Origin of the sequence: Pseudomonas lurida, from assembly GCF_013522705.1 — a bacterium.
Lineage (GTDB): Bacteria > Pseudomonadota > Gammaproteobacteria > Pseudomonadales > Pseudomonadaceae > Aquipseudomonas > Aquipseudomonas quebecensis.
On record NZ_JAAMRE010000005.1, the window covers coordinates 111108 to 168778 of the forward strand.

At 54.6% G+C, this 57671-nt stretch carries 52 protein-coding genes (2 of these 52 cut by a window edge); 32 read left to right on the forward strand and 20 right to left on the reverse strand.

Translation table 11 applies throughout. The features are described 5' to 3' along the window. Window positions 1-115 carry the 3' portion of a beta family protein gene (locus G7025_RS06455; protein WP_181077529.1) on the forward strand. The gene continues 914 nt to the left of window position 1, outside the view, so the window shows 115 of its 1029 coding nt (coding positions 915-1029); its start codon lies off the left edge, out of view; it ends in the stop codon at window positions 113-115. On the opposite strand, the gene G7025_RS06460 is transcribed toward G7025_RS06455, so the two are convergent. Next, window positions 99-689, reverse strand: coding sequence for a sce7726 family protein (locus tag G7025_RS06460; RefSeq protein ID WP_181077530.1), 591 nt, complete (start codon window positions 687-689; stop codon window positions 99-101). The genes G7025_RS06455 and G7025_RS06460 overlap by 17 nt on opposite strands. 117 nt (window positions 690-806) lie before the next feature. Here G7025_RS06460 and G7025_RS06465 point away from each other — a divergent pair, with 117 nt between their 5' ends. The 3 genes from G7025_RS06465 (at window position 807) to G7025_RS06475 (ending at window position 2862) form a co-directional block, all read left to right on the forward strand. After that, window positions 807-1136, forward strand: a complete 330-nt coding sequence (locus G7025_RS06465; RefSeq protein WP_181077532.1) for a helix-turn-helix domain-containing protein — start codon at window positions 807-809, stop codon at window positions 1134-1136. 37 nt (window positions 1137-1173) lie between these two features. Then, complete coding sequence (locus G7025_RS06470) at window positions 1174-2211, forward strand: ImmA/IrrE family metallo-endopeptidase (RefSeq protein ID WP_181077533.1); 1038 nt, start codon at window positions 1174-1176, stop codon at window positions 2209-2211. A gap of 105 nt (window positions 2212-2316) precedes the next feature. Next, window positions 2317-2862 (forward strand): hypothetical protein, encoded by a 546-nt coding sequence (locus tag G7025_RS06475; protein WP_181077535.1) that lies wholly within the window; start codon window positions 2317-2319, stop codon window positions 2860-2862. A 69-nt stretch (window positions 2863-2931) separates the two neighbouring features. On the opposite strand, the gene G7025_RS06480 is transcribed toward G7025_RS06475, so the two are convergent. The 8 genes from G7025_RS06480 to dnaA form a co-directional block, all read right to left on the reverse strand. Continuing rightward, window positions 2932-4743, reverse strand: a complete 1812-nt coding sequence (locus G7025_RS06480; protein WP_181077536.1) for a TniQ family protein — start codon at window positions 4741-4743, stop codon at window positions 2932-2934. 42 nt (window positions 4744-4785) lie between these two features. Then, a complete protein-coding gene (locus G7025_RS06485) occupies window positions 4786-5712 on the reverse strand; it encodes a TniB family NTP-binding protein (RefSeq protein ID WP_181077538.1) in 927 nt (308 codons plus the stop codon). Further along, on the reverse strand, window positions 5709-7673 hold the full coding sequence (locus tag G7025_RS06490; RefSeq protein WP_181077540.1) for a Mu transposase C-terminal domain-containing protein: 1965 nt from the start codon (window positions 7671-7673) through the stop codon (window positions 5709-5711). Before G7025_RS06490 ends, G7025_RS06485 begins: the two co-directional genes overlap by 4 nt. After that, window positions 7654-8292: a TnsA endonuclease N-terminal domain-containing protein gene (locus G7025_RS06495; RefSeq protein WP_181077541.1), complete on the reverse strand. Its 639-nt coding sequence runs from the start codon at window positions 8290-8292 to the stop codon at window positions 7654-7656. Before G7025_RS06495 ends, G7025_RS06490 begins: the two co-directional genes overlap by 20 nt. 778 nt (window positions 8293-9070) lie before the next feature. After that, entirely contained in the window at window positions 9071-11488 is a 2418-nt protein-coding gene (gene gyrB / locus G7025_RS06500; protein ID WP_181077543.1) for a DNA topoisomerase (ATP-hydrolyzing) subunit B, read from the reverse strand. A 4-nt stretch (window positions 11489-11492) separates the two neighbouring features. After that, window positions 11493-12596 carry a DNA replication/repair protein RecF gene (gene recF / locus G7025_RS06505; RefSeq protein ID WP_181077544.1) on the reverse strand — a complete coding sequence of 368 codons (1104 nt, stop codon included), beginning with the start codon at window positions 12594-12596 and terminating at the stop codon, window positions 11493-11495. Between the two features lie 20 nt (window positions 12597-12616). Then, window positions 12617-13720: a DNA polymerase III subunit beta gene (gene dnaN, locus G7025_RS06510; protein WP_181077546.1), complete on the reverse strand. Its 1104-nt coding sequence runs from the start codon at window positions 13718-13720 to the stop codon at window positions 12617-12619. Window positions 13721-13758: 38 nt separating this feature from the next. Further along, window positions 13759-15276, reverse strand: a complete 1518-nt coding sequence (gene dnaA, locus G7025_RS06515; RefSeq protein ID WP_181077548.1) for a chromosomal replication initiator protein DnaA — start codon at window positions 15274-15276, stop codon at window positions 13759-13761. 586 nt (window positions 15277-15862) lie between these two features. Here dnaA and rpmH point away from each other — a divergent pair. The 5 genes from rpmH (at window position 15863) to mnmE (ending at window position 19811) form a co-directional block, all read left to right on the forward strand. Continuing rightward, window positions 15863-15997 (forward strand): 50S ribosomal protein L34, encoded by a 135-nt coding sequence (gene rpmH, locus G7025_RS06520; RefSeq protein WP_003213577.1) that lies wholly within the window; start codon window positions 15863-15865, stop codon window positions 15995-15997. 16 nt (window positions 15998-16013) lie between these two features. Continuing rightward, window positions 16014-16418 carry a ribonuclease P protein component gene (rnpA, locus tag G7025_RS06525; protein WP_253511954.1) on the forward strand — a complete coding sequence of 135 codons (405 nt, stop codon included), beginning with the start codon at window positions 16014-16016 and terminating at the stop codon, window positions 16416-16418. Beyond that, window positions 16411-16656, forward strand: a complete 246-nt coding sequence (gene yidD, locus G7025_RS06530; RefSeq protein ID WP_080758814.1) for a membrane protein insertion efficiency factor YidD — start codon at window positions 16411-16413, stop codon at window positions 16654-16656. Before rnpA ends, yidD begins: the two co-directional genes overlap by 8 nt. Window positions 16657-16658: 2 nt before the next feature. Continuing rightward, window positions 16659-18362 (forward strand): membrane protein insertase YidC, encoded by a 1704-nt coding sequence (yidC, locus tag G7025_RS06535; protein ID WP_181077551.1) that lies wholly within the window; start codon window positions 16659-16661, stop codon window positions 18360-18362. A 78-nt stretch (window positions 18363-18440) separates the two neighbouring features. Then, on the forward strand, window positions 18441-19811 hold the full coding sequence (mnmE, locus tag G7025_RS06540) for a tRNA uridine-5-carboxymethylaminomethyl(34) synthesis GTPase MnmE (protein ID WP_181077553.1): 1371 nt from the start codon (window positions 18441-18443) through the stop codon (window positions 19809-19811). Window positions 19812-19830: 19 nt separating this feature from the next. Here the strand turns inward: mnmE and G7025_RS06545 are convergent, their stop codons facing one another. The 3 genes from G7025_RS06545 to G7025_RS06555 all read right to left on the reverse strand — a co-directional run bounded on the left by G7025_RS06545 (window position 19831) and on the right by G7025_RS06555 (window position 23807). After that, window positions 19831-22269, reverse strand: coding sequence for a TonB-dependent siderophore receptor (locus tag G7025_RS06545; protein ID WP_181077554.1), 2439 nt, complete (start codon window positions 22267-22269; stop codon window positions 19831-19833). 87 nt (window positions 22270-22356) lie between these two features. Beyond that, window positions 22357-23301, reverse strand: coding sequence for a FecR domain-containing protein (locus G7025_RS06550; protein ID WP_181077639.1), 945 nt, complete (start codon window positions 23299-23301; stop codon window positions 22357-22359). Beyond that, window positions 23301-23807: a sigma-70 family RNA polymerase sigma factor gene (locus tag G7025_RS06555; RefSeq protein ID WP_181077556.1), complete on the reverse strand. Its 507-nt coding sequence runs from the start codon at window positions 23805-23807 to the stop codon at window positions 23301-23303. Before G7025_RS06555 ends, G7025_RS06550 begins: the two co-directional genes overlap by 1 nt. Window positions 23808-24371: 564 nt before the next feature. Here G7025_RS06555 and mnmG point away from each other — a divergent pair. The 22 genes from mnmG (at window position 24372) to G7025_RS06665 (ending at window position 49159) form a co-directional block, all read left to right on the forward strand. After that, window positions 24372-26264, forward strand: a complete 1893-nt coding sequence (gene mnmG, locus G7025_RS06560) for a tRNA uridine-5-carboxymethylaminomethyl(34) synthesis enzyme MnmG (RefSeq protein WP_181077558.1) — start codon at window positions 24372-24374, stop codon at window positions 26262-26264. Beyond that, window positions 26261-26905, forward strand: coding sequence for a 16S rRNA (guanine(527)-N(7))-methyltransferase RsmG (gene rsmG / locus G7025_RS06565; protein WP_181077559.1), 645 nt, complete (start codon window positions 26261-26263; stop codon window positions 26903-26905). Before mnmG ends, rsmG begins: the two co-directional genes overlap by 4 nt. An 18-nt stretch (window positions 26906-26923) precedes the next feature. Next, complete coding sequence (locus G7025_RS06570; protein WP_181077561.1) at window positions 26924-27721, forward strand: ParA family protein; 798 nt, start codon at window positions 26924-26926, stop codon at window positions 27719-27721. 9 nt (window positions 27722-27730) lie between these two features. Next, window positions 27731-28603 (forward strand): ParB/RepB/Spo0J family partition protein, encoded by an 873-nt coding sequence (locus G7025_RS06575; RefSeq protein ID WP_016970690.1) that lies wholly within the window; start codon window positions 27731-27733, stop codon window positions 28601-28603. Window positions 28604-28751: 148 nt separating this feature from the next. After that, the gene (locus G7025_RS06580) at window positions 28752-29159 is read left to right on the forward strand and encodes a F0F1 ATP synthase subunit I (protein WP_181077562.1); all 408 of its coding nucleotides are present in this window, start codon (window positions 28752-28754) and stop codon (window positions 29157-29159) included. Window positions 29160-29175: 16 nt separating this feature from the next. Further along, window positions 29176-30045, forward strand: coding sequence for a F0F1 ATP synthase subunit A (gene atpB / locus G7025_RS06585; protein ID WP_034101609.1), 870 nt, complete (start codon window positions 29176-29178; stop codon window positions 30043-30045). Between the two features lie 134 nt (window positions 30046-30179). Further along, window positions 30180-30437 (forward strand): F0F1 ATP synthase subunit C, encoded by a 258-nt coding sequence (gene atpE / locus G7025_RS06590; RefSeq protein WP_002555987.1) that lies wholly within the window; start codon window positions 30180-30182, stop codon window positions 30435-30437. A 54-nt stretch (window positions 30438-30491) separates the two neighbouring features. Beyond that, the gene (locus G7025_RS06595) at window positions 30492-30962 is read left to right on the forward strand and encodes a F0F1 ATP synthase subunit B (RefSeq protein WP_003177066.1); all 471 of its coding nucleotides are present in this window, start codon (window positions 30492-30494) and stop codon (window positions 30960-30962) included. A 12-nt stretch (window positions 30963-30974) separates the two neighbouring features. After that, the gene (locus G7025_RS06600; protein WP_181077563.1) at window positions 30975-31511 is read left to right on the forward strand and encodes a F0F1 ATP synthase subunit delta; all 537 of its coding nucleotides are present in this window, start codon (window positions 30975-30977) and stop codon (window positions 31509-31511) included. Window positions 31512-31532: 21 nt separating this feature from the next. Then, window positions 31533-33077: a F0F1 ATP synthase subunit alpha gene (gene atpA, locus G7025_RS06605; protein WP_034101605.1), complete on the forward strand. Its 1545-nt coding sequence runs from the start codon at window positions 31533-31535 to the stop codon at window positions 33075-33077. 50 nt (window positions 33078-33127) lie between these two features. Then, window positions 33128-33988 (forward strand): F0F1 ATP synthase subunit gamma, encoded by an 861-nt coding sequence (atpG, locus tag G7025_RS06610; RefSeq protein WP_181077564.1) that lies wholly within the window; start codon window positions 33128-33130, stop codon window positions 33986-33988. Window positions 33989-34015: 27 nt separating this feature from the next. Next, entirely contained in the window at window positions 34016-35392 is a 1377-nt protein-coding gene (gene atpD, locus G7025_RS06615; RefSeq protein WP_065953331.1) for a F0F1 ATP synthase subunit beta, read from the forward strand. 44 nt (window positions 35393-35436) lie between these two features. Then, window positions 35437-35853: a F0F1 ATP synthase subunit epsilon gene (locus G7025_RS06620; protein WP_003177061.1), complete on the forward strand. Its 417-nt coding sequence runs from the start codon at window positions 35437-35439 to the stop codon at window positions 35851-35853. A 122-nt stretch (window positions 35854-35975) separates the two neighbouring features. After that, entirely contained in the window at window positions 35976-37343 is a 1368-nt protein-coding gene (gene glmU, locus G7025_RS06625) for a bifunctional UDP-N-acetylglucosamine diphosphorylase/glucosamine-1-phosphate N-acetyltransferase GlmU (protein ID WP_181077566.1), read from the forward strand. 228 nt (window positions 37344-37571) lie between these two features. Beyond that, window positions 37572-38339 (forward strand): DeoR/GlpR family DNA-binding transcription regulator, encoded by a 768-nt coding sequence (locus G7025_RS06630; protein WP_181077567.1) that lies wholly within the window; start codon window positions 37572-37574, stop codon window positions 38337-38339. 10 nt (window positions 38340-38349) lie between these two features. Further along, on the forward strand, window positions 38350-40182 hold the full coding sequence (gene glmS / locus G7025_RS06635; protein WP_181077569.1) for a glutamine--fructose-6-phosphate transaminase (isomerizing): 1833 nt from the start codon (window positions 38350-38352) through the stop codon (window positions 40180-40182). Window positions 40183-40464: 282 nt separating this feature from the next. Further along, window positions 40465-41319, forward strand: a complete 855-nt coding sequence (locus tag G7025_RS06640; protein WP_024014928.1) for a TnsA endonuclease N-terminal domain-containing protein — start codon at window positions 40465-40467, stop codon at window positions 41317-41319. Then, a complete protein-coding gene (locus G7025_RS06645; RefSeq protein ID WP_108184499.1) occupies window positions 41316-43484 on the forward strand; it encodes a Mu transposase C-terminal domain-containing protein in 2169 nt (722 codons plus the stop codon). The genes G7025_RS06640 and G7025_RS06645 overlap by 4 nt, the downstream gene beginning before the upstream one ends. After that, entirely contained in the window at window positions 43481-44941 is a 1461-nt protein-coding gene (locus G7025_RS06650) for an ATP-binding protein (protein ID WP_095160024.1), read from the forward strand. Before G7025_RS06645 ends, G7025_RS06650 begins: the two co-directional genes overlap by 4 nt. A gap of 16 nt (window positions 44942-44957) precedes the next feature. After that, on the forward strand, window positions 44958-46625 hold the full coding sequence (locus G7025_RS06655) for a TnsD family Tn7-like transposition protein (protein ID WP_181077571.1): 1668 nt from the start codon (window positions 44958-44960) through the stop codon (window positions 46623-46625). Between the two features lie 382 nt (window positions 46626-47007). Then, a complete protein-coding gene (locus tag G7025_RS06660; RefSeq protein ID WP_236167833.1) occupies window positions 47008-48639 on the forward strand; it encodes a TniQ family protein in 1632 nt (543 codons plus the stop codon). A gap of 187 nt (window positions 48640-48826) precedes the next feature. Further along, window positions 48827-49159 carry a DUF2790 domain-containing protein gene (locus G7025_RS06665; protein WP_039593249.1) on the forward strand — a complete coding sequence of 111 codons (333 nt, stop codon included), beginning with the start codon at window positions 48827-48829 and terminating at the stop codon, window positions 49157-49159. 305 nt (window positions 49160-49464) lie between these two features. Here the strand turns inward: G7025_RS06665 and G7025_RS06670 are convergent, their stop codons facing one another. The 6 genes from G7025_RS06670 to G7025_RS06695 all read right to left on the reverse strand — a co-directional run bounded on the left by G7025_RS06670 (window position 49465) and on the right by G7025_RS06695 (window position 54287). Continuing rightward, entirely contained in the window at window positions 49465-49932 is a 468-nt protein-coding gene (locus G7025_RS06670; protein WP_070411948.1) for a DUF411 domain-containing protein, read from the reverse strand. Continuing rightward, window positions 49922-50725 carry a c-type cytochrome gene (locus tag G7025_RS06675; protein ID WP_108184496.1) on the reverse strand — a complete coding sequence of 268 codons (804 nt, stop codon included), beginning with the start codon at window positions 50723-50725 and terminating at the stop codon, window positions 49922-49924. Before G7025_RS06675 ends, G7025_RS06670 begins: the two co-directional genes overlap by 11 nt. A 9-nt stretch (window positions 50726-50734) precedes the next feature. After that, complete coding sequence (locus G7025_RS06680) at window positions 50735-51709, reverse strand: copper resistance protein B (protein WP_181077572.1); 975 nt, start codon at window positions 51707-51709, stop codon at window positions 50735-50737. Continuing rightward, entirely contained in the window at window positions 51681-51929 is a 249-nt protein-coding gene (locus tag G7025_RS06685; protein WP_146225319.1) for a hypothetical protein, read from the reverse strand. Before G7025_RS06685 ends, G7025_RS06680 begins: the two co-directional genes overlap by 29 nt. A gap of 12 nt (window positions 51930-51941) precedes the next feature. Next, complete coding sequence (locus G7025_RS06690; RefSeq protein ID WP_108184655.1) at window positions 51942-53903, reverse strand: copper resistance system multicopper oxidase; 1962 nt, start codon at window positions 53901-53903, stop codon at window positions 51942-51944. 177 nt (window positions 53904-54080) lie between these two features. Next, window positions 54081-54287 carry a co-regulatory protein PtrA N-terminal domain-containing protein gene (locus G7025_RS06695; RefSeq protein ID WP_070411944.1) on the reverse strand — a complete coding sequence of 69 codons (207 nt, stop codon included), beginning with the start codon at window positions 54285-54287 and terminating at the stop codon, window positions 54081-54083. A 381-nt stretch (window positions 54288-54668) separates the two neighbouring features. Between G7025_RS06695 and flgB the strand changes: the two genes are divergently transcribed. Continuing rightward, on the forward strand, window positions 54669-55082 hold the full coding sequence (gene flgB / locus G7025_RS06700) for a flagellar basal body rod protein FlgB (protein WP_108184654.1): 414 nt from the start codon (window positions 54669-54671) through the stop codon (window positions 55080-55082). Window positions 55083-55192: 110 nt separating this feature from the next. Here flgB and G7025_RS06705 read toward each other — a convergent pair whose 3' ends face one another. Then, on the reverse strand, window positions 55193-55393 hold the full coding sequence (locus tag G7025_RS06705; protein ID WP_083293928.1) for a heavy-metal-associated domain-containing protein: 201 nt from the start codon (window positions 55391-55393) through the stop codon (window positions 55193-55195). A gap of 111 nt (window positions 55394-55504) precedes the next feature. After that, on the reverse strand, window positions 55505-57671 hold the 3' portion of the coding sequence (locus G7025_RS06710) for a heavy metal translocating P-type ATPase (RefSeq protein WP_083293927.1). It continues 191 nt past the right edge of the window; 2167 of the gene's 2358 nt are visible here — the last part of the coding sequence; its start codon lies beyond the right edge, outside the window; it ends in the stop codon at window positions 55505-55507.

A 57671-nucleotide genomic window follows, 5' to 3' on the forward strand; every position in this document is an offset into this window, starting at 1 on the left:
GGCCACCCGGGCGGATTCAAAGGTACCCGATCGAGAGAAGAAAGGTGGAGCGTCCTCTCACCTAACCGAAGCATGGATCCATCACATTGCTTACGTCGTCAAAGACCAATACTAAAGAGATCTTGAGGCACTTCTTCTGACGAAGCCTCACCTCTTTTGAGCAGGTAACTACGCACCGTCTGGCGCAACTCGTCGAGTGTAAGCACTTGCGCAACCCGATCTTGCAGCATGTACAGACTTCTACCCCGCCAGCCTCTCACAGCGCCACGGCTCTCCAGAACGCTAAGGCATTCCTCTCGTTTGAGAAGAGTCGCGAGGACTTCAGGTTCCTGACCTTTGTTAGGTTTGGCACGTCGTACTTGCTTGAACCCAGCATGCTCATGCTCGGGAACCAATAGGATTCCCCACCATTGCGGCAGCATGGGCATCGCTTTCTTGAGGTGTCGCTCGGTAGTTACCAGGGTGACGTGATCAAATACTCTCGCGTATCGGGACCCTTGTCCCAGCAAACGCTTGAGCGAATCCCCCTCGCTCTTGATCTCGTAGCAATGCATGTCGTAAGCATCCACGACGTCGGCTCGGATCTCTCCGCCACTGAGCTGCAACTCCTCAAGGAGCATGCCCGACATACTGCCGCGTACACAGTCCAGGTGGTGCGCCAATGCTCGTTTGATTTCTGCCTCACGCATTATCGTTGCCTTGAAATGAAAAAATACTGCGGACAGCCGCAAAGTCTAACCCATCAGGGCGCAAACGCCTCGTGACACGTAGGGTTTGGATCTATGCAAATATGCTAACATTCTATCATGAATTGCATAAAACCACCCCAGCTGCTTCAGCATGAACTTCGCCAGTTCTTCGAGCGAGGTAAAATCACGTCCAGCAGCGCAATAGCAAGGATGACCGGCATCTCCCAGTCTCAGATCTATCGCAATCTTTACGGTCGACCAAAGCGAGTAACCAGCACCCTCAAAGCTTTATGCGATTATGCAAATATCTCCATCTTTGCTGAAAAGGCAGATCCGCGTAATTCTCCCATTTTAATGGACGCTCTTGGCCTGGTATGGGATGGCACAGACCAGCACGCAAAGCGGCTGGCTGAATTGCTATTTGCTCATCGCAAGGCGTGCCTGTAAAAATGATTGACGACGCAGCAGTACACAGGAGGGGTCCATGGATGAGGCTTCGACACCCGTAACAGTCAAATCGGCATTCAGTAGCCTCAAGGCCGCGGGATATCCACGCTCATACATTGAGAAGCTTCTCCCTGACTGGTGGGACAATAGTCTGTTCAAAACCAGCGCCGGCGTACTTCAATTCGCCCTGATTCTCAAACAACGACTGGGCCTCGAAACAACCTTTGGCCAAGAAGGCCAACTACTCATCCAGACCCATCCGCGTAGCGCCAGGTACAAGCGACGTGCGGACACCAAGGAGTCGGAGCTGAGTATTGCGGCAGGACTTGGCCTGGCAATTACCAAGTTGGCCCTGTTCTGTGCCAATACGCCGTATACGCCGCCGCCTTCCGATCCCAAGCTATTGCGAGAGAAGATTCTGGTGATGAGTGGCAACACTCATGTCGACTTCGAAGGGTTGTTGAAGCTTTGTTGGACTCACGGAATACCCGTGCTCTATTTGAAGGATCTGCCAAGGGCCAGCAAGCGCATGACCGGCATGGCCATTAGCATCGACGGCCGACCAGCCATTATCTTGGGCTTCAACAACACCCAGCATGCACGGCAGTTGTTCGTTCTTGCGCATGAGCTGGGCCATGTTCTGTGCAACCACCTCGGCGAAGGCGGCGTTTTGATCGACGAGGATCTCGCCGAGGTCACAGACACACTTGTCGAGACCAACAACCAGCGCAAGGATGCCGAGGAACGGGAGGCCGATACATTTGCATTGGCGCTCATCCGAAACGGTTACACAGCCCCATTGGCCTCAATGGGTCGTCTCAGCTCCGCCACGGCCATTGCGGCTAAAGCGGCTGTGCTTGGACGAGAGTTGGGGATCGATCCCGGCCATCTGATTCTCTCATATGCCAAGCAACACAATGATTGGGCCCGTGCAAACCAAGCACTCGAATACAGCCCACCCCAGCCGAGCGCAATTGAAGTGGTCGGTCGGTACTTTCGCAAGGGCGTATCGCTCGGGACGCTAAGCTCCGAGAATCAGGAATACCTTTTGTCGATCCAAGGATTTGGTGAGTAAAAAGCTTTGTATCTTCTAGATAGCGATGCCGCTCGCAAACTTTGCCAGTATCAACTCATTCATGAGCTAACACTTGCTCTGAATTGCGCCCTCACGGACTTTGCAGTGCTGCCCCAGCTGGCCTTTCAGCTGCGCCTGCATGATCACCAGGCTGCATTGAAAAAACTCGGTTCTATTGAATCGGTGGCCTTAGCAGCAGAACTGATCACCAATGCCAGCATCGTTGAAGTCCGGGTAGAACACTCGAATTACGTTCTGAACTTCGAGCGCCCAGACATCGAATCCGGCGAGGCAGTCTTGTTCGCCGCTCTGCTCCAAAATGCCCAGGACAGAATGATAAGTGGCGACAAGAGAGCCTTCGTTGCGCTTTCCAAGCTAGATGATCAAGAAGTCACCCATGGAATGTGGATTCGCTTACTCTGCCTCGAAGAAGCCGTCCTGCTGATTCTGCGAAGCGATAGCTTCGAACAGGTATGTGCAAAAGTTCGAGCCCGTTGCGATGTCGACAAAGCACTGAGTATTGCATTTGGCATTTCACAACCGGCCGCTCAAAACTCCGTGTTTGAGGCACTCTCGAGCTACCTTCGAGACCTACACCGAGATACCGGCGGTAATTGGCGGGATCTCGGCGAAAAAAAGGCCAGTCCCTAGAGGCGAGCTCAACATGATCTGAGTGGCAGTATCAGCCACCACTTTACGGCTAATAGCCTCATACAAGTATTAGACAGCCTCAAAGCGATTTCTAAATTCCGTCTTCAAGAACTCGTACAACTCTTCATCGCGCCTCCAGAGATAGTGCCGGCACACACTATTTTCTTCATGCGGCCCGGCAACAGGCTGAAATCCATTCTCGATTAGCCGTGAAGAAATTCGTTGTGGTGATTTAAGAAATTGGTGAGCAATTTCCCTATTGAACACATACTGTTGTTGAAAATCCTTCAGCGTGGACGGCGCGATTTTACGTTGATTGTTCTCAACCACATGTGGGAGCAAGCCATTATTTATTAACCCGTACACCACCTGGTCTTTGACGTTCAACACACTAGCAGCGTCCTGAGCACTAAGATTAGTTGTCGTTTGATGCGCCGTTAACCAGCGCTGTTTCCAACAGTAAAAATCATCACTCAGTAATTTATAGTCTGCAAATGACAGTCCGGTGTCGCATCGATACAATTCAACTTCACATTTTGTCAAAGCACCCACGAAATCCAAAAACTGATTCTCGTCTTTCAGATAATAAGTAAACAATTTTCGAAGCGACAGATATTCATCAGTACCATGCACCGCATCTGACGTAGAAAATTTCTGGATAAAACTTTCAGAATCTACAATCCAAGGGGTAGGATTACTGTTTTTTGAGTTATAGCCAACTAGGTACCCCCCAATAATAAGCGATCGGGCTCTCCGCTCACTTATCCCTAACCGTCGCGCCGCCTCCTTCAAACTTGCTGAGTTGTTTAATTTTTCAACAAAAGCCTTTGCTTCCTGGAGATCCACAACAGTGGAAATTTTGCCACAGTCATGCTGAATCGAATTAGATGAAACGAGCCCCTTTTCCACGAAAAGTTTCAGCTTCGAAGGAGGCAAACCGACGGAGTAGGCAACTGTTTTAATAGGCTTCCACCGATGAGACTGAATAGTTTCACGTGAAAACAGAGTTGATGTAGCGGTGAGCGGTCCTCGCCAGTTTGAAAGTAAATAGTTTTCGAAGTCGTCACGCAGAAAATCATAAACATTGTCTTTCAATTTACGAAAGGTAATATGGTAAATCTTTTCATAACACACTTTAGGATGCCACTTATCCGCATCTCCAATATTGTTACACCTATCCAAATATTCATAAAAAGCGCAAGGCCACCCGAAAGCGATCTGGCCTGCACTATGGCTAATTTTTGAAAGTTCCGATGCCAAAAATATGAAGCGGCAGTGCTTCCCATAAAGATTTAACGACACGAACCCGATATTTAGAAATAACTCATGTAAATTCCGAATAGGGAGATTGCACAGAATTGAATCATTCAGCGGCAGTTTAGAAAACGCGCGATTTTCCAGTAACTTTGAAAACCAAACATCTGAAGTTGAAGCTGGTGTAGTGGAATTATTTTTACGAATATCCTGATGACACAAACTACAGCGGAACGTCGTGAAAGCGCCAAAACATAGTCTCATCCCGCAGTGGTGACAGGTATCGATCAGCAGCACTGAATGTTCAACGCAAAAACAGTAAAGCTTAAGCCCCCATGCATATTTCCAATATCCATGCTCGCCTAAACATTTTGGACAATGTTTTGGGCAGTATATTGACATTGGATCAAAGCTCGCTCGGGAACTGCTTAATGATTTAACAGCGGTCACCCAAACCAACGGTGCGTTATTTTGCTTGTAAAAAGACCTCACCGCTTCATCGGTTAACTTTCTGCATTGTTTTATTAAGAACGTATGAGAATAGCCATTTGCAGTGGCCAGACGTCCTAGAAACCCGACAAGGCTCTCATCGTGAAAAGGGGTTACTTTAACTGGCAGACTTAACATATTTTCCTCGTCGGGCTCAGATGGAGAAAACTCCCCTTTGAATCACACAATTACTTCGTAAGGCTCGCCCACGCCGATTAGAGGCCGAAAATCGAACTCGGCATTGAACGGACTGCGGTTTCGAGGAGCTGATTGCCAGACTTCGTCCCTGAATGCTGCGTCCAAGGCCGCGAGGTTTACCCCTTCAAATTGGCCGCTTTTCACCAAGCGAACAGCTCTCTCGAGCACTTTGACCAGATAGTCCAATATTCCAAAAGAAGCGAAGTAGAGGCGCTGTATCATTTCCTCGGTCACCAGATTTACCGATTCGACGGACAGCATTTTTTGCATGGCTTTTATAACGCCAGCAAATTCTGGCCAAAATTCTTCGTCGGGCCTGAAGGGCACAAGTGTGTATGACGCAGAAAACCTCCTACGAAATTGGTCATTTGCACTTTTCAAGCCTTCCAGGCGAGTCATACCGATCAACACGACTGAAACCTTTGAGGTATTCAGCAGGCTTTTTATCCAATCACCCGCTTCATATGCGTCGCTGCGCTTGTAGTCGACCAAGTGCTGTGCCTCGTCCAAAATAACGAGCTCAACTCTTAAATTTTCCAGCAAAGTTACCACCCGCGAGAATTTTGCCTCAGCGGACTCGCTGTTCATGTTCGCATACGGATCTTTCAATGCTCTGAGCAATGCAGCACCGAGATTTTTCTTCGTGGGTGCAGATGGCATGTCCAGATACAGAATGGGTAAGCGCTCCATTTCAATTGCACGTTCAGTGTTAACTGCATTGACGTACTTTTTCACTAGAGCACTTTTCCCAACACCGCTGGGACCCATAATGAGAAAACCCTGATTGGTCCCAGTTCTACGATTCTCCGTGTGAATATCCACTAACCTTGAAAGCGCTGCTTTTGCAATTGAGGTATTGATGAAGATCTTTCGCAGCGAAGTATCATCAACCGCACCCGAAGCGTTCATCTTCCCCCCCTATCGAACCAAGACTGAGCATTAGACGTGTCCACGGATAGGTCAGGGATCTCAAAAGACTTTGCAGCCATTGTCATGGCGACATTTTCCAGCAACGTGGCAGGTTCGATGAGGGCCACAGGCGCACCGCCTCGATCACGCGTCAGCGCAGCTTTGCGACGCCGATCATTTACCCGTTTGGTCTCTTTCGCTCGCTGGATGTCCTGCTGTATTTCACGCGAAGCGCGGAGGATGGCATCAACATCCGGATTCAAGGCTCCTGATATGCGCAGTTGCTTTTTAGCTTCGTTGTATAAGTCTCGGCTTACACCTACCAGGCGCTTGTCCTTGCAAGGCACCTGGAAAAAATATCTGCGCTGGTCGTCATACACCCAGACGTGACCTAGATCGTCCCGGTAACGTGCGTCTACCGTAAAATCGTTAGGACGCTGTAACTTCAAATCGGCTAGCAAATCAGAATGGTAATACTGGCCGTCTACCTCGATGCCGTAGTGGTGAATCTTAGGCTTTTTGCGGCAGGCAAGGATGGCTTCCAGCGCATCTAGATCGACGGGCATCTGAATTACAGATTTACCTTCTGCCATGCGCCATACCTGATCAGGTGTCCTACCACGCAGACCCCGGTGCGGAGTCTGATGGTAGATATCCACAATCCATTTTGTGAGTAGCGCATTTAGGTCGTCGAATGTAAGGCACGCGTTTTCCAGGGAGTCGTATTCGCCCTTTTCGGCAATATTCGAAAATGTGGTGCCGGGAAGTTGATGAACGAAACCACGGGCAGTAGTACCAAAAAATCGTTCTACGGCACCCTTCATTTGCGGACCACGCGACCTCGGGTACAGAACCTCGATGCCCAGATCACAGAAAGCAAGCAACAACATTCCAGCGTGAAACTCCGCCGCATTGTCAGGAACCAACTGACGAGGTAAACCTCGTGCCGGCCAGCTGTTGACCACATGCGGGTAGCTCTCAAGCAACGAAGCCTTGGGGCATATCGCTTTCTCAATCACTCGCAGCACGCTTTCAGTATTGGGAGCGGCAAAGTGCAGGAGATGCGCCATCACCATGCGCGAGTATCGATCCAGAACTATGGTCAAATAAGGTCGGCCGATCACTAAACCGGTGTCCGGATCAATGAGCATGACATCAAGAAGTGTGTGATCGATTTCCCAGCGATGACAGATGCCATCGACTTGAAGCTGGCCAATGGCACGGCGGTGTTTCTGATTGGCGGTATGTTTTCCCAATCTTGCGGTGTCAACTAGGTATGGGTCTAATCCCTCTATAAATCGATAAACTGTCATCCGCGACGGGCAGGCTAAATGTTCAGCCTTTAACCTGCGCTGATTATATTCCTTGAGGCGACCTTGGAATTCAGAAAATACTTTTGTCACCGGGTTTCTTTGATCGGTTAAGTAATGCTCATTAATTACATTGAGCAGTATTTCCTCGAGATCGCCATGTATCAACTTGTGGCGGCCCTTTTGTTCATGCTGGGGAACTAGAGCCGTTACGGACCTCCACTTGTATCTACCCAGCCAGCGCTTGACTGTCGCGATCGACGGAGCCTTCGCACTCGTTTTAACATCCTCCCAAACAGAATTAATAACCTCCTTAAGTTCTTCTTTTCTAGGAAGTTTTCCCGGATAACCTAGCAAAGCCTCTACGTATGGTCGCCTTCTCAATGCTTCTTCCGCATGTTCGGGAAGAAAGGTGGATAGATCTCGGGGTGCATTTTTTTGTTGAGGGGTGTAACCAAGCTTGGGTTGATCAGGGATCACGCATATGGAACGTTGCGCATACCCCGTATAAAATTCTTTCTCCCTCATCAGAACGGGCTCGCCCAGCTCATCAGTGAAATGCAGTCGTCGATCAACGAGGTGCGAGCGGAATACGAGGTACCGTTCATTCATCGTTACAGCCAAGCCGGGATTAAGCGAAAAAATCTGCATGACGATGCCCTCCCTCAAGGTAGATGGGCGATTGGGAGCTGAGACTTTTTTCGAGATCCACGCCAATCAGTCCAAGCCCTAACAGTCTCCATGCTTGGGCATCACCCACCACTAAACACAGATCTGCGATGGTTTGGGGCTTCTCGGCCTTTATTCGGGACAGAAGATCTTGCCAAGGAGGTGTGCCCACAAATGTTCCGCGACGGTGGTAAAGAATCTCCAATACCGACTTGCTACGCGGCTCAGCCCAGATCACTTCATCGGTAACCACTTCGAAGCGGCGGCCACCGGCGGCGAAATGCGCTTTGGCTGCACTCAAGCGAGCGGCAGTGGCGTGATTTTTCCAGTGTTGAGCAGGTTTGATTTCGACCAGGATTCTTGAGCCGTCGAACAGCTCCACCTCAACATCAGGCACGTATTGCGCTGGCTGAATTCCTATTACGAAGGACTCACGGACGGGCTGGACTCTATAGCGGCGTACTGCCGGAGACAGCTCCAGCAGCCTAAAAAATCCACTTTCCAGGATGGATTCAAAGGGTACGGATTGCCCATTCTTAAGGGATGGAAAATACCCTCTGAAATGCCAGGATCTTCGGGTCACAACCTTTCGAACTGCCATGTCACTTTCCTCGAAGCGAACGGTTTTCGGAGCGTCACGTACTGGTGAGCTCTACGGGAACGTGTGAGGATTTCTAAAGGGAACACTTCCCCCTCGAGAGATCTCGCTACGGTCGAAATGCTGGGAGGGGATTGACAGAGCAACAAAAAAAGAAGAAATTGCGCGTGTTGTGTCTAAGCAATCACGAGCTGGTACTGTTTTTTCTTTTGTTGCTCTGTCTTCCCTCAGCAGAGGTATTTACATTTGGTTTACTCCTTTTGTAGTTGAAAAGCGAAAAAGTACTGGTGTAAGCAGGCTAAGATTTTGCTCGAACAAAATCGTTTAACTGCTTGAATAAAGCGAGCTTCCGGAAACGGGGCTCGCTTTATTTTTAACCGCCCGATTTTAATCCAGTCGTTTAAGCGGCGCAAACTTTCCGCGCCAAATTTACATTTAAAACCTTCCTCACTAGAACACACTAACTTACGCGATTTGATTAACAACTAAGATCAATAGTATTAGTTGTACGTGTAAGGATTTAAATAACAAGGTTATCAGTGTAGTTTCGCACCGATCTATTAGAAACCGTTCCTCACCAGAGAACTCCGGCTTCTCGCATGCCACAATCCAGTACTGGATTCAAAACTGATAAGCGTGACCGAATTGAGGAGACATCCGCGACAAGGATTGCTCCAGCGCACCAAAAAAAAGGCCAACCCGCGAGGGTTGGCCTTTTCCTAGAGCAGCGAAAGCAGCATATTGGGAAATACAGCAGCTTTTCTGGGATCCTACACCGGAATTAGAAGTCCAGGTTCGATACCGCCAAAGCGTTGCTTTCGATGAAGTCACGACGAGGTTCAACCGCATCACCCATCAGGGTGTTGAAGATCTGATCCGCGCCAATGGCGTCCTCGATGGTCACGCGCAGCATGCGACGCTGGCTTGGGTCCATGGTGGTTTCCCACAACTGGTCAGGGTTCATTTCGCCCAGACCTTTGTATCGTTGGATGGTGTGGCGCTTGGTGCTTTCTGCCATCAGCCAATCAAGGGCTTCCTTGAATTCCTTGACCTGCTTCTTGCGTTCGCCACGCTGAATGTAGGCGCCGTCGTCGAGCAGGGTGCTGAGTTGCGCACCCAACGTCACCACAGTCTTGTAATCATTGCTGCCGAAGAAGTCGCGGTTGAAGGTGACGTAGTTCGACAAGCCGTGGGAAATCAGCTCGACCTCTGGCAGCCACACGTTACGTTCACGGTCCTCACGCAGGCTGGCTTTGTAGACCAGCCCGGATTTCTCTACCGTGCGCAGACGCACTTCGTACTGGGCCAGCCAATCCTGCATCGCTGCGTGATCGCTCAGTTGCTCCAGGCTGACGGCCGGCAGATAGATGAAGTGCTCGGTCAGCTCCTGAGGGTACAGGCGCGACAGTCGCTTGAGGGTCTTCATCACCATGCGGAAATCGTTAACCAGACGCTCCAGCGCCTCGCCGGAGATCCCCGGGGCCTCGTCGTTCAAGTGCAGGCTTGCATCTTCCAGGGCCGACTGCGTCATGTACTCTTCCATGGCGTCGTCGTCTTTGATGTATTGCTCTTGCTTGCCCTTTTTGACTTTGTACAGCGGTGGCTGGGCGATATAGATGTAGCCGCGCTCGATCAGCTCCGGCAACTGACGGAAGAAGAAGGTCAGCAGCAGCGTACGAATATGCGAACCGTCGACGTCAGCATCGGTCATGATGATGATGTTGTGGTAGCGCAGTTTTTCGATGTTGTACTCGTCGCGACCGATACCGCAGCCCAGGGCCGTGATCAAGGTGCCGACTTCCTGAGAGGAAATCATCTTGTCGAAACGCGCCTTCTCAACGTTGAGGATCTTACCCTTCAACGGCAGGATGGCCTGGGTGCGACGGTTACGACCCTGCTTGGCGGAACCGCCAGCAGAGTCACCTTCCACCAGGTACAGTTCGGAGAGGGCAGGGTCCTTCTCCTGGCAGTCAGCCAACTTGCCCGGCAGGCCGGCGATATCCAGCGCGCCCTTGCGTCGGGTCATTTCACGGGCTTTACGCGCCGCTTCACGGGCACGCGCGGCGTCGATCATCTTGCCGACAACCAGCTTGGCCTCGTTCGGGTTCTCCAGCAGGAAGTCGGAGAAGTATTTGCCCATCTCCTGTTCAACTGCGGTCTTCACTTCGGAGGACACCAGTTTGTCTTTGGTCTGCGAGCTGAACTTAGGATCCGGCACCTTCACCGAAATGATCGCTGTCAGGCCTTCGCGCGCATCGTCACCGGTGGTGGCGACCTTATGCTTCTTCGCCAGACCTTCAGCTTCAATGTAGGTGTTGAGGTTACGCGTCAGTGCGGAACGGAAACCCACGAGGTGAGTACCGCCGTCGCGTTGTGGAATGTTGTTGGTGAAACACAGCAGGTTCTCGTTGAAGCTGTCGTTCCACTGCAGGGCAATTTCCACGCCGATGCCATCTTCACGCTGGATGTTGAAGTGGAACACCTGGTTGACCGCAGTCTTGTTGGTGTTCAGATATTCAACGAATGCACGCAAGCCGCCTTCATACTTGAACAGTTCTTCCTTGCCGCTGCGTTCGTCCTTGAGGACGATACCCACACCGGAGTTGAGGAATGACAGTTCACGAATTCGCTTGGCCAGAATGTCCCAGCTGAAGTGAATATTCTTGAAGGTTTCAGCCGAGGGCTTGAAATGGATCTGGGTGCCGGTGGTTTCACTGTCGCCAACAATCTTCATTGGCTCTTGTGGTACACCATGGACGTAAGTCTGCTCCCAGATTTTGCCGCTGCGGCGAACGGTCAGGATAAGCTCTTCAGACAGAGCGTTCACCACCGACACACCCACTCCGTGCAAACCACCGGAAACTTTATAGGAGTTGTCGTCAAACTTACCGCCGGCGTGAAGCACAGTCATGATGACCTCTGCCGCCGAAACGCCTTCTTCTTTATGCACATCTACCGGGATGCCGCGACCGTTGTCGCGCACGGTGATGGATTCGTCCGGGTGAATGATGATACTGATGTCGTCGCAGTGACCGGCCAAAGCTTCGTCGATGGAGTTGTCGACCACCTCGAACACCATGTGGTGCAGACCGCTACCGTCATCAGTGTCGCCAATGTACATACCGGGACGTTTGCGTACGGCATCCAAACCTTTCAGCACTTTAATGCTGGTCGAGTCGTACGTGTTTTCTTCGCTCATGCCTTCACTCCCGATGGTCGTGGGTCTGGGTGATACGGCCTTGTTCCACGTGGAACAAAGCGACTGGCGTTTCCGTCTGCCAGCCTTCCCTCAATAATTCGTGGTCTACACAGGTGATAAACACCTGGCAGCGTAAGTCTTCCAACAAGCGGCACAACGAGCGACGATGTTGCTCGTCCAGTTCGGATGGCAAATCATCCACAAGATAAATACATTGGCCTCGCCGAGCCTGGCTAACCAAATGGCCCTGTGCGATACGCAATGCGCACACCACCAATTTCTGCTGACCGCGAGACAAGATATCCGCAGCGTTGTGAGCGCCTAATCTAAGGCGCAAATCAGCACGTTGGGGTCCAGCCTGCGTATGGCCCATTTGCTGATCCCGCAGCAAGGAGGTCGCGAGCACTGCGCTCAGCTCACGCTCTTTGTCCCAACCACGGTAATAACTCAGCGTCAGCCCTTCGAGATCCAGCAACTCACTCAAAGTCTGCTCAAAAACTGGTTTTAATGCCTTGATGTAGGCGCGGCGGTATTCATCTATTTCGTCGCTGGCCAGGCACAGTTCACGGTCCCAGGCCGCTTGCGAAGCGGCGTCAAGTGTACCATGCCGCAGCCATGAGTTCCGCTGCCGCAGGGCCTTCTGCAGGCGCTGCCAGGTCGCCATAAACCGTGGTTCCACGTGGAACACTCCCCAATCGAGGAACTGCCTGCGGATCTTTGGCGCGCCTTCCAACAGCCGAAAACTGTCGGGGTTAATCAATTGCAGCGGCAGGATCTCAGCCAACTGCGCGGCACTCCGAGCATTTTGCCCGTCTATGCGAATTTGAAACTCCCCACCACGATCACGAGATATGCCCAGGCTGCTATGACCGCCTTCTGCGAGCTCAACCTGCCCAAACACTGTGCACGCCAGCTGTTCGTATTGGATAACCGGCAACAAGCGAGCGCTGCGAAACGAACGCGCAAGGCCCAACAAGTGAATGGCTTCCAGCACACTGGTTTTGCCACTGCCGTTGGCGCCGTGGAGAATATTGATGCGGGGGGAAGGGGAGAAGGTCACCGGGTGCAAATTGCGCACCGCGGTGACCGAGACGCGACTGAGGGACATCTAGCTTCTGCTGGGCATGGTTACAGGCGCATCGGCATGACAACGTAAGCCGAGTCGTCGTTGTCGGATTCCTGTACCAGCGCGCTGCTGTTGGAGTCCGAAAGGATCAAGCGAACTTGTTCGGTGGTCATTACGCCCAGGACATCGAGCAGGTAGCTGACGTTAAAACCGATTTCCAGCGAGCCACCGTTGTAGTCAACGCCCACTTCTTCTTCCGCTTCTTCCTGCTCCGGGTTATTGGCCTGGATTTTCAGCTGACCATTGGCCAGTTGCAGGCGGATACCACGGTACTTTTCGTTGGAGAGAATAGCCGTACGACTGAATGCTTCACGCAGTGCCTGACGATCGCCCACCACCAACTTGTCACCACCTTTGGGCAGCACGCGCTCGTAGTCCGGGAACTTGCCGTCAACCAGCTTGGAGGTAAAGGTGAATTCGCCGGTGGTGGCACGAATGTGGTGCTGGCCCAGCACGATGCTGACGTTGCCGTCCGGCTCGGTGAGCAAACGCGCCAGCTCGAGAATACCTTTGCGGGGCACGATAACCTGGTGACGATCAGGCTGGCCGATGTCGGCGCGCATCGAGCACATCGCCAGGCGATGACCGTCGGTTGCGACGGCGCGGATAACGCCTTCGGAGACTTCAAGCAGCATGCCGTTGAGGTAGTAACGCACGTCCTGCTGAGCCATGGCGAAGCTGGTACGCTCGATCAAACGGCGCAGCTTGCTTTGCTCCAGGCTGCAGGTCAGCGAGCCCGGGCCTTCTTCAACAGTCGGGAAATCATTGGCTGGCAGCGTGGACAGGGTAAAGCGGCTACGACCGGCCTTGACCACCAGCTTCTGCTCATCGACCTTGATGTCGATCAGCGCGTCGTTCGGCAGGCTTTTGCAGATGTCCATCAGCTTGCGCGCCGGAACGGTGATTTCACCGGGTTCAGCAGGTTCTTCTAGCTGCACACGGCCCACCAGCTCGACTTCAAGGTCAGTACCGGTCAGGGACAATTGCTGGCCTTCGACCACCAGCAATACGTTAGAGAGCACCGGCAAGGTCTGGCGGCGCTCGACGACGCCTGTGACCAGTTGCAGGGGTTTCAACAGGGCTTCGCGTTGAATGGTGAAATGCATGGTCTAGTCCCTTGCCTTAATAAGCTGCGCTGGTGTCATCACGTAGTCAGTGTACGCAGCAGGTTCTTGTAGTCCTCGCGAATATCCGCGTCGGATTCCTTAAGTTCATTGATCTTGCGGCATGCGTGCAAAACCGTGGTGTGGTCGCGACCGCCAAATACATCCCCGATTTCCGGCAGACTGTGGTTGGTCAATTCCTTGGAAAGGGCCATTGCCACCTGGCGCGGACGCGCCACAGAGCGCGAGCGGCGCTTGGACAACAGATCGGATATCTTGATCTTGTAGTACTCGGCCACCGTGCGCTGGATGTTATCCACACTCACCAGTTTGTCCTGCAGGGCCAACAGGTCCTTCAAGGATTCGCGAATCAACTCGATGGTAATGTCGCGCCCCATGAAGTGCGAGTGGGCGATCACCCGCTTGAGCGCGCCTTCGAGTTCACGCACGTTGGAGCGAATGCGTTGAGCGATAAAGAACGCAGCGTCGTGAGGAAGATCCACCTTGGCCTGGTCGGCCTTTTTCATCAGGATCGCCACGCGGGTTTCCAGCTCCGGCGGCTCCACCGCAACGGTGAGCCCCCAGCCGAAGCGCGACTTCAAGCGTTCTTCCAGACCTTCGATTTCCTTCGGGTAACGGTCACTGGTCAGAATGACCTGCTGGCCACCTTCGAGCAGGGCGTTGAAGGTATGGAAAAACTCCTCCTGCGAACGTTCTTTGCGTGCGAAAAATTGGATGTCATCGATCAGCAAGGCGTCAACGGAGCGATAGAAACGCTTGAACTCGTTGATCGCGTTGAGCTGCAAGGCCTTGACCATGTCGGCCACGAAGCGCTCCGAGTGCAGGTATACAACCTTGGCATTCGGGTTCTTCTTTAATAGATGATTGCCCACTGCATGCATCAAGTGGGTCTTACCCAAGCCAACGCCACCATAAAGGAAGAGTGGGTTGTAGCCATGCTTGGGGTTATCGGCGACCTGCCAGGCAGCGGCTCGCGCCAACTGGTTGGATTTACCCTCAACGAAATTTTCGAAGGTGAACGTTCGGTTCAGGTAGCTGGTGTGCTTGAGTGCGCCTTCGACCTGCACGGTACGCTGTTCGGCGCGAACCGGAGCCTGCTGGGAACTGGCGCCCGCCATCGGGTCGAAGCTATCACGCGAAGGCTCTTCTTGCTCTGGCGCATTTTTCTGCGCCGACGATCTGGAGGTTGCCGGCGCTGCTGCAGGAGCCGAGGTCACCGGGGCGGAGGCCGCCTGAGCCTGGGACGCGGCAGCGGCCAAAGGTGCATTGGGTGCCGCGCGAGGCGCAGAGCTGCGTTTGCTGCCTATTAATAAGGAGAGCGCGGGAGCGAGCCCGTTGCCGTGCTCGTCGAGCAATTCAAGAACGCGGCTCAAGTACTTCTCGTTGACCCAGTCCAGAACAAACCGGTTGGGCGCATAGACGCGCAACTCGTCGCCTTCGGCTTCGACCTGTAGCGGACGGATCCAGGTGTTGAATTGCTGGGCAGGCAGCTCATCGCGCAAAAGCTCTACGCACTGCTGCCAAAGTTCCACTGACACGGATATCCCCTAAGTTGAAAGCCGGTGAGGCAAAAACAGCCGCCATTGTAGCGGCCAGCCGCCCACTTATCCACATGTAGGTTGCCCACACACCGGCCAAAATCAATGCCTTAACCTTGAAAAAGCCGACCGGCGGTCTGTGCATAAGCTCTGTGGATAAGCGGCCCTGAGCTCGTTGCACAAGTGGGGTCGAAAGTCTGTGGGTAACCGCGCTGTGGATAACACCCGCTTTCACACACAGCTTATCCGACAGCGCAGCACAGGCAGAGCACCGTTTCTCCCCCGTGTTGTCATTCTCTGTACAGCACGTGAAATATGGGCTGCATCCAGTTATCCACAGATGATCGCCTACCTAGCTTTTATAAGCTTTACAGAAAAGCTTTAAATAACTTTCCTTCTTTATTTTTATATCTAGGTCGGTACTGATGGAGGCGCGGGCCAAGCAAAGCACGCTCGCGCTCCTGAAGATCTAATTGAAGGAAAAGCTGGTTGGAAATTGACCTAGAGGCTTGCTTTCTCTAGAATCGCCGGTCTCTTAAAACGGGGGCCATTCCGGCCCGTTGTGGACGAACCAGGTAACAACGCCATGAAACGTACTTTCCAACCCAGCACCATCAAACGCGCCCGTACCCACGGCTTCCGTGCCCGCATGGCCACCAAGAACGGTCGTGCCGTCCTGTCGCGTCGTCGCGCCAAAGGTCGTGCGCGTCTGGCAGTTTGATAATCCGGCACTGGTGGTGAGTCAGGACTTCAGTCGGGAAAAGCGTCTGCTAACCCCCCGGCACTTCAAGGCAGTCTTTGACTCCCCCACCGGCAAGGTTCCGGGGAAAAATCTCCTGCTCCTTGCGCGTAACAACGATCTGGATCACCCCCGTCTCGGGTTGGTGATCGGCAAAAAGAGCGTAAAGCTCTCCGTTGAGCGCAATCGCCTCAAGCGTCTGATGCGCGAATCGTTTCGCCTCCACCAGGACACTCTGGTTGGTTGGGATATTGTTATCGTCGCGCGCAAAGGCTTGGGGGATGTAGAAAACCCCGAATTGATTCAGCATTTCGGCAAGCTCTGGAAACGTCTGGCGCGTACCCACAAGCCAGCACCTCCAGGTAGCCCCGAAACTGTAGGGGTAGACAGCAACGATGCGTAAACTGGCACTCGTTCCGATCCAGTTTTATCGCTATGCCATTAGTCCTCTGATGGCAAACCACTGTCGTTTCTACCCCAGTTGTTCCTGCTACGCGTTAGAAGCCATAGAAAATCATGGTCTTCTGCGCGGTGGCTGGCTGACCTTTCGTCGTTTAGGTCGCTGTCATCCGTGGAATCCCGGTGGTTATGACCCGGTTCCACCTGTCCCTACCTCCCGTTCTTCTTCGATGGCCGAGTAATCATGGATATTAAACGCACGATCCTGATCGTCGCCCTGGCAATCGTGTCCTACGTCATGGTTCTTAAGTGGAACCAGGACTATGGCCAGGCTGCCCTGCCGACTCAGAATGTTGCCGTCAACACTGCACCTGCGGGTCTTCCCGACGCTGCAAGTGGCACAAATGCTGCCGCCAGTGATGACATTCCACGCGCAGCAGGCGAAGCCAAAGCGCCCGCCGAAGTTCCAGTTGCAGCAAGCACCGACCTCATCCAGATCAAAACGGATGTGCTGGACCTGGCGGTCGATCCGCAAGGTGGTGACGTTGCCAAGTTGACGCTGCCGCTTTACCCACGCCGTCAAGACCATCCGGAAATTCCATTCCAGCTGTTCGATAACGGTGGCGAGCGTGTTTATCAGGCCCAAAGCGGTCTGATCGGCGCAAATGGACCTGATGCCAGCCAGTCCGGCCGCCCAGTGTTCTCCTCGGAGAAGAAAAGTTATCAACTGGCTGATGGTCAGGACCAATTGGTCGTAGACCTCAAGTTCAGCAAGGACGGCGTCAATTACATCAAGCGGTTCACGCTCAAGCGTGGCCTGTACGATATCGTCGTTACCTACCTGATCGACAACCAAAGCGCCCAGCCTTGGAATGGCGCGATGTTTGCGCAACTCAAGCGCGACGCCAGCTCCGATCCTTCGTCAAGCACCGCGACGGGTACTGCGACTTACCTGGGCGCCGCCCTGTGGACAAGTTCGGAACCGTACAAAAAAGTGTCCATGAAAGACATGGACAAGGTGAACGAAGACAAGACCAAGCCAGCCATCACGTATAACGTGAACGGCGGCTGGGTTGCCTGGTTGCAGCACTATTTCGTTACCGCGTGGATTCCACAACCAGGCCAGAACAACGTGGTTCTGGCCCGCAAGGACACCAAGGGTAACTACATTATTGGCTACACCGGCCCGTCGTTGACCGTCGCGCCAGGTGCCAAGGCTGAAACCAGCGCTACGCTGTATGCCGGTCCGAAAAGCCAAGCGGTACTCAAAGAGTTGTCCCCAGGTCTGGAGCTGACTGTGGACTACGGCATTCTGTGGTTCATTGCCCAGCCGATTTTCTGGTTGCTGCAACATATCCACAGCATCGTCGGTAACTGGGGCTGGTCGATCATCTTCCTGACCATGCTGATCAAAGGGATCTTCTTCCCTCTGTCGGCCGCCAGCTACAAGTCGATGGCGCGCATGCGTGCGGTGGCGCCGAAGCTGGCTGCGCTGAAAGAGCAACATGGCGATGACCGGCAGAAAATGTCCCAGGCCATGATGGAGCTGTACAAGAAAGAGAAGATCAACCCGCTGGGTGGATGCTTGCCGATTCTGGTGCAGATGCCGGTGTTCCTGTCGCTGTACTGGGTACTCCTGGAAAGCGTGGAAATGCGTCAGGCACCGTTCATGCTGTGGATAACTGACCTGTCGATCAAAGACCCGTTCTTTATCCTGCCGATCATCATGGGCGCGACCATGTTTATCCAGCAGCGCCTGAACCCGACACCTCCGGATCCGATGCAGGCCAAGGTGATGAAAATGATGCCGATCATCTTCACCTTCTTCTTCCTGTGGTTCCCGGCTGGTCTGGTCCTGTACTGGGTGGTCAACAACGTGTTGTCGATTACTCAACAGTGGTACATCACACGTAAAATCGAAGCGGCTACCCAAAAAGCCGCGGCGTAATTACTCTGTGGATAACCACTCAAGACGCCCCCTAGTGGGGCGTTTTGCTTTCCGTCACTTTTGTTCTGGAACCTGTTGATGAGCGCTCCTCGTGAAACCATCGCTGCTGTCGCTACCGCTCAAGGTCGCGGCGGCGTCGGTATCGTTCGAATTTCCGGGCCGCTTGCCGGCGTGGCTGCCAGCGCCATCAGCGGGCGAGATCTTAAGCCGCGATATGCCCATTACGGTCCATTCCTGAACGCCGATAACGAAGTATTGGACGAAGGCCTGGCGCTGTATTTTCCAGGCCCGAATTCGTTTACCGGTGAGGATGTGCTTGAACTGCAAGGCCACGGCGGCCCGGTGGTGCTCGATATGCTGTTACAGCGTTGCCTGCAGTTGGGTTGCCGCCTTGCTCGACCGGGGGAATTCAGCGAGCGCGCGTTCTTGAATGACAAGCTCGACCTGGCCCAGGCCGAAGCCATTGCGGATTTGATCGAGGCCAGTTCCGCACAGGCGGCACGCAATGCGTTGCGTTCATTGCAGGGCGCTTTTTCCCAGCGTGTGCACAACCTCACAGAGCAACTTATCGGCTTGCGTATCTACGTCGAAGCGGCGATTGATTTCCCGGAAGAGGAAATCGATTTTCTTGCCGATGGGCACGTTTTGGCGATGCTGGACAAAGTTCGAGACGAGTTATCCACAGTCCTGCGTGAGGCGGGACAGGGCGCTTTGCTGCGTGATGGTATGACTGTGGTAATCGCAGGACGTCCCAATGCCGGCAAGTCCAGCCTATTGAACGCCCTCGCGGGGCGTGAAGCCGCCATCGTGACTGAAATCGCAGGGACCACGCGGGATATCCTGCGCGAACATATCCACATCGATGGCATGCCATTGCATGTGGTCGATACCGCTGGCTTGCGCGACACCGATGACCACGTTGAAAAAATTGGCGTTGAGCGAGCACTCAAGGCCATCGGTGAAGCGGACCGGGTGTTGTTGGTGGTGGATGCCACGGCGCCCGAGGCTGCCGATCCTTTCGCTTTATGGCCGGAGTTCCTCGAGCAAAGGCCAGATCCGGCCAATGTCACGTTGATCCGCAACAAGGCCGACCTCACAGGGGAGGCCGTAGCGTTGGAAACCAGTGAGGATGGCCATGTCACCATCAGTCTTAGCGCCAGGTCGGCGGGTGAGGGGCTGGAACTGCTGCGCGATCATCTCAAAGCTTGCATGGGCTACGAGCAGACCTCCGAAAGCAGCTTCAGCGCTCGCCGGCGGCACCTTGAGGCGTTGCGCCATGCCAGCGCGGCTCTTGAGCACGGGCGTGCGCAACTGACCCTGGCGGGGGCGGGAGAGCTGCTGGCCGAGGATCTGCGCCAGGCTCAGCAGCTGCTGGGAGAAATCACGGGCGCCTTCAGCTCGGATGATTTGCTGGGGCGGATTTTTTCAAGCTTCTGTATCGGTAAGTGAAATGTTATCCACAATTGCTCTACCAGTTGTAGGAGAGGGTACCAAGCAAGGTGCGACTTTCCCCCCAGTAGCAACGGCCCGCATCGTTGCAACCCGACACGTATTCTTTATCGAAGAGGTTCTTGGCGTTTAAATCCACGGACCAGTTCTTGTCGATCTGGTAACCGATGGCGGCATCCACCAACGTGACACTCCCTGCGTCCAGCTTGCCGTACAGCGTCGGTGCGGTGTAGGAAAAAGTACTGTCGAAATAGCGCACGCCACCGCCCAGGGATAAGCCTTTGAGACCTCCTTCAAGGAAGCGATATTTGCTCCAAACGGAAGCCTGGTTGCGCGGCACACCGGTCATCTGATGGCCTTCGACCAGTGATGCAGCCGAGTCTTTGGTAATACGCGCATCCGTGTAGGTATAAGCCGCCGTCAGATTCAGATTTGGCGTGAGGTTGCTGTTGACCTCCACCTCCACACCCTTTGCACGGCTTTCGCCCACCTGCCGATAACTATTGGTGGTGGCGTCGAGGTAGGTGTCGTCCTGTTTACGCAGGTCATACACCGACAGTGTCATTGCCGTGTCCCAGCCGATCGGTTCGTATTTAACGCCCACTTCGTATTGGCTGCTGGTGATCGGCTTCAATGGCGAGCCGGCATTCGAGATCTGCTGGACCGGTACAAACGCGGTGGAGTAGCTGACATACGGCGTCAAACCGTTGTCGAACTGGTACATCACCCCGCCCTGATAGGTGAATTTTCGATCTTCTGAGCGAGTATCGCTGGCGGTATTCACCTTGTCGCGAAATTCGCTGTCGACCCAGTCCTGACGACCGCCGAGTAAGAACAGCCAATGGTCGTATTTGCTCTGGACCTGTGCATAAACCCCTTTCATCTGTTGTTCAAGCAAGGTGTTTTGTACGGCGACGGGGGTCAGCGGATCGCGCAGGTACACAGGGTTGAACACATTGATGGTTCCCGCGAAACCCGCATCCCAGTCCTGATTGAACGAGGTGCGGTCATAGCTGGCGCCCAACAGCACGGTATTTTCCAAGTTGCCCATCTGGAATTTGCCTTCCAGCTGGTTATCCAGGGAGTACACCATCGACTTGTTGTAACGGTCGTAGGCCGTCATGTTCAACTGAGTGCCGAAGCCGCGATTATTCAGGGCGCTGGGCCAGGTTTCATGGCGGTCGATGCGCGATTGCATATAGCGTGAGTTCTGGCGGAACTGCCAGTCATCATTAAAGCTGTGGCTGAACTCGTAGCCGGTGCTCCAGCTTTCACGCTCGAAGGTATTCCAGTCCGGATTACCGAGCATTGTGTGCTTGGAGAGCTTGCCGTTGGGGTTTGTGAGCAAGGTGCCTGCAGCCGGCAGGCCGAGTTCCAGGTTGGTGTGGTCCTTCTGGTAATTGGCCAACAGGGTCAGGCTGTTGTAATCGTCGAAGTTAAGCGTCAAGGAAGGCGCGATATAGAGGCGGTCGTCCGGTACATGGTCGGTTTGCGTATCGGACTTGCGGCCCAGCATCACCAGTCTGCCGAGGACGTTGTCGTTATCGCTGAGCGGACCCGAGATATCCACACCCAGTTGGCGACGATTATTGGAACCATACCCCAGTTGCACCTCGCCCTGGGGCGTGGCCGTTGGATGTTTGCTCACCAGGTTTACCAGGCCACCAGGAGCGTTCTCGCCATACAGCAGGGAGGAGGGGCCACGGAAAACCTCGACCCGCTCCAAGCCATAGGGTTCGCTGGTGGTGTCGTACCGGTTGCCCTGCACACGCAGGCCATCTCGCAGCAGACCGTAGCCATAATCAGTGGCATTGAAACCGCGGATAAAGAACAGATCGCCTGCCAGACTGTCGCCGGCGGCAAAGGGGGGCGCGAAGATGCCGGGAACATATCCCAGCACTTGCGTCAGACTTTGCGCCTTTTGGTCCTTAATGCGTTGGCCGGTGACCACCGACACCGAGCGCGGGGTTTCCGACAACGGGGTACTGGTTTTGGTGCCGATCCGACTGTTTTGCGCCTTATAGCCTACATCTGCAGCGATATCCTGGTTGAAACCAGTTTGTTGATAAGTACTCACCGTCGTCGCCGCAAGGGTGAGTTGGCCCGCAGGAGCTGCCTGCAATACGTAGCTGCCGGGGGCTTGAACGGAAGCCGTCAACCCTGAGTTTTGCAGCAACAATGCGAATCCCTGATCGATCGAGTAATCGCCTTCAATACCAGGGGTGGTTAGCCGTGCGGTTTGCTCCGGGGAGAAAGATAGGATCACGTTCGCGCTGGCGGCAAACTGGCTCAAAGCCCTGTCCAGCGGACCGGCCGCAATGGAGAAATGCCGCACCGCACTGGCGGCCAAGGCGCCGGTGGCAAATACGGTGCCGGCTGTGGCGGCGGTAGCAATCAGCAGACCGTAGGTCAAGCCGTGGCAGGAAAGTCGCTGGCGTAGCTGGGTGGAAAGGCGCATTGGTGGATAGACCCTGAAGGTATCGTCGTAATTACCTGTAGGGCCGTTCCAGCTAGGAAAAAGATAACCCCCCGTGTGATTTTTTAATCAAACCATCGGTGTTATCGAAACCCAGTAGCGTGTGAAGTATTTCACCTGGATAGGCAAGGTGGCCTGCAGGTTGGCCAACACTGCATCAGTGGCGTCCAGGCGGAACGTACCGGAGACGCGCAGGCGCGCCGAGACCGTGTCGCACTGCAGGACACCTGACCTATAGCGCGCCAATTCGTCGATTACATCCCCAAGCGGTGCATCCAGCACGATTAATTGCCCGTCGACCCAGGCGGCCTGAACGGCAGCATAAGGACGGATAGGGCTCACCTTGAGCCGATCAAAGTCGGCGCTTTGGCCCGCATTGAGCAGCAGGCCGGAGTCGGGTTTGTCGGCCGGGGACACCTGTACTCGATCTTCCAATACGCCTACCCGAGTGGAATCGGCCAGCTGGCGCACAGTAAACCGAGTGCCCAACGCCTGGACCCGCCCCTGGCGAGTCTCAACATAAAACGGTGCCTGTGCGCCCAACTTGCCGGTGTGGATAAGCACCTCACCCTCGCGTAGGCGAATCAAGCGTTGCCGTTCGTCGACTATCACGTCAATCGCCGAGCGGGTATTGAGTTCGATTCGGGTGCCATCGGCCAATTGGATATGTTGCCGCCCTCCAACCGGTGTGCGGTAGTCGGCCCACACTGTTCCAACGCGGCTATGTTGTTGGATGTTCCAGCCGAGATAGCCACTACCGCCAAGAACCAGCAGCCATTTGAGTACTTGCCGACGTTGCTGGGTGGTTGATAGCGCACGGCGAGTGATGTCCTGGGGCAGCGCACCCAGGCTGCGTTGCAGCTGTTCCAGCTGATTCCATGCAGCCAGATGGGAAGGATCGCGGTTCAGCCATTGCTGCCAGGCATGACGTTCGGCGGGGGTGGGAGCCTGGGACTGAAATTGCACATACCAAGTGGCGGCGGCTTCAAAGGTTTCGCGATCGGGAGCGGCCATCAGCTGCTGGCCAGGATCAATGAACATTCGGTAAACGCCCGGATCATGTGTTTCTTCACCGTGGTCAGCGAAACCTGTAATTGATCGGCGATCTGTTGATAAGTCAGCCCCTCGAACTGAGACAGCATGAAGATCCTTCGCGCGCGCGCCCCGAGTCCATGCAGGGCTTTATCCACAGCCGTCAGGGTTTCGATGATGATCGCCCTGTCTTCTTCACTGACAACGGTGGGTTCTGGGCGCTCGGCCAAAGCCTCCTTATAGGCCTGTTCGATGGTATGGCGCCGATAACGATCAATCACCAGCCCCCTGGCGATCGTGGCCAGGTAATCCCGCGGTTCGAGGATCTGGGAGGCATGTCGCCCACCTAAAATACGCACGAACGTATCGTGGGCAACATCGGCTGCATCGCAGGCGTTATGCAATTTACCTTTGAGCCACCCCTGTAACCACGTGTGGTGTTCCTCGTAGATGTTCTGAACAGCTGCCGTATGAGTAGGAGGGGACATAGGGGCGCAGTGGGCAGGTTAATGATAATCGCTATTATTAACTGCGGCGAGGGTGTCCCACAATAGGTCTTTCATTGAAGTGGTCTGCATCGGATCCGAAGGCAACGGAGGCTTTCTCGTGGGCTGAATTCAGGATGAATGAAGAAAAAAGCCGGGTTAAGCCCTGTGGGTAAGCTGCTCTGTACCCGGTTGATAACAGGGCTTAAAAAGTCATGACAAACCCATCTGTGGATAAGTGATGGTTTAATCCACAGGCTTAAAGCAGTTACCCACCGCGCTCATCGGCACATGACCACAGACTTTTGAAACGCTGTACACAACGTATTTAGAGGGTTTTAGCAATCTATCCACAGAAATGATGCTCAGTAAAAATAAACATAAAAACAAAGATTTAATAAATTTCTCTCTTTTAATTTCTATTGTCTGTGATTCATCCACAGCTGGTTAAATTTTGTGCAAAGGGTTCTTTAGGAAGGGCTAAGTCCCTATACTTGCCGCCAAAGCTGCAAAACTCTTTCAACAGACAATTCCTGATTACCTACATAAGCAGGCACGAGGTGCGTGGTGGATTTCCCTTCCCGTTTTGAAGTGATCGTCATCGGCGGCGGTCATGCCGGTACCGAGGCAGCACTGGCGTCAGCACGCATGGGCGTCAAAACCCTGTTGCTCACGCATAACGTGGAAACCCTCGGTGCGATGAGTTGCAACCCTGCCATCGGTGGCATCGGCAAAAGCCACCTGGTCAAGGAAATTGACGCCCTCGGCGGCGCGATGGCCATGGCCACCGATAAAGGGGGTATTCAATTTCGCGTGCTCAACAGCCGCAAAGGCCCGGCCGTGCGTGCGACTCGCGCACAGGCCGACCGCATCCTGTACAAGGCCGCAGTACGCGAAACCTTGGAAAACCAGCCGAACCTGTGGATATTTCAGCAGGCTGCGGATGACCTGATTGTCGAGCAGGACCAGGTCCGCGGTGTCGTCACCCAGATGGGGCTGCGTTTCTTCGCGCAATCCGTCGTGTTGACCACCGGTACGTTCCTCGGTGGACTTATCCACATCGGCATGCAGAACTATTCGGGGGGCCGCGCGGGTGATCCACCCTCGATTGCTCTGGCCAAACGCCTGCGTGAATTGCCGCTGCGTGTCGGCCGCTTGAAAACCGGAACGCCACCGCGTATCGACGGACGTTCCGTGGATTTCTCGGTGATGACCGAACAAGCGGGCGACACGCCGATTCCAGTGATGTCGTTCATGGGTTCCAAGGAGCAGCACCCGAAACAGGTCAGCTGCTGGATTACCCACACCAATGCCCGTACTCACGAGATCATCGCGGCGAACCTCGACCGTTCACCGATGTATTCCGGCGTGATCGAAGGCATCGGCCCACGCTACTGCCCGTCGATCGAAGACAAGATCCACCGTTTTGCCGACAAGGAAAGCCATCAGGTCTTTATCGAGCCCGAAGGCCTGACGACCCACGAGTTGTACCCGAACGGGATTTCCACCTCGCTGCCGTTCGATGTGCAAATTCAGATCGTGCAATCGATTCGCGGCATGGAAAACGCGCACATCGTGCGGCCGGGTTATGCCATCGAATATGACTACTTCGACCCGCGTGACTTGAAATACAGCCTCGAAACCAAAGTAATCGGCGGTTTGTTCTTCGCCGGGCAAATCAACGGCACCACCGGTTACGAAGAAGCCGGCGCCCAAGGTTTGCTGGCCGGGGCGAACGCGGCACTGCGTGCACAAGGCAAAGACAGCTGGTGCCCGCGTCGCGATGAGGCGTACATCGGTGTATTGGTCGACGACCTGATTACCCTGGGCACCCAGGAACCGTACCGGATGTTTACCTCCCGGGCGGAATACCGTTTGATCCTGCGCGAAGACAATGCCGATCTGCGCCTGACCGAAAAAGGTCGCGAGCTCGGCCTGGTCGACGATGCGCGCTGGGCCGCCTTCTGCAAAAAACGCGAAAGCATCGCGCTGGAAGAGCAGCGCCTGAAAAGTACCTGGGTTCGTCCGGGCACCGAGCAGGGCGACGCGATTGCGGAAAAATTCGGTACGCCGTTGACCCACGAGTACAACCTGCTGAACCTGCTGTCCCGCCCGGAAATCGACTACGCTGGCCTGGTCGAAGTGACAGGCCATGGTGCAGAAGATCCACAGGTCGCCGAGCAGGTCGAAATCAAGACCAAGTACGCCGGCTACATTGATCGCCAGCAGGACGAAATCGCTCGCCTGCGCGCCAGTGAAGACACCAGGCTGCCTGTGGATATCGATTACACCGGCATCTCCGGGCTGTCGAAAGAAATTCAAAGCAAGCTGGGGATAACTCGCCCCGAGACCCTGGGCCAGGCTTCACGCATCCCCGGTGTCACCCCGGCAGCGATCTCGCTGTTGATGATTCATTTGAAAAAACGCGGCGCGGGCCGTCAGTTGGAGCAAAGCGCTTGAGTTCGTTGGTTACCTTGCAACACGCCGAAGAGTTATCCACAGGAGCGCGCCAATTGGGCGTGGACTTGACCGAAGCCCAGCACGAGTTGCTGCTGGGTTATCTGGCCCTGTTGATCAAATGGAACAAGGCTTACAACCTCACCGCAGTCCGTGATCCCGACGAAATGGTCTCGCGTCATTTGCTCGACAGCTTGAGTGTCATGCCGTTTATAAAAAACGGTCGCTGGCTCGACGTGGGCAGTGGCGGCGGCATGCCGGGCATTCCCTTGGCCATCCTGTTTCCGGATTCACAGGTCACGTGCCTGGACAGTAACGGCAAGAAGACGCGCTTTCTGACCCAGGTCAAACTCGAACTCAAGCTGGAAAACCTGCAGGTTATCCACAGCCGCGTTGAAGCCTTCACGCCAGAGCTGCCCTTCAACGGAATTGTCTCCCGGGCGTTCAGTAGCATGGAGAACTTCAGTAACTGGACCCGCCACCTTGGCGACCACGACACCCGCTGGCTGGCAATGAAGGGCGTCCATCCAAGCGATGAGCTGTTAGCATTGCCGGCAGACTTCCACCTCGATAGCGAACACGCCTTGGCCGTACCCGGTTGCCAAGGCCAACGCCATCTGCTGATACTGCGCCGCACGGCATGATTGGGAACACAAGCAAGAATGGCTAAGGTATTCGCGATAGCGAACCAGAAAGGTGGCGTGGGCAAAACCACCACCTGCATCAACCTCGCAGCATCCCTGGTGGCCACCAAGCGCCGGGTGCTGTTGATCGATCTTGATCCACAGGGCAACGCCACCATGGGCAGCGGTGTGGATAAACACGGCCTGGAAAACTCGGTCTATGACTTGCTGATCGGTGAGTGCGACCTGGCCCAGGCCATGCACTACTCCGAACACGGCGGTTATCAACTGCTGCCGGCCAACCGCGACCTGACCGCGGCGGAAGTGGTGCTGCTGGAAATGCAGATGAAAGAAAGCCGTCTGCGCAGCGCCCTGGCACCGATCCGCGAGAATTACGATTACATTCTGATCGACTGCCCGCCCTCGCTGTCGATGCTGACGCTCAACGCCCTGGTCGCCGCCGACGGGGTCATTATTCCCATGCAGTGCGAATATTTTGCATTGGAAGGTTTGAGCGATCTTGTGGATAACATCAAGCGGATTGCCGAGTTGCTCAACCCGAACCTGCAAGTCGAGGGTCTGCTGCGAACCATGTACGATCCGCGCCTGAGCCTGATGAACGATGTTTCGGCCCAGCTCAAGGAACATTTCGGCGATCAGCTTTACGACACGGTGATCCCGCGCAACATCCGCTTGGCCGAAGCACCGAGCTACGGCATGCCGGCCCTGGCTTACGACAAATCGTCGCGTGGTGCCATTGCTTACCTGGCACTGGCCGGCGAGATGGTCCGTCGCCAACGCCGCAATTCACGCACCGCTGCTGCCCAGCCAACTTAAGGAATCCCCATGGCCGTCAAGAAACGAGGTCTAGGACGTGGACTGGATGCACTGTTGAGTGGTCCGACCGTCACGTCGCTTGAAGAACAGGCGGTGCAGGCCGACGAGCGCGAGTTGCAGCACCTGCCCCTGGACCTGATCCAGCGCGGTAAATACCAGCCGCGCCGGGACATGGATCCCCAGGCGCTGGAAGAACTGGCCAATTCGATCAAGGCCCAGGGCGTGATGCAGCCCATCGTGGTCCGCCCGATCGGTGGTGGGCGCTTTGAAATCATCGCCGGCGAGCGCCGCTGGCGTGCAAGCCAACAGGCGGGCAAGGAAACCATCCCGGCAATGGTCCGCGATGTGCCCGACGAAACCGCGATCGCCATGGCCTTGATCGAGAATATCCAGCGTGAAGACCTCAACCCCATCGAAGAAGCGATTGCGTTGCAGCGTTTGCAGCAGGAATTCCAGCTGACCCAGCAACAGGTGGCCGAGGCGGTAGGTAAATCCCGCGTAACCGTGTCCAACCTGCTGCGCCTGATCGCGCTGCCGGAAGTCATCAAGACCATGTTGTCCCATGGCGACCTGGAAATGGGCCATGCCCGTGCATTGCTAGGTTTGCCGGAAAATCAACAGGTTGAAGGGGCGCGACACGTTGTCGCACGGGGGCTCACCGTTCGTCAGACCGAGGCCTTGGTTCGGCAGTGGCTCAGCGGTAAACCTGCACCGGTTGAAACGGCCAAACCTGATCCGGATATCGCGCGTCTCGAGCAGCGCCTGGCCGAGCGCCTGGGCTCTGCGGTGCAAATTCGCCACGGTAAGAAGGGCAAAGGCCAACTGGTCATCGGATATAACTCCCTCGATGAGCTTCAAGGCGTCCTTGCCCACATTCGCTGAAACATTTGCTTATGTAGCGCGTGATCGGAAATCACTACCCGACAGTTGAATAGGGGCTGAACCGCCCCTATACTCTGCGCGCATTTTGTCGGCACAAATTATGCCAAGTTATTGATTTCCGGCAGCCGACCATTGAGGAGCAAGAGTGATGGAAACCCGCACGCCAAACACGTTGCCGTTCCATCGCTTGGCCGTTTTCCCGGTTTTAGTGGCTCAATTTGTCATCCTGCTGATCGCCGCATTGGCGCTTTGGTATTGGCATGGAGTCGTAGCCGGATATTCAGGACTCTGCGGAGGCCTGATAGCCTTGCTGCCCAATATGTATTTTGCTCACAGGGCCTTTCGGTTTTCCGGCGCCCGAGCAGCCCAGGCCATCGTCCGGTCTTTTTATGCCGGCGAGGCGGGGAAACTGATTTTGACGGCAGTGCTGTTTGCACTGACCTTTGCAGGTGTGAAGCCATTGGCGCCGCTGGCTGTATTCGGTGTCTTCGTGTTGACCCAACTGGTCAGCTGGTTCGCTCCCCTGCTAATGAAAACAAGACTTTCGAAACCTTAGGGCGTTTGAGGCAACCATGGCAGAAACAACCGCTTCGGGCTATATCCAGCACCACTTGCAGAACCTGACCTTCGGTCAGCTTCCCAACGGCGGCTGGGGCTTCGCCCACACCGCAGCAGAAGCCAAAGAAATGGGCTTCTGGGCTTTCCACCTGGATACTCTGGGCTGGTCGGTCGCATTGGGTCTGATCTTCGTCCTGATTTTCCGCATGGCGGCGAAGAAGGCGACTTCCGGTCAACCGGGTGCTCTGCAGAACTTCGTTGAAGTATTGGTCGAATTCGTCGATGGCAGCGTGAAAGACAGCTTCCATGGCCGTAGCCCGGTGATCGCACCGCTGGCGCTGACCATCTTTGTCTGGGTGTTCCTGATGAACGCCGTCGACCTGATCCCGGTCGACTGGATTCCTCAACTGGCCATCCTGATCTCCGGCGATCACCACATTCCATTCCGTGCGGTCTCCACCACGGACCCTAACGCCACCCTGGGCATGGCCCTGTCGGTGTTCGCGTTGATCATTTTCTACAGCATCAAGGTCAAGGGCATCGGCGGTTTCATCGGCGAACTGACCCTGCACCCGTTCGGCAGCAAGAACATTTTCGTTCAGGCCCTGCTGATTCCGGTGAACTTCCTGCTGGAATTCGTCACCCTGGTCGCCAAGCCTATTTCCCTGGCCCTGCGACTGTTCGGCAACATGTATGCCGGCGAACTGGTGTTCATCCTGATCGCTGTGATGTTCGGCAGCGGCCTGCTCTGGCTTAGCGGCCTGGGCGTTGTTCTGCAGTGGGCGTGGGCTGTGTTCCACATCCTGATCATTACCCTGCAGGCCTTCATCTTCATGATGCTGACCATCGTCTACCTGTCGATGGCGCACGAAGAGAACCATTAAGACCGGTCTCGACCAGTCTGATGTCCTTCCCGGTGAAACGGGAAGGTGGCCCACCAGGGCTGATGAAACGATTTGTTTTACCGCTTTAAAATCTAAAAAACCTAAACCATACGACGTAAAAGTCGGGAGGAAAGATGGAAACTGTAGTTGGTCTAACCGCTATCGCTGTTGCACTGTTGATCGGCCTGGGCGCCCTGGGTACTGCCATTGGTTTCGGCCTGCTGGGCGGCAAGTTCCTGGAAGGCGCAGCGCGTCAGCCAGAAATGGTTCCAATGCTGCAAGTTAAAATGTTCATCGTCGCCGGCCTGCTCGACGCCGTGACCATGATCGGCGTTGGTATCGCTCTGTTCTTCACCTTCGCGAACCCCTTCGTTGGTCAACTCGCTGGCTGATCACTCGATTTCGAGTGATTGGGGTGTTGGACAACGAATGAGCGAGGTGTTGGCGTGAACATTAATGCAACCCTGATTGGCCAATCCGTTGCGTTCTTCATTTTTGTAGTGTTTTGCATGAAGTTCGTGTGGCCTCCGGTCATCGCGGCTTTGCACGAACGTCAGAAGAAGATCGCGGACGGCTTGGACGCTGCCAGCCGTGCAGCTCGCGACCTGGAGTTGGCCCAAGAGAAAGTGGGTCATCAACTGCGCGAAGCTAAAGCACAGGCAGCTGAGATCATTGAGCAAGCCAAGAAACGCGGTAACCAGATCGTCGAAGAGGCTGTTGAAAAAGCCCGCGTCGAAGCTGACCGTGTGAAGGCTTCGGCTCATGCCGAGATCGAACAGGAACTGAACGGCGTCAAAGACGCGCTGCGTGCCCAACTGGGTGCTCTGGCGGTCGGCGGTGCTGAGAAGATCCTTGGTGCCACAATCGATCAAAACGCGCACGCGGAGCTGGTTAACAAACTGGCTGCTGAAATTTAAGCGAGGGCGATCATGGCAGAACTGACCACGTTGGCCCGACCTTACGCTAAGGCAGCCTTCGAGCACGCCCAGGCCCACCAGCAGCTGGCCTCTTGGTCAGCCATGCTCGGCCTGGCTGCAGCCGTGTCGCAGGACGACACCATGCAGCGCGTGCTCAAGGCCCCGCGCCTGACGAGCGCAGACAAGGCCGCCACTTTTATTGAAGTGTGCGGCGACAAGTTCGATATGAAAGTGCAGAACTTCATCAATGTCGTTGCCGAAAACGACCGACTCCCGCTTCTGCCGGAGATCGCCGCACTGTTCGACCTGTACAAGGCCGACGCAGAGAAATCGGTAGACGTTGAAGTGACCAGTGCTTTCGCATTGAACCAAGAACAGCAAGACAAACTCGCCAAGGTTCTCAGTGCACGACTCAATCGGGAAGTGCGCCTGCAAGCTTCGGAGGACGCATCCCTGATTGGTGGTGTTGTTATCCGTGCCGGCGACCTGGTTATCGATGGCTCGATTCGCGGCAAAATCGCGAAACTTGCCGAAGCATTGAAATCTTGAGTTTGAAGGGGCAGCAGAGCAATGCAGCAACTCAATCCTTCCGAAATAAGTGAAATTATCAAGGGCCGCATCGACAAGCTCGATGTGACCTCCCAAGCCCGTAACGAAGGCACTGTCGTCAGCGTATCTGACGGCATCGTGCGGATTCACGGTCTGGCCGACGTTATGTACGGCGAGATGATCGAGTTTCCGGGCGGCGTCTACGGTATGGCCCTCAACCTGGAGCAAGACTCCGTAGGTGCCGTTGTATTGGGCGCGTACACCAGTCTGGCTGAAGGCATGAGCGCCAAGTGCACTGGCCGCATCCTGGAGGTTCCGGTTGGTAAGGAACTGCTGGGCCGCGTAGTCGACGCACTGGGTAACCCTGTTGACGGCAAAGGTCCACTGGGCAACACCGAGACCGACGCGGTCGAGAAAGTTGCTCCGGGCGTGATCTGGCGTAAGTCGGTAGACCAGCCTGTACAGACTGGCTACAAGGCTGTCGATGCCATGATTCCTGTCGGCCGTGGCCAGCGTGAGCTGATCATCGGTGACCGTCAGATCGGTAAAACCGCTCTGGCCATCGACGCAATCATCAACCAGAAGAACAGCGGAATTTTCTGCGTCTACGTAGCCATCGGTCAGAAGCAATCGACCATCGCCAACGTGGTTCGCAAGCTGGAAGAAAACGGCGCCCTGGCCAACACGATCATCGTGGCTGCCAGTGCTTCGGAATCTCCTGCGCTGCAATTCCTGGCACCGTACTCCGGTTGCACCATGGGTGAATTCTTCCGCGACCGCGGTGAAGACGCGCTGATCGTTTACGACGATCTGTCCAAGCAGGCCGTGGCTTACCGCCAGATCTCCCTGCTGCTGCGCCGTCCACCAGGCCGTGAAGCTTACCCAGGCGACGTGTTCTATCTCCACTCCCGTCTGCTGGAGCGCGCATCCCGCGTTTCGGAAGAGTACGTAGAGAAGTTCACCAACGGCGCAGTGACCGGCAAAACCGGTTCCCTGACCGCACTGCCGATCATCGAAACCCAGGCTGGCGACGTTTCCGCGTTCGTTCCGACCAACGTGATTTCCATCACCGACGGTCAGATCTTCCTGGAATCGGCCATGTTCAACTCAGGCATCCGCCCTGCAGTGAACGCCGGTGTTTCGGTATCCCGTGTGGGTGGTGCCGCTCAGACCAAGATCATCAAGAAGCTCTCCGGCGGTATCCGTACCGCTCTGGCTCAGTACCGTGAACTGGCGGCATTCGCCCAGTTCGCTTCTGACCTGGACGAAGCGACCCGTAAGCAACTTGAGCATGGTCAGCGCGTTACCGAGCTGATGAAGCAGAAGCAATACGCCCCAATGTCGATCGCTGACATGGCGTTGTCGCTGTATGCCGCTGAGCGTGGGTTCCTGACCGACGTTGAAATCGCCAAGGTCGGCAGCTTTGAACAAGCGCTGATTGCTTACTTCAACCGCGATCACGCCGATTTGATGGCGAAGATCAACGTGAAGGGTGACTTCAATGACGATATCGACGCTGGCATGAAAGCCGGTATCGAGAAGTTCAAGGCCACCCAAACCTGGTAAGCCGCAGCGGGAGCCGCAAGGCTCCCGCTTGCTAACCTGATAGGTGTTACATGGCAGGCGCAAAAGAGATTCGCAGTAAGATTGCGAGCATCAAAAGCACGCAAAAAATTACCAGCGCCATGGAAAAAGTGGCGGTCAGCAAAATGCGCAAGGCACAAATGCGCATGGCTGCTAGCCGTCCTTATGCGGAGCGTATCCGCCAGGTAATTGGGCATCTGGCCAACGCCAACCCGGAATACCGCCACCCCTTCATGATCGAACGCGCCGTTAAGCGTGTGGGTTATGTGGTTGTGAGCAGTGACCGTGGTTTGTGCGGTGGTTTGAATACCAACCTGTTCAAGGCCCTGGTCAAGGACATGGCGGTAAACCGCGAAAACGGCGTCGAGATCGATCTGTGTGTAGTTGGTAGCAAGGGTGCGGCCTTTTTCCGCAACTTCGGCGGTAACGCCGTTGCAGCTATCAGCCACCTGGGTGAAGAGCCGTCGATCAATGATTTGATCGGCAGTGTGAAGGTGATGCTGGATGCGTACCTGGAAGGCCGGATTGACCGCCTGTCCGTGGTATCCAACAAGTTCATCAACACCATGACCCAGCAGCCGACCGTGGAGCAATTGATTCCACTGGTGGCGACCCCGGATCAGGAACTCAAGCACCACTGGGACTACCTCTACGAACCAGACGCCAAAGAGCTGCTTGATGGCTTGATGGTGCGCTACGTGGAGTCGCAGGTGTACCAGGCGGTGGTCGAGAACAACGCAGCTGAACAAGCGGCGCGGATGATCGCGATGAAAAACGCTACCGATAACGCCGGTGATCTGATCAGCGATTTGCAGCTGATCTACAACAAGGCGCGTCAGGCTGCGATCACCCAAGAGATCTCGGAAATCGTCGGCGGCGCTGCCGCGGTTTAACGGTTCAAATATTCAGAGGATCCAGCTATGAGTAGCGGACGTATCGTTCAAATCATCGGCGCCGTTATCGACGTGGAATTTCCACGCGACAGCGTACCGAGCATCTACAACGCGCTGAAAGTACAAGGCGCGGACACTACCCTGGAAGTTCAGCAGCAGCTGGGCGACGGCGTGGTTCGTACCATTGCGATGGGTTCCACCGAAGGCTTGAAGCGCGGTCTGGACGTTATCGACTCCGGCGCAGCCATCTCCGTACCGGTCGGTAAAGCGACCCTGGGCCGGATCATGGACGTACTGGGCAACCCGATCGACGAAGCTGGCCCGATCGACACCGAAGAGCGTTGGGGTATCCACCGCGCTGCGCCGTCGTTCGCAGAGCAGGCAGGCGGCAACGACCTGCTGGAAACCGGCATCAAAGTTATCGACCTGGTTTGCCCGTTCGCCAAAGGCGGTAAAGTCGGTCTGTTCGGTGGTGCCGGTGTAGGCAAGACCGTAAACATGATGGAACTGATCCGTAACATCGCCATCGAGCACAGCGGTTATTCCGTGTTCGCCGGTGTGGGTGAGCGTACTCGTGAGGGTAACGACTTCTACCACGAGATGAAGGACTCCAACGTTCTGGACAAAGTGGCGCTGGTTTACGGTCAGATGAACGAGCCGCCGGGAAACCGTCTGCGCGTGGCACTGACCGGCCTGACCATGGCCGAGAAGTTCCGTGACGAAGGTAACGACGTTCTGCTGTTCGTCGACAACATCTACCGTTACACCCTCGCCGGTACTGAAGTATCCGCACTGCTGGGCCGTATGCCTTCGGCAGTAGGTTATCAGCCGACCCTTGCTGAAGAGATGGGCGTTCTGCAGGAACGTATCACTTCGACCAAGGAAGGTTCGATCACTTCGATCCAAGCGGTATACGTACCTGCGGATGACTTGACCGACCCGTCGCCAGCGACCACCTTCGCCCACTTGGACGCCACCGTCGTACTGTCTCGTGACATCGCTTCCCTGGGTATCTACCCAGCGGTCGATCCACTGGACTCGACTTCGCGCCAGCTGGACCCGAACGTGATCGGCCAGGAGCACTACGACACCGCTCGCGGCGTTCAGTACGTGCTGCAGCGTTACAAAGAACTGAAGGACATCATTGCGATCCTGGGTATGGACGAGCTGTCGGAAGCCGACAAGCAGTTGGTAAACCGTGCTCGTAAGATCCAGCGCTTCTTGTCGCAGCCGTTCTTCGTGGCTGAAGTCTTCACCGGTGCTTCGGGTAAATACGTTTCCCTGAAAGACACCATTGCTGGCTTCAAAGGCATCCTCAACGGTGACTACGACCACCTGCCAGAACAAGCGTTCTACATGGTCGGCGGCATCGAAGAAGCGATCGAGAAAGCCAAGAAACTGTAATCCAGGCGCCCGGAAACGGGCGCTCATCAGGTTGAGGCAATCAGATGGCTATGACAGTCCATTGCGATATCGTCAGTGCGGAAGGGGAAATCTTCTCCGGTCTGGTAGAAATGGTGATTGCACACGGCGAACTCGGTGACCTGGGTATTGCCATGGGTCACGCGCCATTGATCACCAGCTTGAAGCCAGGTCCGATCACTCTGACCAAGCAAGGCGGGGAAAAGGAGGTGTTTTACATCTCCGGTGGTTTCCTTGAGGTTCAGCCGAACATGGTCAAGGTACTTGCCGACACCGTGCAACGTGCTGGCGACCTGGATGAAGCCTCCGCTCAGGAAGCCGTCAAGGCTGCCGAGAAGGCCCTGAACGAAAAAGGCGCAGACTTCGACTACAGCGCTGCTGCAGTCCGTTTGGCCGAGGCCGCAGCTCAGCTGCGTACTCTCCAGCAGATCCGCAAAAAGTAAGCGGCCACGCCGTCATGCTTCATGCGCGATTGATTAAAAAGGGTAGCCTCGGCTACCCTTTTTCTTTTTTGCAAAACACTTCTTTGGTCTGAACCCGGACCGCCCAGGATTGGTAGCCATTCATGTCTCTTGAAATCGTCATTCTCGCCGCAGGCCAGGGCACCCGTATGCGTTCGGCCCTGCCTAAGGTGCTGCACCCGGTCGCGGGTAATTCCATGCTTGGGCATGTTATCCACAGCGCTCGTCAGTTGGACCCGCAACGTATCCACGTGGTGATCGGCCACGGTGCTGATGTGGTGCGCGAGCGCCTGGCGGCGGATGACCTGAATTTCGTCTTGCAGGACAAACAACTGGGCACCGGCCACGCGACCGCGCAGGCTGTGCCGTTCATCACCGCCGACACCGTGCTGATCCTCTACGGCGACGTGCCGCTGATCGAAGTGCAAACCCTGCAACGCCTGCTAAAACATGTGGTACCCGGCCAGATGGGCCTGCTCACCGTTGAGCTGGATGACCCTACCGGCTACGGGCGTATCGTGCGCAACGCCGATGGCAAGGTTGCCGCGATCGTTGAACACAAGGACGCCAGCGAAGCCCAGCGTGCGATCACCGAAGGCAATACCGGTATCCTCGCCGTTCCGGCCAACAAGCTCGCCGACTGGATGAGCCGCCTGTCCAACAACAACGCCCAGGGCGAGTACTACCTCACCGACGTCATCGAGATGGCCGTGAATGATGGCCTGGTAGTCGCCACCGAACAGCCACACGACCCGATGGAAGTGCAGGGCGCCAACGACCGCAAGCAACTCGCCGAGCTGGAGCGTCACTACCAACTGCGCGAAGGCCGTCGCCTGATGGCCCAGGGCGTAACCCTGCGCGACCCTGCGCGTTTTGATGTGCGCGGTGAGGTCACCGTGGGCCGTGACGTGCTGATCGATATCAACGTGATCCTCGAAGGCCGCGTGATCATTGAAGACGACGTGGTGATTGGCCCGAACTGCGTGATCAAGGACAGCACCCTGCGCAAAGGCGTGGTGGTAAAAGCCAACAGCCATATCGACGGTGCCGTGATGGGCGAGGGCAGCGATGCCGGGCCGTTTGCGCGGTTGCGTCCTGGCACTGTGATGGATGCCAAGGCCCATGTGGGTAACTTCGTTGAATTGAAGAATGCCCATTTGGGAGAAGGCGCCAAGGCCGGTCACCTGACTTACCTGGGTGACGCGGTAATCGGTGCGCGCACCAATATCGGCGCTGGCACCATCACTTGCAATTATGATGGCGCCAACAAGCACCAGACCGTATTGGGCGAAGACGTGTTTATCGGCTCCAACAACTCGCTGGTCGCCCCGGTCAGGCTGGGTGATGGCGCCACGACCGCCGCCGGCTCCACCATCAATCAGGATGTGGATAACTTGCAGCTGGCCGTAGCCCGAGCCCGCCAGCGCAACATCGACGGCTGGAAACGCCCGGTCAAAATCAAAAAGACCTGAGTTATCCACAGTTATATAAGCAGCATAGCCTCAAAGTGGGAGGGGGCTTGCCCCCGATGGCGGTGGGTGAGTGGCAGATGAGCTGACTGACCCAGCGCTACCGGGGGCAAGCCCCCTCTCACATGTTCATATGTGTCGCTTAAAAAATCTGTTCCCGACGCTTGACGATACCCTCCCAATAGGTTTTGATTGCCTTCGTTATCTTTCGAAACGAAACTTATCACTACCATGTCGAAACGTAATACACCTCAACGACGCCACAACATCCTCGCCCTGCTCAACGAACAGGGCGAAGTCAGTGTGGATGAATTGGCCAAGCGTTTCGAAACTTCCGAAGTCACCATCCGCAAGGACCTGGCTGCCCTGGAAAGCAACGGTTTATTGCTGCGGCGCTACGGTGGCGCAATCACCATGCCTCAGGAATTGGTCGGCGATCCTGCCCAACCCGTTTCTGCGTACAAGCGCGCCATTGCTCGTGCTGCAGTCAAACGCCTGCGCGAACACGCCCGCATCATCATCGACAGCGGCAGCACCACCGCCGCCATGATCCCCGAGCTGGGCCACCAGCCTGGTCTGGTGGTGATGACCAACTCCCTGCATGTGGCCAGCGCTCTGAGCGAATTGGAACACGAGCCGGTGCTGTTGATGACCGGCGGCACCTGGGACCCGCATTCGGACTCGTTCCAAGGCCAGGTCGCCGAGCAAGTGCTGCGGTCCTACGATTTTGATCAACTGTTCATCGGTGCCGATGGCATCGATCTGGAGCGTGGCACCACCACTTTCAACGAATTGCTGGGCCTGAGCCGCGTGATGGCCGAAGTCGCCCGTGAAGTGGTGGTGATGGTCGAATCCGACAAGATCGGCCGCAAGATTCCCAACCTGGAACTGCCTTGGGGCAGCGTCCATACCCTGATCACCGATGATCGCCTGCCGCTTGAGGCCCGCGACCAGATCCAAGCCCGCGGCATCACGTTGATATGCGCGGCAATCATCTAGGAGAAACACCATGTGTGGCATTGTTGGCGCAGTCGCTGAACGTAACATTACGCCCATCCTGATCGAAGGCCTCAAGCGCCTGGAATACCGTGGCTATGACAGCGCCGGTGTGGCGGTTTTCACCAACGGCGGCAAGCTTGAGCGCATGCGTCGCCCGGGCAAAGTCAGCGAACTGGACCAGGCCCTGGCCGGCGAGCCGCTGGTCGGTCGCCTGGGCATTGCCCACACCCGCTGGGCCACCCACGGTGCACCGTGCGAGCGCAATGCCCACCCTCATTTCTCCGGTGACTTGGCGGTGGTGCACAACGGCATCATCGAAAACCACGAAGTGCTGCGCGAACAGCTCAAGGCCCTGGGCTACGTGTTCACCTCGGACACCGACACCGAAGTCATCGCCCACCTGCTCAACCATAAGCTCAAGGACCACAACGACCTCACCAACGCCCTCAAGGCCACGGTCAAGGAACTGCACGGTGCCTACGGCCTGGCGGTGATCAGTGCCAGCCAGCCCGACCGCGTCGTGGCCGCCCGCAGTGGCAGCCCGCTGGTGATCGGCCTGGGCCTGGGTGAGAACTTCCTGGCCTCCGACCAACTGGCCCTGCGCCAGGTGACTGACCGCTTCATGTACCTGGAAGAAGGCGATATTGCCGACATCCGTCGCGAAAGCGTGGCGATCTGGGACATTAACGGCAACTCCGTCGAGCGCGAAGCCGTGCAATACCGCGACGGCGCCGAAGCCGCCGACAAGGGCGAGTTCCGGCACTTCATGCTCAAGGAAATCCATGAGCAACCGTCCGTGGTGCAACGCACGCTGGAAGGTCGCTTGAGCCAGAACCAAGTACTGGTCAACGCCTTCGGCCCACAGGCCGCCGAGCTGTTCGCCAAGGTCCGCAATGTGCAGATCGTCGCCTGCGGCACCAGCTATCACGCCGGCATGGTCGCGCGTTATTGGTTGGAAGAACTGGCTGGCATCCCGTGCCAGGTCGAAGTGGCCAGCGAGTTCCGTTACCGCAAGGTGGTGGTACAGCCCGATACGTTGTTCGTAACCATCTCCCAGTCCGGTGAAACCGCCGACACCCTGGCCGCCCTGCGCAACGCCAAGGAGCTGGGTTTCCTGGCCAGCCTGGCGATCTGCAACGTCAGCATCAGCTCCCTGGTGCGTGAGTCCGACCTGACCTTACTCACCCAGGCCGGTCGCGAAATCGGCGTGGCCTCCACCAAGGCATTCACCACCCAGTTGGTCGGCCTGTTGCTGCTGACCCTGTCCCTGGGCCAAGTGCGTGGCACTCTCGCCGCTGGCGTGGAAGCCACCCTGGTCGAAGAACTGCGTCGCCTGCCGACCCGCCTGGGCGAAGCCCTGGCCATGGACAGCACCGTGGAAAAAGTCGCCGAACTGTTCGCCGACAAGAACCACACCCTGTTCCTCGGCCGTGGCGCGCAATACCCCGTGGCGATGGAAGGCTCGCTCAAACTCAAGGAAATCTCGTACATCCACGCCGAAGCCTACCCGGCGGGCGAACTCAAACACGGTCCGCTGGCCCTGGTGGATGACGACATGCCAGTGGTCACCGTGGCGCCGAACAATGAACTGTTGGAAAAGCTCAAGTCCAACCTGCAGGAAGTGCGTGCCCGAGGCGGCCAGCTGATCGTGTTCGCCGACGAAAAGGCCGGCATGACCAATGGCGAAGGCACCCACGTCATCAACATGCCGCACATCCACGACACCTTGTCGCCGATCCTCTACACTATCCCGCTGCAACTGCTGTCGTACTACGTGGCCGTGCTCAAGGGCACAGACGTTGACCAGCCGCGTAACTTGGCGAAGTCGGTGACGGTGGAGTAATCCGCCGCTTCCCGGGGACCCGCCCTGGTTTTCAACAATAAAGATTGACACAAAACAATAAAGTTTGACACGCATGAACATAGATTGACACAAGGCTCAAACCCCCGTATCTACGGGGGTTTTCCTTTCCAGGCTTTCCCTTTGGTCTGGAATCATCGCTTCAACTTTCAGCGGGTGTAGTCTGGAAAATGTTTTGAATGCGGCCGCTTTGGCGGTCGTGTCCTTCTACGACTTTTTCTCGACGCGAGGTGAAGCGGTCCGCATCGACTGAGGAGGCGTGGGTTGCGAGGTCGTAAATTTGCATCACAGCAGGACATTGAACGGCACATTGCAAATGGATTTGGCGAAGGCGCCGGGGCAAGCTACGTGCCTTGGCTGCGGGTACAAGATGTCCCGTCGATAGGTCGTTCGCACAAGATTCAAGGTGTGAAGATCGAGAGGATTCATCACCTCCTGTCAGATCTCGAGCGTTCCTACTTCCTTGTGTGTGAATTTTCTGAAGACGTCGTGGATATCCGGGAGCAATACCCTTTACTACCCACAGAGCGTGCGCAAGCGATAGCGTCGGCGATCGATGTACGCTATCCAAGATACCCTAGAACAACACTGCCTTATGTGATGACAACAGACTTCCTGTTAACTGTTAAGGACCCGAGCGGAAACTTCAAATCGGTAGCTAGGACGGTGAAGTATCGTTCCGATTTAATTGGCAACGGAAGTAAAAGAACGCTTGAAAAACTTGAAATTGAAAAGCGTTTTTGGGAAAGCCAAGGTGTTGATTGGAAAATCGTAACAGACGAGTTTTTTACACGAGATTTGATTAAAAATCTTGGACTAATCAGGAGGTACTCGAAGCTCTCTCGTGATTTAATGAAAGCGCCGTTGCATTCGAATTTTATCGAGTGCCTTGTAAACAGCCGGGAATATTCGTGGACCTTGGCCACCTGTCTAAGAAAAATAGCATCACTTCTGTCCATTTCCTATATAGACGCTCAAGCAATTTTCTTTCATCTGGTTTGGAACAAGATACTGAAAATCGATTTGGTTAACACTCCTCTCCACCTTACTGGTCTAGTTCCTGGCTTCGAAGTTTCACCGAGCCCTGTCCAAGTATCGTTGAAGGAGAAAATGTCATGACTGTTCTCGTTAATGACGTTTTCGAGCCTGTAACCGATCTGTCGGTCATCGCTACGATAGCCAGGCTCCTTTACCAGGATGAAACGCATGACTTAGCAGTTTTGATGGATCTAGCTGACCCACCCCGGCAGCCATACGCTGTTGGACTGGAGGAGCTGCGTCGATCGTTAGCGTCTGGTCACACCAAATCAGCAGCCATTGCCACGCCCGAGTTCATGCTTGTGCTTGAGGAACAGTTGGATGAGAGAGCCAAGCAAGGCCGGGACGAAAAGTGGGCCGTCATCGCCCCTCTGCTAGATCCTGAATACCCAGGACAAATATTTGTACGAGGTGAGTTAGGCCGACTTGTTAGCAAACGGGCGTCAGAACTCGGAATTCAGCGGAAAACGATCTATCGGCTTCTTTACCGCTATTGGTTATATGGTCAAGTTCGCAACTCATTGCTTAACAATTATACGGCAGTAGGTGTTGCCGATAGAAAATATGATCCGAGCAGGCCACCAGGGCGAAAGCCTAAATTTCAAGGCGTTCTTACTTCGCCTTCAAAGATGCTCAGTGCAGTTGATAAACGATGCATCCGTGTTGGATATGCTCTTTATGTAAGAGATAAGAAATCTTCCATTTCGAGCGCATATGACGAAATGTTGAGACGATTCTACTCTGTTCGAGACATCTCTAAAAACAGTGAAGAAGCGCTTCGTTTGTTGCCTGGTTCAGAACTCCCCAGCTTGAGGCAGTTCCAATATTGGGGGCAGATTTTTTTCGACGAGATTGAAACCGAGCGTGGCCGTAAAGGGTTGAGGAGGTGGTTAAAGGATTGCCGTCCGCTTTCAGGTACCGTTCGAGATTGGCTGCGTGGACCCTGTCATCAGTTCGAAATCGACGCAACGATTGCCGATATTTATTTGGTCAACAGCTACTCTAGACGGATGCTCATTGGTCGGCCCGTCGTTTATATCGTAGTGGATAGTTTCTCCGGAATAATTGCTGGTCTCTATGTAGGATTGGAGGGCCCTAGTTGGAATGGGGCGAGACAAGCGCTGTTCAACGCGTTTACCTCCAAAGTCGAGTTCTGCGCTCAGAACGGCGTTGAAATCAATGCAGATGATTGGAATTGTCACCACCTGCCCCACCAGATTTACGCCGACCGGGGAGAGATGCTGTCACTCGCAGCAGAGGGGTTATCCTCAGGATTGGGAATTGAGATGGGCACTGCTCCACCTTATCGGCCTGATTGGAAGCCTATGGTAGAAAGTCGGTTTGGCATTTTGAATGATTTGACGGGTATCAGATGGCTACCTGGCGGGGTAGCTGCGAGGGACAAAGAGCGCGGCGAGCGAGATTACCGGCTCGATGCCACGCTGAACCTCAAAGAGTTCACCCAAATCCTCATTAATTGCGTGCTCCACTATAACCGACACCATCGACAGCCTGACCGACTGACTCAAGCGATGATGAATGACGGCGTAGAACCTACCCCCAACGGTATATGGAATTGGGCCTGCGACAACGACCTGATCGAATCCAACAAACGTCCCGACGAGCTGGTTTATCTCCACCTTTTACCGCGTGAGCGCGCGACCGTTCAAAAGGGCGGAGTGATGTTTCGCGGCATGCACTACGTGTGTGATATGGCCATAGAGAAAGATTGGTTTGCCAAGGCTCGCAAAGGGGGCGTTTGGTCAATAGAGTGTTGGTTCGATCCGAACTCGGCGGCACACATTTGGATTCAAGGAGAGGCCAAGCAGTTTATCCGTTGTGATCTTCGACGATCGGATGCCGGTTACGCGAATTACCGCTCGGACGAGATTTTTGATCTGCTCGAAGCCTATCGCCAAAAACCGCCTACGCGCCGGCGAGCTGAGCTGGAAAGCCGTGTGCAGCTTAGCGATCAGGTCCACCAGATCATCAGTCATGCGCTCGCAGAACGAAAACAGGAACCTGCTCCGCCTACCAAGGCAGAGGCCACTGGACACATCCGCGAGAACCGCGCAGAAGAACGTCTCCGTGAGCGTGAAAATGCGGTTGTTCCTGAAGGCGTGAGGGTGGAGCCAGCTTCACTTCAATCTGAAACGACACCGAAAGCGCATGATTCATATGCCGGCGAGCGCACCGCGCAGGTTATCGATTTGCTCAAAAGAATTCGGCCAGGACAGGCAAAATGAAAGGTGCACAGACGTTTGCCAATTACGTCAGACAGGACATTAGTGAGTACGCGGGTAACCCGCTGATCGAAGCTTTGCCTCCGATATTGTCGGAGGCGGCGGCTGTTGAACTGATCTCGAACTTTCCTCAGCCGGTGGATCCGAAAGAGCTGACGCTCGAAGGAGCCACTCGAATTCACTGTATCGACAGGCTGAGAACCGTCGTACAGCCGTTCTTGCTACATCTGGAACTGGAGGCCCTGTTCTCACTGCTCATCCGTCGAGGGTATGTCGGGCGTAACCCTATGTCGCCCGCTACCGTCCGGCATTTGCATTCTTTATCGGGAGCTCAGCGTTACCACGATGCGTTCAAGTCCACTGCAGAAACGTTTACCGTCGTCGGCCTGAGCGGCATTGGCAAGTCGACGGCGCTCCACGCCATCTTGAGCCTTTATCCACAGACAATCCGTCATGAGCGCTATGAGGGAAAGCAGTTTGTTCATACCCAAATCACATGGCTGAAGCTTGACTGCCCTCGGGATGGATCGCTGGCTGGATTTTGCCAGCAGTTTTTTTATGCGGTTGGTGACGCTCTAGGAGATAAGGACTACCACAAGCGCTACAGGCATCGAAACATCAATGATGCGCTGCAACAGATGGAGCAGGTGGCCAGCACGTTTTTCATCGGCGCCTTGTTGATCGACGAGCTGCAAAACCTCCACCTGGCGAAAACCGGTGGTAAAGAGAGCATGCTGAATTTTTTCCTGCACTTGGTAAACAACATCGGTATCCCGGTGGTTTTCAGTGGCACGAACTCGACAATTAGCCTGTTCTCAGAAGCCATGCGGACTGCCCGCCGAGTTTGTGGTGCCGGTACGCTCGAATTCAAACGATTCGAAAAGGATGATGAGGAGTGGCGGTTGTTGGTCGAAAATCTCTGGAGCTATCAGTGGTGCAAGCAGACTGCCGAGCTGACCGACGAGATTTTTGACACGCTGTATGAACACACTCAAGGCGTGACAGATTTCCTGGTCAAGCTGCTGGTATTGAGTCAGCGTTATGCGGTCCAGAGTGGCTCGGAGTGTTTGACTGCCGAGGTCATGGTGAAGGTAAGCAACTCAAAAATGCAGATTCTAAAGCCAGCCCTTTCAGCCCTGCGTAGCCGTGATCCGAAGCGGATGCGACAGTTTGACGATTTGCTGCCGATTGAGGATCAACTGAGCGAAATGATGGTCTTCGATGGATTGGCACGAGAGGATCGCCTCACCTTGCTTCGAAGCGTTGTATCCCGTGAGAAACCGGCAGACCCATCTCCAACCATTCTTGCGAAAGATCACCCATCGCCGATTGCTACTGCTGTGGAAAACTCAGAGGCTAAAGCGCTTAGCGAACATGACGCTCCCCTCGACGCTCTGCGCGCTGCGGGCTGGCTCAACGAGGACCTGTTTGAGTTCTCACCGATGTATCACAAAGCGTGAGTAGGAGGGGGGTGAAGTGCAGCTTAAACTCCATTTCTTCCCCGCCGCGTTTCCCGACGAGACGCTGCACAGCGTGATTTCTCGTTATGCCCGTCTTTGCGGTGTTCGTAATTGCCAAGCAGCATTTGCCGGACTGAAATCGGCGGCAGCTTTTTCGCAAAATGTGGCATTCCCGAGTCACTTAGGGGATTTTGTCGACGCGCTACCCAGCGGTACCGAGCTATCGGTAGCCGAGGTCCTGATGCGCCACACATTACTACCCTATTACGCGCCGTTTTTGAGGGTGAGCCAGGTTGAACACGCTCGGACGCTGATGACCGCTGATGGTAAAGGCTTGATGTTAAAGCTGGGCGTCAACGCGAGCCGTATTGGATTCGCCTCCCGAGTGCGGTTATGCCCAGAATGTATCGCCCAAGATCAGGCTCAACGGGGAGTCGCTTACTGGCACAGGGTCCACATGCTTCCAGGCGTGCTGGTATGTCCGCATCACGGTACGTCACTCAGGATCCTTGATCCTCGCTGGTCCAGCCGCAGCTCTCGACAACTCAATCTGCCCAGTGATGAGAATGTGCAAGCACACACAGTACTTCTCGACACCCCGTTGCGGTGCATGCCACCGCTTCACGAAATAGCGTTGCGCTCACTTCAGGTCCTCGAGTCTGAAGTCACTGCTTTGTCGGCGGAGGCGGTGCGCTTCACGCTTTTACACAGGGCAACGCAGCTCAACCTTGCTTCTGATAACCATCGCTTGCACCTGCACATGCTGGCGCAGCACATGGCCGATTTTTTTGCCGCACTCCCGCGAGAATGGGAATTTTCTATACTCGGAGATGTTCGTGCAGGTACACCCGCCTCATGGGTCACGAAGCTGCTTCGTACGCCTATAACCTCTCACCATCCGCTCAAATACATCTTATTGGCCGGTGCTCTGGGCGTTGAAATGGTGAGCTTGCTGCATGGTCAATGCCCTGTGAACCAGGCGGTGGCATGTGATCCGAAAGCTCACATTCGGCTTCACGCGCGCCTTTCTCCGGTGATGCCTGGTGAAGGCCTGGACTGTTCGTCAGCCGCTGTGTGGGAACATGCTCTTGAAGGAGCTGATGCCAAAAAGATCGCTGCCGTTCTAGGCGTTTCATCAGCGTATGTCTATCGTCACATCCGAAATGTACCCGGCGGGCAAGATGCTTGGAGGGAGGCACGATTTCACATTGAGCTATGCGCAAGACGCGCGGCTTTCGAGGCTGATTATCGATTTTACAAAGCACATGCATGCAGGGGGTATGCATGGCTGTATCGTCACGATAGACAGTGGCTTTCGGAGTCAACTGCAAACCCAAGCCCACATCGTACGCCTCGTCTAAATAGCACCGAAATGTTCGCTGCCCTCGATGCGAGACTGGCCGGCGAAGTCCGTCAGTGTGCCGACACGCTTTATGCTCTCGCGGGCAAGCCTGTCCGCATTTCGCGTACCAGGATTGGTCGGGAGCTTCATGTTCTTTCTCGCTTCGAAAAGCAGCTCTGCAAGCTTCCTCTCTGTGCAGCAATGCTCGAAAAAGTATGTGAACCAATCGAAGGCTTTCACGATAGGCGTCTGCGATGGGCTAGACGCCAATTGTTCTCGGAGGGCAAGCCTATATCACGTTCTTCGCTCTACAGGGTCGCGAGCATTCGGCCCCCGCTGTAATCCAGCCGGGCATTCCCTCCATCTAAAAAAAGTTCTAAATCAATTCACCGTGAACATATTGTTTCTCTGTTAATGAAAATTTGCACCCACCAGAATAGCGTCGGCATACGCTGGATGATCACAATCATCATCTAAAACGTACTAACCCGCGATCACCCGAAATAGTTTTGCAATCGCCATGGGCTGACCTACACGGGTTATCGATACGTGTTCTGTATTTCAAGGAGTACGGGCGCGGCGGGGTTCAGATGAATTTACTACGATTCAAAGTTGAGCGGCTGTGTCATTTCCAAATCCAGACCGGATACAGAATTTTACGGGTTGCATATATACTGCCCCCGGATGCACGTTCTCTTCGACCCCTACCTTTAATTGGTAAATGATGTCTGATCTATTATTTTTTCCCGTGTCGATGCCGGATGAAATGCTGCACTCTCGTGTCACCCGCTATCACTATCTGTCAGGCAATAGAACCGCGACAGAAACCTACCGCGATTTGTTCGCATCGACACCCTTTTGCATTGGTGGCATCGTACCCAAGCAGATCGAGAGGCTCGCGCACAGGCTGCCGGGGCAATCGGAGAGCAATCTCGCAGAGCTGATCAGTAGCAATACTACTTTTCCTGCTTACCGGCCGTTTCTTGGGGTTAAGCAGGGGCCGGAGAACAACGAAGGACCGCTGGGTTATGACGGGGTGGTACGGGTGCCCCGCAGAGAAGAGTCCTCCCATGGCAAGGCTAAGCTTTGTCCAACCTGCGTTCAGGAAGATTTGATTGAGCGGGGTTCTGCCTACTGGCATCGATCTCACCAGATACCCGGTGTTGCCGTCTGTTGGCGTCATGGCGACGCATTGATCCATGCCTGCCCCGAGTGCTCTCGCCCGTTCTACCGTAAATTGAAGCTGCTTCCCAATCTGACTGAGCCATGCGCATGCGGCTGGAGCCCGTTAAACAGCGCAGCAATACACAAGGGTTCAAAGATGGAACAGAAAGTCGCTCTGTTCGCACACGATATCTTGCAACGCAATATTCCTCCGATAGGCAGTACGGTATTGAGTTCGTGCTACGTCCGCCAATGCAAGAAGCGCGGATTCATTTTCGGAAAAAATGCGGGTATTGCGAAACTATTCGACAGCATCCAAAGCGCTTACGGCGATGAACTTTTGGCGCAGATTGATCCAGCCTACAACAACGGAAAGCATGAGCAATGGATCCGGCTCAAATCAGATAAAGGTCAGCTAAATATGCCGCTCGCGCGGCATTTGATCATTGCTCTACATTTGTTTTCCAGTGCAGATGGCTTTGAAGAGGCTCTGAAGAATGAGTCAATCCTGCTGAGTGCCGCTGTTTCTCCGCGAGCGCCCAAAGTCGAAGAATCGCGTCTTAGCCAAAAAACTAGATATCGCCAAAAAATCGAGTTGCTTTTAGCGCTGCGTACCGATGCCAATATCGAGTACCTCTGGAAGAAGGCGTACAAACCTACGCAATGGATTCTAGAAAATGATAACGCATGGTTAATGGCAAAACTCCATGCCCCTAAAAAAGCTACAGTTAAGGTCGAAAAGTCCGTCGATTCAAGAGACGACGCCTATGCAGCCCTTATCGAAGCGGGCGTAGATGAGCTGTATAAAGTTACGAAAGATCCGAAGAGAGTGAACATTCGGAATTTGCAATCGCTGCTCCCAGGTTCATTACCTCATGAGCTGTATCTACGCAAGCAGAGGTTCCCTCTGACTTATCAACAGATCAAGATTCATCAGGAGTCAGTATGGCATTTCCGTCTAAGAACTTTGGTGTGGACTGTCTCTGAACTCATCAGGATGAAGCTCCCCGTGAATTACTCGACGGTAAGATTGACCTCAGCGGTATCAAGCAAGGTTTTCCTGGTTTTCTCCAGTTTCTTTGAGTGGGATCTGGAAAGCCTGGCAAGAACCGGGGTCGACGCGGAGGCCCTGCTCAGGTCTACCGGCGTATCGAGGAATTGGGAGGGACCACCGGTTCAAATAAGCTTTTGAGGGCATCTTTGTTCCGTCAGCGTCTGCCAACCTTTGGTGTTAACAAAAATCCCATCTGGCTTGAAAGCGTAAATGCGGGGTAGCGTCCACCTTTCACATTAGTAACCTTCGCGGCAGCTTTCTGAAAGCTTTCACTTGTTACTCTTTAACTCAGTAAATTGAGCTTTAGGAGAAAATCATGACAGCAATGACAGCAGTGAAAGCGTTTTGCGCCGCTTCGATTTTGACCTTATCTTCATTAGCCATGGCGGAAGGAGGCGGTGACCGCGTGTATGGTCGAATGATGCAAGAGAACCAACAAGCAATGGAACAATATGCCTCAAGGAACGGCAAGACTCCTCCTGAAGTTGTTCATTATGAATATGGTATGAACCTCGATATCCAGAAGGTCGTCAGTGTCACGCAAGCCAATAAAACCTGTGGGGTTGCTCCTTCGCGCATGACCTATGAAGACTCTACGGGCAAGCTTAACACCGTGGAATATAAGGTCATGGCCGACAACTGCCCCCATGGAAGCTAGACAATGAAAATTATTTAAGAACTGCATAATTCTCCTTTGTCCGAAACTAGCTTACTGCTCGCTGACGTAGAAGTAATTTTCAGGAAAGGCTGAAGTTATCCATTTTATGAAATCATGTCCGTCAGTTGAAGTGTTTCTAACGTACAGTAAACAATTGCTCGACCACCTGATACATCCCGCCTCCTTGTTTTTCCTTTGGTTTGGGAGGTGGTTTAGGCGCCCTAGTGGCGCCTTTTTTACGTTCGAAATGAGCTATTTCCTCTGCACGGCCATGACCCTCACCATGCAGGAGCAAGATTAGAAGATCAATTTTCGGGGTACTCAGCAACGACGTGGTCTGTGCCTGCCTTTGACAAGCCGATTACCTTATACGCGTCATGTTTCCCGTCCACTTCCATTCCTGGGGAGCCGGCCGGCATGCCTGGAACGGCAATCCCGAGCAGGTCATCACGTTTGCTCATCGCAATGATTTGCTCGGCGGGCACGTGACCTTCAACAAACTTTCCGTTGATGGTTGCTGTGTGACAAGACGAGAGCTCAGGAGAAATCCCGAGACCGCGCTTGATCGCGCTCATGTTGGTTTCCACGTGATCAACGACGGTAAAGCCGCTAGCTTCAAGGTGCTGGATCCATTTCTTGCAGCACCCGCAATTAGCGTCGCGATGTACATCGATCGTCAATGGCTCTGCTGCGTGACTGGCTGAACTGATGAACAGAGCCACGAGAGCAGCGAGACGAAGTGCCCGTCTGCGACGAAGAGATTTATTTCGCATGGGTATGTTCCTTCCCATCAGTATGTGTATGTGATTTGGGCTGTACGGTTGGAGTCGGGGCCGCATCATCTGAAGCTTCCCTAACCTTATGATCGGCGTGGTCAGCAGGCTCATTTGCAGACGGCGCTGCGGAGGGGCCATGGGCATGTGCCGTGTTTTTCTCGTCATCATGAGCGCGGACTTCCGCCCTTTGGTTGGCAGCACCTGCGCCACTTTGCCCCTGGGTCGTTCCATGCTGACCCTCATGGTTGTGCATCACGCTTTCGCCACCACCGTGTTGATGGCCACCGCTACTCGTGATCAGAGCCTTGTATTGCTCTGCATCCAGTGACGGAAGTTGCTGGAGAAATGCGACCATCCCCCATATGTAGGGATCGGCCATGCTTTTGCCCCACGCGGGCATGCCGGTGGATTTGATGCCGTGCTTGATGATCCAAAAAGCTGCGGCTGGGTGCCCATCGACGCCCAGTTTCGAAAGGTTCGGAGGTGCGGGGTAAAGGCTGTTACTCAGTTCGGTGCCTGCAAGCCCCGGAGCCAAATGGCAACCGACACACATCGAGTTGTAGTTGCCAGCACCTTCACGGATGAGGGCTTCTTGGCTCAGGTCGGGGACCTGAATGTTGCGCGAGCGCACTTCGATCGAGCGATCCCGAGCAATAGAAAGTATTGCGTAGACGGGGGCGGAGTGCGGATCATCCGCCCCGACATTGATCACGCCGAAATACACCACGCCGGCAGCCGATGATACGGTGGCCAGACCAGCAGCAATCAGTGCCTTCAGCGTTGTTTTCATACTCGGTTCTCAGAACCACATCCGAATACCGGCGACAAAGCGTGCCTCGCTGGCGTCTTCACCTTCCTCACGTGCAAAGTCTGCCGTATTGCCATAGGAACGGCTCCAACTCACCCCGATATAAGGGGCAAATTGGCGGACAATCTCATAACGCAATCGGAGCCCCACTTCGGTGTTGGCTAATCCGGACCCGATGCCGCGCTGAGGGTCATTCTTTCCGTAAAAATTGACCTCGGCCGTCGGCTGCAAAATCAATCGATTCGTCAGCAGAATGTCGTAATCGCCTTCCAGCCGAGCAGCCGATTGACCGTTCTCACCGATGTAGGCAGTCGCTTCGGCCTCGAAGTTATAGAGGGCCATGCCCTGAATGCCAAGTGCGGCCCAGGTTTGAGGGGACCCTGGTTTGAAATCCTGTCGTACACCGGTGACGACGTCCCACCACGGTCCAATAGAGTGCCCCCAGAGCGCGGATAATTCAGCGCTTTCCGTCACGCCATTGGTACGTTCGCCTTCCGAGCGCAACCACAGTCGATCAATGTCACCGCCGATCCATCCTTTCGCATCCCAGGCCAGCGCACTACCGTTGTCTGCATCCTGGTACTCAAACTTATCCAGCAGCATGAAAGAGTTGATTTCTTTGTCGTGAACACCATGACCAGCGACGTCTGGAAAGGCGGCTGCACGGTCAGCGTCGGTAAGTACGGGGACAGGGGTTCGACTGGTGGTCGTAGTCCCTCCACCCATACTTTCCATTCCGGTCATTTGCCCGTCATCCATTTTCATCTTGCTGTGGTCCATAGCCCCCATGTTGCTATGGTCCATCGCTCCCACGGAGCCATGGTTCATCTTGGAGTGATCCATCTCTTCAGCGGCGTGAGCCACGGCAAAGAACACAGGACTCGTAGAAACTGCCAATGCCATCAACGTTGGGCGTAAAAAATTCCTGGTCATGATCTCAATCCGCCTTTTTGTTTTCTTGGTCATGATCCATCGACTCATGGCGCATCTTGGTATGAGGCATCGTCCCGTGATTCGACGTTGCCTCGGTTGACGTGGTCGCAGTCTTGTTCGTCGCATTTGCAGAAGTAACAGGTGAATGATCACCACTTTCTTCGACTGCCAATGCTACGGAGGAGAATCCACCCATCAGGCCAAAGGCAAAGAGGCAACCGACCAGCGATTTATGATTTAGGTGTGTGCTCACAGATCGTCTCCTTTACTCATCAACCCGTACTTCACGGAACATGCCCATTTCCATATGGAAAAGCAGGTGACAGTGATAGGCCCAGCGCCCTAAAGCATCGGCGGTGACTCGATAGCTGCGCTTGGTACCTGGTGGCATGTCGATTGTGTGCTTGCGTACCATGAACTTGCCGTTTTCATCTTCAAGGTCGCTCCACATTCCGTGAAGGTGAATGGGGTGCGTCATCATGGTGTCGTTTACCAAGGTGATGCGAAGACGCTCCCCATACTTGAGACGAAGGGGCTCAGCGTCAGAAAATTTGATGCCGTTGAAGGACCAGGAAAACTTTTCCATGTGACCGGTCAGATGCAGCTCAATGGTGCGATTGGGCTCGCGGCCATCAGGGTCCTGGAAAGTGCTTTTCAGGTCTGAATAGGTGAGGACTCGACGACCATTGTTCCGCAAACCGATGCCTGGATCGTTTAGCTTTGGCGTCGGGGTCATGGCTTGCATATCAACCAAGGGGTTGTTGGTTTCGGAGGCTGGGTGAGTCTGCATTTCTCCACCCATACCGCCCATGCCAGCCATCTTGCTGTGGTCCATGCCGGCCATGTTGGACATATCGCCTTTGTCCATGCCCGCCATCTTGCTATGGTCCATGCCAGCCATGTTGGCCATGTCGCCTTTGTCCATACCAGCCATCTTGCTGTGATCCATACCAGCCATGCTAGTCATATCACCGCCGTCCATGCCGGTCATCCCGGTCATGTCACTTTGGTCCATGCCCGCCATCTTGCTGTGATCCATGCCAGCCATGCCGGACATGTCGCCGCTGCCCATACCAGCCATGCTGCCATGGTCCATACCAGCCATACCGCCCATTCCCATGTCATCCATGGACAAAAGAGGCCTAGGGTCGATCGCAGGCACTTGTGCCTTTAATCCTTCGCGAACTGCGAGGGTTCCGCGTGCATACCCGGTTCTGTCCATAGACTGGGCGAAGATGGTGTAAGCCTCTTCACTGGCGGGTTCAACTATCACGTCATACGTTTCAGCTACGGCGATGCGGAATTCGTCGACGCTGACCGGTTTGACGTGTTGGCCATCGGCGGCCACAACGGTCATTTTCAAGCCAGGAATTCGAACGTCGAAATAGCTCATCGCCGAGCCGTTAATAAAACGAAGGCGCAGCTTCTCACCCGGTTTGAAAATACCGGTCCAGTTACCGTTGGGCGCCTGGCCATTCATGAGGTAGGTGTAAGTATCTCCACTGACGTCTGCGAGGTCAGTGGGGTTCATTTTCATTTCTGCCCACATCTTTCGGTCGGCGACGGCAGCAGACCAACCTTGCTTGCTGACGTCGTCGATGAAGTCGCCCACGGTACGTTTGTGGTGGTTGTAGTAGTCCGATTGTTTCTTGAGTTTGGCCATGACGCGACCAGGATCCTCATCGGTCCAATCAGTCAGCATCACCACATAGTCGCGATCGTATTGAAACGGCTCAGGCTCTTTCGAATCGATTACGATTGGCCCGTAAACGCCTGCCTGCTCTTGTAACCCGGAGTGGCTGTGGTACCAGTACGTGCCGTTTTGATGCACGTTGAACTTGTACTCGTACATGCCGTCCGGCGCGATGCCGTGGAAACTCAAACCCGGTACCCCATCCATGTTGGCAGGCAAAATGATGCCGTGCCAGTGAATGGAGGTGTCTTGCTCCAGACGGTTTTTCACGCGCAGAGTGACCGTCTCTCCTTCGCGCCAACGCAGCAAAGGCCCCGGCAACGAGCCATTGATGGTCATGGCTGTGCGCGGCGAGCCAGTGATGTTTACCGGCGTTTCACCAATAAACAGATCAAATTCGTTGCCGGTGAGGACGCTCGGCAGACCTGGACTGGTCACTGCCCATACAGGAGTGCGCCACAGACCAAGGCCGCCAAGGATGCCGCCGGCGGCCAGGCCTTTAACGAATGTCCGTCTAGAGGTTTTGGAATGCATGCCGTTTATTTCCAATCAGTCAAAAGGGAGCCGTTCAAATCAACCCGTGAGTTGGCAAGATGAGCTTCGCTTACCGAAAAAAAGACGAATTTTTCATTGCAAGCGAGCTCAGAAATTGCCACATCTAAACCACCTTCGTGATTACATTTCTGTCAGCTTGGCCGCGTGCCTGATCGTTCAGCAGTTTTTATGGTCCATCGCTTTGGCTTTGCTTTCAGCGACAGGCGGTTGAGCGCTCTGCGTTTGAGCTACCTGGTACGATTCCATCGAATTCGTCCTGGCCACTTCCATACGTGCGAAAGTCCGGTCACCACCGCCTTCAGCCATGGCCAGAGTGGAAACAGTCAGCGCTGCGGCGACGAACAAGGTTTTGATGGTGTTCATATGGGCTACCTCAGATGTGTGAAAATATCCCCTCTGAATCACATCATGGATTGGACTCTTTGGGGGTGAGCAAAAGACTCAGTTGGACTATAAGAGACACCCCCTGTCAGGAAGCTTAGGCCAATATTACAGTTGTGTCAGTTTTGGATATTTTTCTTGAAGTACACGCTATTTAATACGTATGGTCTCCATCTTTTCGCATTGCGCGACTTTTATTGAATATAAGATTGAAGTGTAATCATTGCTTTGGGTTCCATTAATTCTCACGGAGGCGATGTTCTAGGTCTCTCCATTAAAATTAATAGGAGACTTGAATGCGCTGCTGCAACAGCTGAGTTCAATGATCAAAGAAGATAGTAATGCCACCGAGGGTGATTAATTGTGAGTATTAATTTTGAGAAAGCATTAGGCTCCGCAGAAAGAGCATTAGTTTATCGTGGCCAAAGAGCTGAGATCTTGAGTAACAATATCGCGAACGCTGACACTCCGAACTTCAAAGCCCAAGACTTGGATTTTTCTACTGTGCTCGCCAGCCAAACCAAAGAACCTGCTACCACTGCGTTTTCTTTGAAAACAACAAACGCAAAGCATTTTCTTAAGAAAGAATCGGCGGTGGCTATATACGGGCGCGACTTGTTTTACAGCACGCCGGCTCAGCCTGCCTTGGACCAAAATACTGTCGATCAGCAGGTCGAGGTCGCCAAATACACAGAAAACGCAATACGTTTCAACGCGGCTTTTACTCGGTTGAATGGAGCATTCAAGGGTTTGCTCAAAGCTCTGCGCGGTGACTAGCAGCGCAGGCGCATGCGAGCCCATTTGGACCGACACAGCAGCTTAAGTACTCCTAGATTCAGAGGTATTCTCCTCCAGACGGCGCTCTACTCAGGAGCAGGAGTCTCCGTTCAATGGCTGATCTTGGAAGGAAAGCCAACCGCCTCCACAGCTTTACGAAGCTGTTCCGCGTTTTCGCTACTTTCAACACTCACCTTACCGGTTGATCGATCGACTGAGACCGTAGAGTTGCCGTCCAGTGCCTGGATCGCTCTTGTGATTTTGCCGACGCAGCTGCCGCAACCAATGCCTGATACATCTAAGACGACCATGTAAATTACCCTCGTGCTGAGCGGTGTCTTTTCCCCGCAGCGACAGCATCGACGTTGACACCATGGCAAGGTCAACGATTATCTGATCAAGGTCGTGAGCGTCATCGACGCTCAGTCAATTCGACTATTCCTCAACCTCAATGCATTGAAAACTACAGATGCAGAACTGACGCTCATGGCTATGGCAGCGATCATTGGCGACAGGAGGTGCCCCGTCAATGGATAGAGCAAACCAGCGGCAAGAGGTATACCCATTGAGTTGTAGAGAAAAGCGAAGCCCAAATTCTGGCGCATGTTTTTAACTGTGGCGACCGAAAGAGCTCGTGCTCGTAAGATCCCCATCAGGTCACCTTTTACCAGCGTGAGTTGCGCGCTATTCATCGCCACGTCAGTCCCCGTTCCCATGGCTATCCCCACATCTGCTCGCGCTAGGGCCGGAGCATCGTTGATACCGTCACCTGCCATGGCCACTTTTCGCCCGTGTTGCTGTAGGTCTGCCACCAAGCGCTCCTTGTCTTGGGGTTTGACTTCACCGTGAACCTCTTCAATCCCCATCTCCCTGGCGACAGCCCGAGCGGTAGTAAGCCCGTCCCCAGTAGCCATGATGATTTTCACGTTGTGAGCCTTAAGCTTGGTGACGGCCTCTTTTGAGGTTGGCTTGATCGGATCTGATACGGCCAACAAACCTGCCAATGCGCCGTCGACTGCGAGGTAGATAATACTGATGCCGTCAAGTCGCAACACCTCAGCGCGCTCTTGTAGGGAGTTGGTGCTCACGCCTGCGGCTTCCATCAACGCTGTGTTCCCCAGCTGAAGCTTCTTGCCATCGACAACGCCACTGACCCCGATACCCGAATCAGACTCAAAGGATTCCGGCTTGGTGAGCTTGATGTTCACGGCTCGGGCGTGATCGACGATCGCATGTGCTAAAGGATGCTCGCTGCCCTGATCAAGGCTGGCAGCCAGGTGAAGGACGTCGTCGGGATTGAAGGTGGGAGTGGCCTCCACGCTGTGAAACACGGGCCGTCCCTCTGTTAGGGTGCCTGTCTTGTCGACAACCAGCGTGTCGATTCTGCAAAGGCTCTCAATCGCACTGGCATCTCTGAACAAAACACCCATGCTTGCTGCTTTACCTGTCGACACCATGATCGACATAGGCGTAGCAAGTCCCAACGCACAGGGACAAGCGATGATCAGCACGGCGACAGCGTTGATTAGACCAAACACCCAACTGGGCTCAGGGCCGAAAAGCCCCCAACCGATAAATGTCATTATCGCAATCGTGATAACACCCATCACGAAGTAGCCGGCAATCGAGTCGGCCATTCGTTGCATCGGAGCCTTGGAACGCTGAGCTCTCGCGACCATCTGTACGATCTGGGACAGCATGGTTTCGGCACCGACCTTCTGCGCCTCCATTACCAAGCTTCCATGCGTATTCAGCGTGGCGCCGATCAGGCTATCTCCAGCTTTCTTCATTACCGGGACTGGCTCGCCAGTGAGCATCGACTCATCCACCGCACTTTCACCCTCAAGTACTGAACCATCAACTGGCACCTTCTCACCTGGTCTGACCCGTAAGTGGTCTCCCAGGTGCACATGGGTGAGAGGAATGTCTTCCTCATGGCCATCGGCATTGATCCGACGTGCAGTTTTGGGCGAAAGGCCGAGAAGAGACTTAATGGCGGCGGAAGTTTGTGATCGGGCTTTGAGCTCAAGGATCTGGCCAAGCAACGTGAGCGAGATGATGACCGCTGCCGCTTCGAAGTAAACGCCGATACGTCCATCTTGCATGAAATTGGCGGGAAAACTTTGGGGGAAGATTGTTGCTATGACGCTGTACAGATAAGCTGCGGCAGTGCCCAACCCAATCAGAGTCCACATGTTGGGACTGCGATTTTTAACCGAGGCCAGTCCCCTTACAAAAAAAGGCCACCCTGCCCATAAGGTCACGGGTGTCGCCAGAGCGAACTCGATCCAGTTTTGAGCTGAACCATGAAGAAGTTGTAACGAGTGACCCGCCATCGCGAGCACGGTTACGACCACGGTTAAGGGCAGCGACCACCAGAAGCGGCGATTGAAATCCCGGAGTTCAGGATTTTCTTCTTCATCAAGTGCCGGCATGACAGGCTCTAGTGCCATGCCACATTTAGGACAGTTACCGGGTCCGGTCTGCCGTATTTCAGGATGCATCGGGCACGTAAATTCAGCGCCCGTTTGTACCGCAGACTCCGGCGTTGTGCTGCCTGACTCGTCGCGCACCACGTGGCCACTGTAG

Excerpts from the sequence above, each read along its gene's own strand:
- G7025_RS06460 (WP_181077530.1), bottom strand. The coding sequence starts at position 689 with ATGCGTGAGGCAGAAATCAAACGAGCATTGGCGCACCACCTGGACTGT.
- G7025_RS06465 (WP_181077532.1), top strand. The coding sequence starts at position 807 with ATGAATTGCATAAAACCACCCCAGCTGCTTCAGCATGAACTTCGCCAG.
- G7025_RS06470 (WP_181077533.1), top strand. The coding sequence starts at position 1,174 with ATGGATGAGGCTTCGACACCCGTAACAGTCAAATCGGCATTCAGTAGC.
- G7025_RS06480 (WP_181077536.1), bottom strand. The coding sequence starts at position 4,743 with ATGTTAAGTCTGCCAGTTAAAGTAACCCCTTTTCACGATGAGAGCCTT.
- G7025_RS06485 (WP_181077538.1), bottom strand. The coding sequence starts at position 5,712 with ATGAACGCTTCGGGTGCGGTTGATGATACTTCGCTGCGAAAGATCTTC.
- G7025_RS06490 (WP_181077540.1), bottom strand. The coding sequence starts at position 7,673 with ATGCAGATTTTTTCGCTTAATCCCGGCTTGGCTGTAACGATGAATGAA.
- G7025_RS06495 (WP_181077541.1), bottom strand. The coding sequence starts at position 8,292 with ATGGCAGTTCGAAAGGTTGTGACCCGAAGATCCTGGCATTTCAGAGGG.
- gyrB (WP_181077543.1), bottom strand. The coding sequence starts at position 11,488 with ATGAGCGAAGAAAACACGTACGACTCGACCAGCATTAAAGTGCTGAAA.
- recF (WP_181077544.1), bottom strand. The coding sequence starts at position 12,596 with ATGTCCCTCAGTCGCGTCTCGGTCACCGCGGTGCGCAATTTGCACCCG.
- dnaN (WP_181077546.1), bottom strand. The coding sequence starts at position 13,720 with ATGCATTTCACCATTCAACGCGAAGCCCTGTTGAAACCCCTGCAACTG.
- rpmH (WP_003213577.1), top strand. The coding sequence starts at position 15,863 with ATGAAACGTACTTTCCAACCCAGCACCATCAAACGCGCCCGTACCCAC.
- yidD (WP_080758814.1), top strand. The coding sequence starts at position 16,411 with ATGCGTAAACTGGCACTCGTTCCGATCCAGTTTTATCGCTATGCCATT.
- yidC (WP_181077551.1), top strand. The coding sequence starts at position 16,659 with ATGGATATTAAACGCACGATCCTGATCGTCGCCCTGGCAATCGTGTCC.
- mnmE (WP_181077553.1), top strand. The coding sequence starts at position 18,441 with ATGAGCGCTCCTCGTGAAACCATCGCTGCTGTCGCTACCGCTCAAGGT.
- G7025_RS06545 (WP_181077554.1), bottom strand. The coding sequence starts at position 22,269 with ATGCGCCTTTCCACCCAGCTACGCCAGCGACTTTCCTGCCACGGCTTG.
- G7025_RS06550 (WP_181077639.1), bottom strand. The coding sequence starts at position 23,301 with ATGGCCGCTCCCGATCGCGAAACCTTTGAAGCCGCCGCCACTTGGTAT.
- G7025_RS06555 (WP_181077556.1), bottom strand. The coding sequence starts at position 23,807 with ATGTCCCCTCCTACTCATACGGCAGCTGTTCAGAACATCTACGAGGAA.
- G7025_RS06570 (WP_181077561.1), top strand. The coding sequence starts at position 26,924 with ATGGCTAAGGTATTCGCGATAGCGAACCAGAAAGGTGGCGTGGGCAAA.
- G7025_RS06575 (WP_016970690.1), top strand. The coding sequence starts at position 27,731 with ATGGCCGTCAAGAAACGAGGTCTAGGACGTGGACTGGATGCACTGTTG.
- G7025_RS06580 (WP_181077562.1), top strand. The coding sequence starts at position 28,752 with ATGGAAACCCGCACGCCAAACACGTTGCCGTTCCATCGCTTGGCCGTT.
- atpB (WP_034101609.1), top strand. The coding sequence starts at position 29,176 with ATGGCAGAAACAACCGCTTCGGGCTATATCCAGCACCACTTGCAGAAC.
- atpE (WP_002555987.1), top strand. The coding sequence starts at position 30,180 with ATGGAAACTGTAGTTGGTCTAACCGCTATCGCTGTTGCACTGTTGATC.
- G7025_RS06600 (WP_181077563.1), top strand. The coding sequence starts at position 30,975 with ATGGCAGAACTGACCACGTTGGCCCGACCTTACGCTAAGGCAGCCTTC.
- atpA (WP_034101605.1), top strand. The coding sequence starts at position 31,533 with ATGCAGCAACTCAATCCTTCCGAAATAAGTGAAATTATCAAGGGCCGC.
- atpG (WP_181077564.1), top strand. The coding sequence starts at position 33,128 with ATGGCAGGCGCAAAAGAGATTCGCAGTAAGATTGCGAGCATCAAAAGC.
- atpD (WP_065953331.1), top strand. The coding sequence starts at position 34,016 with ATGAGTAGCGGACGTATCGTTCAAATCATCGGCGCCGTTATCGACGTG.
- G7025_RS06620 (WP_003177061.1), top strand. The coding sequence starts at position 35,437 with ATGGCTATGACAGTCCATTGCGATATCGTCAGTGCGGAAGGGGAAATC.
- glmU (WP_181077566.1), top strand. The coding sequence starts at position 35,976 with ATGTCTCTTGAAATCGTCATTCTCGCCGCAGGCCAGGGCACCCGTATG.
- G7025_RS06630 (WP_181077567.1), top strand. The coding sequence starts at position 37,572 with ATGTCGAAACGTAATACACCTCAACGACGCCACAACATCCTCGCCCTG.
- glmS (WP_181077569.1), top strand. The coding sequence starts at position 38,350 with ATGTGTGGCATTGTTGGCGCAGTCGCTGAACGTAACATTACGCCCATC.
- G7025_RS06645 (WP_108184499.1), top strand. The coding sequence starts at position 41,316 with ATGACTGTTCTCGTTAATGACGTTTTCGAGCCTGTAACCGATCTGTCG.
- G7025_RS06650 (WP_095160024.1), top strand. The coding sequence starts at position 43,481 with ATGAAAGGTGCACAGACGTTTGCCAATTACGTCAGACAGGACATTAGT.
- G7025_RS06660 (WP_236167833.1), top strand. The coding sequence starts at position 47,008 with ATGTCTGATCTATTATTTTTTCCCGTGTCGATGCCGGATGAAATGCTG.
- G7025_RS06665 (WP_039593249.1), top strand. The coding sequence starts at position 48,827 with ATGACAGCAGTGAAAGCGTTTTGCGCCGCTTCGATTTTGACCTTATCT.
- G7025_RS06670 (WP_070411948.1), bottom strand. The coding sequence starts at position 49,932 with ATGCGAAATAAATCTCTTCGTCGCAGACGGGCACTTCGTCTCGCTGCT.
- G7025_RS06675 (WP_108184496.1), bottom strand. The coding sequence starts at position 50,725 with ATGAAAACAACGCTGAAGGCACTGATTGCTGCTGGTCTGGCCACCGTA.
- G7025_RS06680 (WP_181077572.1), bottom strand. The coding sequence starts at position 51,709 with ATGACCAAGAAAACAAAAAGGCGGATTGAGATCATGACCAGGAATTTT.
- G7025_RS06690 (WP_108184655.1), bottom strand. The coding sequence starts at position 53,903 with ATGCATTCCAAAACCTCTAGACGGACATTCGTTAAAGGCCTGGCCGCC.
- G7025_RS06695 (WP_070411944.1), bottom strand. The coding sequence starts at position 54,287 with ATGAACACCATCAAAACCTTGTTCGTCGCCGCAGCGCTGACTGTTTCC.
- G7025_RS06705 (WP_083293928.1), bottom strand. The coding sequence starts at position 55,393 with ATGGTCGTCTTAGATGTATCAGGCATTGGTTGCGGCAGCTGCGTCGGC.